At 72.6% G+C, this 57,264-nt stretch carries 50 protein-coding genes (1 of these 50 running past the window's edge); 15 read left to right on the top strand and 35 right to left on the bottom strand.

The annotated features are described in order from the left end of the window. Positions 1-58 precede the first annotated feature (58 nt). Positions 59-499, top strand: a complete 441-nt coding sequence (locus BMW88_RS15985) for an ATP-binding protein (RefSeq protein WP_089951502.1) — start codon at positions 59-61, stop codon at positions 497-499. 14 nt (positions 500-513) lie between these two features. Here BMW88_RS15985 and BMW88_RS15980 read toward each other — a convergent pair whose 3' ends face one another. From BMW88_RS15980 to BMW88_RS15965, 4 genes are all read right to left on the bottom strand, one after another. Next, entirely contained in the window at positions 514-903 is a 390-nt protein-coding gene (locus BMW88_RS15980; protein WP_089951501.1) for an STAS domain-containing protein, read from the bottom strand. A gap of 153 nt (positions 904-1,056) precedes the next feature. After that, the gene (locus BMW88_RS15975) at positions 1,057-1,719 is read right to left on the bottom strand and encodes a potassium channel family protein (protein WP_089951500.1); all 663 of its coding nucleotides are present in this window, start codon (positions 1,717-1,719) and stop codon (positions 1,057-1,059) included. After that, positions 1,709-3,034 (bottom strand): TrkH family potassium uptake protein, encoded by a 1,326-nt coding sequence (locus BMW88_RS15970; protein ID WP_089951499.1) that lies wholly within the window; start codon positions 3,032-3,034, stop codon positions 1,709-1,711. Before BMW88_RS15970 ends, BMW88_RS15975 begins: the two co-directional genes overlap by 11 nt. 127 nt (positions 3,035-3,161) lie before the next feature. Next, on the bottom strand, positions 3,162-5,228 hold the full coding sequence (locus BMW88_RS15965; RefSeq protein ID WP_245777814.1) for a 2Fe-2S iron-sulfur cluster-binding protein: 2,067 nt from the start codon (positions 5,226-5,228) through the stop codon (positions 3,162-3,164). A gap of 96 nt (positions 5,229-5,324) precedes the next feature. On the opposite strand from BMW88_RS15965, the gene BMW88_RS15960 reads away from it, so the two are divergent. Next, positions 5,325-5,948 carry a TetR/AcrR family transcriptional regulator gene (locus tag BMW88_RS15960; protein ID WP_089951497.1) on the top strand — a complete coding sequence of 208 codons (624 nt, stop codon included), beginning with the start codon at positions 5,325-5,327 and terminating at the stop codon, positions 5,946-5,948. 88 nt (positions 5,949-6,036) lie between these two features. Here the strand turns inward: BMW88_RS15960 and BMW88_RS15955 are convergent, their stop codons facing one another. Both BMW88_RS15955 and BMW88_RS15950 read right to left on the bottom strand, forming a co-directional pair. Beyond that, positions 6,037-8,382 carry a VIT domain-containing protein gene (locus tag BMW88_RS15955; RefSeq protein ID WP_089951496.1) on the bottom strand — a complete coding sequence of 782 codons (2,346 nt, stop codon included), beginning with the start codon at positions 8,380-8,382 and terminating at the stop codon, positions 6,037-6,039. Next, positions 8,379-8,966, bottom strand: coding sequence for a MerR family transcriptional regulator (locus BMW88_RS15950; protein ID WP_089951495.1), 588 nt, complete (start codon positions 8,964-8,966; stop codon positions 8,379-8,381). Before BMW88_RS15950 ends, BMW88_RS15955 begins: the two co-directional genes overlap by 4 nt. A 126-nt stretch (positions 8,967-9,092) precedes the next feature. On the opposite strand from BMW88_RS15950, the gene BMW88_RS15945 reads away from it, so the two are divergent. Next, on the top strand, positions 9,093-10,244 hold the full coding sequence (locus tag BMW88_RS15945) for a hypothetical protein (RefSeq protein ID WP_089951494.1): 1,152 nt from the start codon (positions 9,093-9,095) through the stop codon (positions 10,242-10,244). A 166-nt stretch (positions 10,245-10,410) separates the two neighbouring features. Here BMW88_RS15945 and BMW88_RS15940 read toward each other — a convergent pair whose 3' ends face one another. The 3 genes from BMW88_RS15940 to BMW88_RS15930 form a co-directional block, all read right to left on the bottom strand. Further along, positions 10,411-10,782 (bottom strand): hypothetical protein, encoded by a 372-nt coding sequence (locus BMW88_RS15940; RefSeq protein ID WP_089951493.1) that lies wholly within the window; start codon positions 10,780-10,782, stop codon positions 10,411-10,413. Continuing rightward, positions 10,775-11,929 carry a glycosyltransferase gene (locus BMW88_RS15935; RefSeq protein ID WP_089951492.1) on the bottom strand — a complete coding sequence of 385 codons (1,155 nt, stop codon included), beginning with the start codon at positions 11,927-11,929 and terminating at the stop codon, positions 10,775-10,777. The genes BMW88_RS15940 and BMW88_RS15935 overlap by 8 nt, the downstream gene beginning before the upstream one ends. Before the next feature lie 119 nt (positions 11,930-12,048). Then, a complete protein-coding gene (locus tag BMW88_RS15930; RefSeq protein ID WP_245777813.1) occupies positions 12,049-12,876 on the bottom strand; it encodes a PaaX family transcriptional regulator in 828 nt (275 codons plus the stop codon). A 91-nt stretch (positions 12,877-12,967) separates the two neighbouring features. Here BMW88_RS15930 and BMW88_RS15925 point away from each other — a divergent pair, with 91 nt between their 5' ends. From BMW88_RS15925 to BMW88_RS15905, 5 genes are read left to right on the top strand one after another with little or no spacing between them, the layout of a single operon-like run. After that, complete coding sequence (locus BMW88_RS15925; RefSeq protein WP_089951491.1) at positions 12,968-13,846, top strand: SDR family NAD(P)-dependent oxidoreductase; 879 nt, start codon at positions 12,968-12,970, stop codon at positions 13,844-13,846. 11 nt (positions 13,847-13,857) lie between these two features. After that, positions 13,858-14,733: an amidohydrolase family protein gene (locus BMW88_RS15920; protein ID WP_089951659.1), complete on the top strand. Its 876-nt coding sequence runs from the start codon at positions 13,858-13,860 to the stop codon at positions 14,731-14,733. Beyond that, positions 14,730-15,188 (top strand): MaoC family dehydratase, encoded by a 459-nt coding sequence (locus BMW88_RS15915; protein WP_089951490.1) that lies wholly within the window; start codon positions 14,730-14,732, stop codon positions 15,186-15,188. The genes BMW88_RS15920 and BMW88_RS15915 overlap by 4 nt, the downstream gene beginning before the upstream one ends. A 9-nt stretch (positions 15,189-15,197) precedes the next feature. After that, positions 15,198-16,514 carry an MFS transporter gene (locus tag BMW88_RS15910; protein ID WP_089951489.1) on the top strand — a complete coding sequence of 439 codons (1,317 nt, stop codon included), beginning with the start codon at positions 15,198-15,200 and terminating at the stop codon, positions 16,512-16,514. After that, the gene (locus BMW88_RS15905; protein ID WP_089951488.1) at positions 16,453-17,916 is read left to right on the top strand and encodes an acyl-CoA synthetase; all 1,464 of its coding nucleotides are present in this window, start codon (positions 16,453-16,455) and stop codon (positions 17,914-17,916) included. Before BMW88_RS15910 ends, BMW88_RS15905 begins: the two co-directional genes overlap by 62 nt. Here BMW88_RS15905 and BMW88_RS15900 read toward each other — a convergent pair. Beyond that, complete coding sequence (locus tag BMW88_RS15900; protein WP_089951487.1) at positions 17,858-20,725, bottom strand: ATP-binding protein; 2,868 nt, start codon at positions 20,723-20,725, stop codon at positions 17,858-17,860. The genes BMW88_RS15905 and BMW88_RS15900 overlap by 59 nt on opposite strands. A gap of 53 nt (positions 20,726-20,778) precedes the next feature. On the opposite strand from BMW88_RS15900, the gene BMW88_RS15895 reads away from it, so the two are divergent. Further along, positions 20,779-21,642 carry an alpha/beta fold hydrolase gene (locus BMW88_RS15895; RefSeq protein WP_089951658.1) on the top strand — a complete coding sequence of 288 codons (864 nt, stop codon included), beginning with the start codon at positions 20,779-20,781 and terminating at the stop codon, positions 21,640-21,642. On the opposite strand, the gene BMW88_RS15890 is transcribed toward BMW88_RS15895, so the two are convergent. From BMW88_RS15890 to BMW88_RS15880, 3 genes are read right to left on the bottom strand one after another with little or no spacing between them, the layout of a single operon-like run. Then, positions 21,643-22,740, bottom strand: a complete 1,098-nt coding sequence (locus tag BMW88_RS15890) for a zinc-binding dehydrogenase (protein ID WP_089951486.1) — start codon at positions 22,738-22,740, stop codon at positions 21,643-21,645. It lies immediately after the preceding gene. Then, a complete protein-coding gene (locus BMW88_RS15885; protein ID WP_089951485.1) occupies positions 22,737-23,150 on the bottom strand; it encodes an acyl-CoA thioesterase in 414 nt (137 codons plus the stop codon). The genes BMW88_RS15890 and BMW88_RS15885 overlap by 4 nt, the downstream gene beginning before the upstream one ends. A gap of 47 nt (positions 23,151-23,197) precedes the next feature. After that, positions 23,198-25,588: a helix-turn-helix transcriptional regulator gene (locus BMW88_RS15880; RefSeq protein WP_143116096.1), complete on the bottom strand. Its 2,391-nt coding sequence runs from the start codon at positions 25,586-25,588 to the stop codon at positions 23,198-23,200. Positions 25,589-25,772: 184 nt separating this feature from the next. Between BMW88_RS15880 and bdeA the strand changes: the two genes are divergently transcribed. Continuing rightward, positions 25,773-26,621: a bis(hydroxyethyl) terephthalate hydrolase gene (gene bdeA / locus BMW88_RS15875; protein WP_245777812.1), complete on the top strand. Its 849-nt coding sequence runs from the start codon at positions 25,773-25,775 to the stop codon at positions 26,619-26,621. Positions 26,622-26,737: 116 nt separating this feature from the next. On the opposite strand, the gene BMW88_RS15870 is transcribed toward bdeA, so the two are convergent. Continuing rightward, positions 26,738-27,988 carry an FAD-dependent monooxygenase gene (locus BMW88_RS15870; protein WP_089951483.1) on the bottom strand — a complete coding sequence of 417 codons (1,251 nt, stop codon included), beginning with the start codon at positions 27,986-27,988 and terminating at the stop codon, positions 26,738-26,740. A 50-nt stretch (positions 27,989-28,038) separates the two neighbouring features. On the opposite strand from BMW88_RS15870, the gene BMW88_RS15865 reads away from it, so the two are divergent. Beyond that, positions 28,039-28,611, top strand: a complete 573-nt coding sequence (locus BMW88_RS15865) for a TetR/AcrR family transcriptional regulator C-terminal domain-containing protein (protein WP_218148078.1) — start codon at positions 28,039-28,041, stop codon at positions 28,609-28,611. A 196-nt stretch (positions 28,612-28,807) separates the two neighbouring features. Here the strand turns inward: BMW88_RS15865 and BMW88_RS15860 are convergent, their stop codons facing one another. From BMW88_RS15860 to BMW88_RS15810, 11 genes are all read right to left on the bottom strand, one after another. Continuing rightward, positions 28,808-29,962, bottom strand: a complete 1,155-nt coding sequence (locus BMW88_RS15860) for a glycosyltransferase (RefSeq protein WP_089951481.1) — start codon at positions 29,960-29,962, stop codon at positions 28,808-28,810. 306 nt (positions 29,963-30,268) lie between these two features. Next, entirely contained in the window at positions 30,269-30,913 is a 645-nt protein-coding gene (locus tag BMW88_RS15855; RefSeq protein WP_089951480.1) for a hypothetical protein, read from the bottom strand. Between the two features lie 101 nt (positions 30,914-31,014). Beyond that, positions 31,015-31,659, bottom strand: a complete 645-nt coding sequence (locus BMW88_RS15850) for a response regulator transcription factor (RefSeq protein ID WP_089951479.1) — start codon at positions 31,657-31,659, stop codon at positions 31,015-31,017. Further along, positions 31,644-32,714 carry a hypothetical protein gene (locus tag BMW88_RS15845; RefSeq protein WP_089951478.1) on the bottom strand — a complete coding sequence of 357 codons (1,071 nt, stop codon included), beginning with the start codon at positions 32,712-32,714 and terminating at the stop codon, positions 31,644-31,646. The genes BMW88_RS15850 and BMW88_RS15845 overlap by 16 nt, the downstream gene beginning before the upstream one ends. Then, complete coding sequence (locus tag BMW88_RS15840; RefSeq protein WP_245777811.1) at positions 32,707-33,735, bottom strand: sensor histidine kinase; 1,029 nt, start codon at positions 33,733-33,735, stop codon at positions 32,707-32,709. Before BMW88_RS15840 ends, BMW88_RS15845 begins: the two co-directional genes overlap by 8 nt. A gap of 85 nt (positions 33,736-33,820) precedes the next feature. Continuing rightward, a complete protein-coding gene (locus BMW88_RS15835; protein WP_089951477.1) occupies positions 33,821-34,198 on the bottom strand; it encodes a sunset domain-containing protein in 378 nt (125 codons plus the stop codon). Positions 34,199-34,206: 8 nt separating this feature from the next. Continuing rightward, positions 34,207-35,133, bottom strand: a complete 927-nt coding sequence (locus tag BMW88_RS15830) for an OmpA family protein (RefSeq protein ID WP_143116094.1) — start codon at positions 35,131-35,133, stop codon at positions 34,207-34,209. A gap of 194 nt (positions 35,134-35,327) precedes the next feature. After that, the gene (locus BMW88_RS15825; protein WP_089951475.1) at positions 35,328-35,849 is read right to left on the bottom strand and encodes a hypothetical protein; all 522 of its coding nucleotides are present in this window, start codon (positions 35,847-35,849) and stop codon (positions 35,328-35,330) included. Beyond that, complete coding sequence (locus BMW88_RS15820) at positions 35,842-36,939, bottom strand: hypothetical protein (protein WP_089951474.1); 1,098 nt, start codon at positions 36,937-36,939, stop codon at positions 35,842-35,844. The genes BMW88_RS15825 and BMW88_RS15820 overlap by 8 nt, the downstream gene beginning before the upstream one ends. 17 nt (positions 36,940-36,956) lie before the next feature. Continuing rightward, complete coding sequence (locus BMW88_RS15815; RefSeq protein WP_245777810.1) at positions 36,957-37,343, bottom strand: FixH family protein; 387 nt, start codon at positions 37,341-37,343, stop codon at positions 36,957-36,959. Continuing rightward, positions 37,340-38,677, bottom strand: coding sequence for a hypothetical protein (locus BMW88_RS15810; RefSeq protein WP_177221126.1), 1,338 nt, complete (start codon positions 38,675-38,677; stop codon positions 37,340-37,342). The genes BMW88_RS15815 and BMW88_RS15810 overlap by 4 nt, the downstream gene beginning before the upstream one ends. A 135-nt stretch (positions 38,678-38,812) precedes the next feature. Between BMW88_RS15810 and BMW88_RS15805 the strand changes: the two genes are divergently transcribed. Further along, positions 38,813-40,021: a sensor histidine kinase gene (locus BMW88_RS15805; protein WP_089951472.1), complete on the top strand. Its 1,209-nt coding sequence runs from the start codon at positions 38,813-38,815 to the stop codon at positions 40,019-40,021. Next, a complete protein-coding gene (locus tag BMW88_RS15800) occupies positions 40,018-40,680 on the top strand; it encodes a response regulator (protein ID WP_089951471.1) in 663 nt (220 codons plus the stop codon). The genes BMW88_RS15805 and BMW88_RS15800 overlap by 4 nt, the downstream gene beginning before the upstream one ends. A 95-nt stretch (positions 40,681-40,775) precedes the next feature. On the opposite strand, the gene BMW88_RS15795 is transcribed toward BMW88_RS15800, so the two are convergent. Next, the gene (locus tag BMW88_RS15795) at positions 40,776-42,137 is read right to left on the bottom strand and encodes an oxygenase MpaB family protein (RefSeq protein WP_177221125.1); all 1,362 of its coding nucleotides are present in this window, start codon (positions 42,135-42,137) and stop codon (positions 40,776-40,778) included. Between the two features lie 97 nt (positions 42,138-42,234). After that, positions 42,235-44,346, bottom strand: a complete 2,112-nt coding sequence (locus BMW88_RS15790) for a discoidin domain-containing protein (protein ID WP_089951469.1) — start codon at positions 44,344-44,346, stop codon at positions 42,235-42,237. Between the two features lie 185 nt (positions 44,347-44,531). On the opposite strand from BMW88_RS15790, the gene BMW88_RS15785 reads away from it, so the two are divergent. After that, on the top strand, positions 44,532-45,440 hold the full coding sequence (locus BMW88_RS15785) for a DUF1996 domain-containing protein (protein ID WP_089951468.1): 909 nt from the start codon (positions 44,532-44,534) through the stop codon (positions 45,438-45,440). 197 nt (positions 45,441-45,637) lie between these two features. On the opposite strand, the gene BMW88_RS15780 is transcribed toward BMW88_RS15785, so the two are convergent. The 8 genes from BMW88_RS15780 to BMW88_RS15745 form a co-directional block, all read right to left on the bottom strand. Next, on the bottom strand, positions 45,638-47,833 hold the full coding sequence (locus BMW88_RS15780; RefSeq protein ID WP_089951467.1) for a discoidin domain-containing protein: 2,196 nt from the start codon (positions 47,831-47,833) through the stop codon (positions 45,638-45,640). 95 nt (positions 47,834-47,928) lie between these two features. After that, on the bottom strand, positions 47,929-48,942 hold the full coding sequence (locus BMW88_RS15775; protein WP_089951466.1) for a LacI family DNA-binding transcriptional regulator: 1,014 nt from the start codon (positions 48,940-48,942) through the stop codon (positions 47,929-47,931). 39 nt (positions 48,943-48,981) lie between these two features. Then, the gene (locus BMW88_RS15770) at positions 48,982-52,080 is read right to left on the bottom strand and encodes a PA14 domain-containing protein (protein WP_089951465.1); all 3,099 of its coding nucleotides are present in this window, start codon (positions 52,078-52,080) and stop codon (positions 48,982-48,984) included. A gap of 237 nt (positions 52,081-52,317) precedes the next feature. Next, positions 52,318-52,623, bottom strand: coding sequence for a DUF6510 family protein (locus BMW88_RS15765; RefSeq protein ID WP_089951464.1), 306 nt, complete (start codon positions 52,621-52,623; stop codon positions 52,318-52,320). 13 nt (positions 52,624-52,636) lie between these two features. Continuing rightward, positions 52,637-53,377 carry a ferredoxin reductase gene (locus tag BMW88_RS15760; protein ID WP_089951463.1) on the bottom strand — a complete coding sequence of 247 codons (741 nt, stop codon included), beginning with the start codon at positions 53,375-53,377 and terminating at the stop codon, positions 52,637-52,639. Next, positions 53,347-53,946: a sulfite oxidase-like oxidoreductase gene (locus BMW88_RS15755; RefSeq protein WP_089951654.1), complete on the bottom strand. Its 600-nt coding sequence runs from the start codon at positions 53,944-53,946 to the stop codon at positions 53,347-53,349. Before BMW88_RS15755 ends, BMW88_RS15760 begins: the two co-directional genes overlap by 31 nt. 279 nt (positions 53,947-54,225) lie before the next feature. After that, on the bottom strand, positions 54,226-55,338 hold the full coding sequence (locus tag BMW88_RS15750; protein ID WP_089951462.1) for a fatty acid desaturase family protein: 1,113 nt from the start codon (positions 55,336-55,338) through the stop codon (positions 54,226-54,228). A gap of 76 nt (positions 55,339-55,414) precedes the next feature. Further along, on the bottom strand, positions 55,415-56,470 hold the full coding sequence (locus tag BMW88_RS15745; RefSeq protein WP_089951461.1) for a ferredoxin reductase: 1,056 nt from the start codon (positions 56,468-56,470) through the stop codon (positions 55,415-55,417). Between the two features lie 86 nt (positions 56,471-56,556). Here BMW88_RS15745 and BMW88_RS15740 point away from each other — a divergent pair, with 86 nt between their 5' ends. Continuing rightward, a protein-coding gene (locus BMW88_RS15740; RefSeq protein WP_089951460.1) for a PucR family transcriptional regulator crosses the window boundary here: on the top strand, positions 56,557-57,264 show its 5' portion. The gene runs 438 nt beyond the window's last position; only the first 708 of its 1,146 coding nucleotides appear in the window; the start codon lies at positions 56,557-56,559; the stop codon falls past the right edge of the window.

Here is a 57,264-nt window from a genome sequence, read left to right as displayed (position 1 = left end):
TAGCGAAGTTTCCCCGGAGGTAAGTCAGGCCTGCCATCGGCGAGAGAAAGGCCGTTTCTTGACCATCGGCGACGATCCTCCTGACTCCCCGCCCGAGCTGGAGCTGAACCGCGACGTGCCCGACATCGCCGAGGTGCGGCGGTGGACGCGCCGCGTCCTGTCGCACCTGCACGAGGACGACCTCATGGACGTGCAGCTCGTGGTGACGGAGCTGGTGTCGAACGTCTACGATCACGGCCTCTTCCCGGCGCGGCTGCGGCTGCACCCGCCGGACGGGCAGGCGCTCGACGGGCAAGCGCCGGCCAGGCAGGCGTCGGGCAGGGTGAAGGTGACGGTCGAGGACTCCTCGTTCACCCATCCGAAGCTCGGACCGTCTTCTCCGCACACCGCGCGCGGACGTGGCCTCGTCCTCGTCGACCAGTTGTCCGAGGAGTGGGGTGTGACGACGCATGCGGAGGGCAAGACCGTGTGGGCGGTCGTGCCCTGCACGGGCACCTGACAACCGGGTCAGCGCTACCTCGGCGATGGCTGCGCGGACCGCAGGGCGGCGAGCGCGTCCGGCAGCGCCGGATGCACGGAGAGCAGAGCGTCGACGCCGGAAACCTCCAGCGGACGCAGCACGAGCCGGGTCTCGGCGACCACGGCGAACGGAACACCGGCGGATGCCGCTTCCCGCCGGACGGCCACCAGCATGTTGATGCCGGCGGAACCGAAGAAGGTCACCCCGTCGAGGTCGATGACCAGCCCCGCGGGACTCTGCCGGACGGCGAAGAACGCCTCGTCGAGCGGTGAGTTCTCGGTGATCCGGTCGATCTCGCCGGACACCACCACGACCGCGATCCCGTCGTGGTCGACGGCACGGGCGGTCAGCACGCTGACCCCTCCGTCGGATTGTCGGCTCATAAGCCGCTCCCTCCGGCACACCGTGCGAAGCGCCGACACGAGCCGCTGCCCAACCCGGAGAACCTGTTGATGACCTCACATGGATGATCCGATGTTCTGAAGACCGTCCCCCACGTTATGCCCCCTGGCGATGAGGCACAACCGCGGTCACGCTCAGGTCAGGTCGGCGAGCCGTTCGACATCGGTGACCTTCCCCGCCACGATCAGCACGTCACCGCTGTGGACCTCGGTCTCGGCCGTGGCGTAGGTGAAGCCCTCGCCCGCGCGCTTGACGCCGACGACGGTGACCCCGTACTTGGCGCGCAGCTTGCTCCGGCCGAGCGGCTGCCCGACCGCCTCCGCCGGCGGCCGCACCTTGATCATGGCGTAGTCGTCCTCGAACTCGATGTAGTCGAGCATCCGGCCGGTGACCATGTGCGCCACCCGCTCGCCCATCTCGTGCTCGGGCAGCACGACGTGGTGGGCGCCGATCCGCTCGAGGATGCGGCGGTGCTCGTGGCTGATGGCCTTCGCCCAGATGGCCGGGATGCCGAGGTCGGCCAGGACCACCGTGGTGAGGATGCTCGCCTCGAGGTTCGTGCCGATGCCCACGACGGCGCGCTGGAACTCGTCGACGCCGAGCTGCCGCATGACCTCGGCATCGGTGCTGTCGGCGACGACGGCGTGGGTGAAGTCGTCGGCGTAGCGCTGGATCAGCTTCGGGTCCGAGTCGACGACCATGACCTCGACGTCCTGCGAGATGAGCTCCAGCGCGAGCGAGCTGCCGAACCGGCCGAGCCCGATCACGACGACGCGGGAGTCGTGCTTATCCGACAAGGGGGCGCTCCTCGGGTAGTTCGTAGCGCCGGCGGCGTTCACGCAACGCGAGCGCCGACGCGAGTGTGATCGGACCGACACGGCCGATGAACATGAGCACGACGAGGAGCAGCTGCCCCGTCATCGGCAGGTTCGGGGTGATGCCGGTGGACATGCCGACACCGCCGAACGCCGACGTGGTCTCGAAGAGCACCACGTCGAGGCTGAACGACGTGGTGGTGAGCAGCACCAGCGTCGCGGTCACCACGATCCCGACGCCGAACAGCGCGACCGTGACCGCCTGGCGCTGCACGTCCGCGCTCAGCCGCCTGCCCATGACGTGCACGCTCGGCTCGGCCCGGACCTCGGCCAGCATCACGAACGCGAGCAGCGCGAACGTGGTGACCTTGATCCCGCCGGTGGTGCCCGCGCTGCCGCCGCCGATGAACATCAGCACGTTGTTGACCAGCAGCGTCGCGGGCTGCAGCTGCGCGACGTCGACGGTGTTGAACCCGGCGGTGCTCGGCATGGTGCCGTGGAAGAGCCCCACCAGCAGCTTGTCGCCCACGCCGTGCGGACCGAGCGTGCCCGGCCGCCCCCACTCGACCAGCAGCACGGCCAGCGTGCCGAACGCCATCAGCCCCAGGTAGACGGGCACGGTGATCCTGGTGTGCAGCGACCAGCGCCTGCGGTGCCGGCGCAGGAGCTCGAACATCACCGGGAACCCCAGCCCGCCGATCACCGCCACGGCCACGATCGGCAGGCAGATCCACGGGTCCGTGGCGAACCGCACGAGGTTGTCCGGGTAGAGCGCGAGGCCGACGCTGTTGAACGCCGACACCGAGTGGAAGACGCCCTCGTACACCGCCCGGCCGGCGCCGTGGCCGTAGCCGAGCCAGAACCGCAGCGCCAGCACCGCCGCGGCGACCGCCTCGATCGTGAGGCTGATCGAGACCACGCCCGCGACGACCCGGCGGACGTGCCCCAGGTCCAGCGTGTTGGTCTCGGTCTTGACGGTGAGCTGCATGGCGAGGCCGAGCCGGTTCGAGATCAGCAGCGCCAGCACCGAGGCGACCGTCATGATCCCGAAGCCGCCGACCTGGAACAGCGCCAGCAGCACGACCTCGCCGAACAGCGACCAGTGCGATCCGGTGCCGACCACGGCGAGCCCGGCGCCGGTGATGCCGGAGACGGTGGTGAACAACGCCGTCACCAGCCCCGTCGAGCGGCCGGACTCGGCGGCGACCGGCAGCGTCAGCAGCGCCGTTCCGGCCGCGGTCGCGGCCAGGAAGGCGAGGACGACGAGACGGGCGGGATGCCGCCACCCGGTGATCACCGCGACAGCCTAGATCGACGGCCCTTCCGCCTCGGCACGGGTCGCGCAGACGGGTTCCGTTGTGCCGGTTCGCGCGATCGGGCGTGCGCCGGGTGGAGCGGATGACGGCACGTCGCGAGCCGGCACGTCACTCGGTGCGGATGTCCACGGTGACCTCGGTCAGCGGAGCGCTCGTGCACGCGAGAACCCGGCCCGCGGCCTTCTGCCGCGCGGTGAGGCAGTTCGGTTCCCGCTGCGCGACGTCGCCGGCGAGGACCTTCACCACGCACTCGCCGCAACTGCCCACCGTGCACGAGTAGGGCATCGGCAGACCGGCCGCGAGCCCGGCGTCGAGCAGCGTCTGGCCCGGCTCGACCACCGCGGCGCCGAGCGGGCGGCCGCCGTCCCGCACGAGCACCTTCTGCGGGGTGGTGGACGTGGCCGCCGCCGTCGGCCCGCTGGTGTAGCGCTCGACGTGCACGCGGTCGTCCGGGACGGCCAGCTCCGCCAATGCCCGCCGCGTGGTGTCCATGAGCGGTTGCGGGCCGCAGAGGTAGAAGCGCGCGGCCCGCGGCTGACCGGCCGCCCACTCCCGGACGCGCTGGACGTCGAGCCGCCCGTCGCGGGACGTCAGGACGTGCGTGACGGAGAGGCGGTCGGGGTGCTGCCGCGCCAGCCGGGCGAGGTCGGCGGCGAAGATGGTCTCTTCCTCGGTGCGGTTGCTGTACAGCAGGGCGATCCGGCTCTTGCCCCGCTCGGCCAGCAGGGTGCGGATGATGCTCATCATCGGCGTGACGCCGCTGCCCGCCGCGACCAGCGCCACGTCGTGGCCCGCTTCGGCGTGGTCTGCTTCGGCGTGGAACGCGCCGGACGGGCCGCGCAGCAGCAGCCGGGCGCCGGGCGCGAGGCCGCCGTGGACGTGGGTGGAGAACCGGCCGCCTTCGACGCGCTTGACCGTGAGCTCCAGCCGCGGTGAGCCCGGCACCGACGACGCCGAGTAGGGCCTGCGCACCTCGCGGCCGCCGACGTCGTCCACCAGCGTGAAGAACTGGCCGGGCCGGAACGTGAACGGCCGGGTGTCGTCGCGGGCGTCCGCCAGCACCACCGTGACGGCACTGGGCGTCTCCCGGCGCACCTCGACCACGCGCACCTCGCGCAGCGGGTCTTCGCGCCCGGCCGGGCGGGGCCGGGCGGTGGCACGTTCGACCTCGTAGCCCTCCTTGCGCAGGCCTGTGCGGTAGGCGAAGTTCATCGCCGCCCGCAACCACCTCGCCGGAACCAGCCCCGCGATCCTGAGCAGTGCGCCGGTGGTCTTCGCGGAGTTCGCGGCGAGGTGCTCGCTCCCGATCGCCACCAGGTCCGGCACCTCGGTGGCGGACGGCACCCACAGCCGCGCCTTGGTCACCGCGTCGTTCACGGTCAGCTCCGCCGCCTCCACGTCCACGAGCAGCGCGGCGTGCGGTGGGGTTCCGCGCAGTGCCAGCGGTTCCAGCAGCGCGGGGTCGACGGTGATCGCGGCACGGCCTCGGACGTGCAGCACGCCGGTGCGTCCCGGTACGAGCGCGGCGAACGACATCCGGTCGTCCTGGAGCAGGTTGTGGAGCGTGTCGGCGCGCCTGTTGCCCTTCCGGTCCGCGATCACGAGCGTGCGGCCGTCCAGGATCCGCGCCACGGCTCCCCGTTCGCCCCGCGGACTGGTGTCGCTGCCGCCTGCGGCGTCCCAGGAGGACAGCGCCAGGAACGGTGCGGCGGCGAGGAAGTCCGCGACGCCGGGTGCGGAGAGAGGACCGGCGGCCACCTCGCCGGCCGTGACCGGTTGCGCGGGCGGATGCCACAGGCCCGAGCGCAGGACGGCCTGGGCGCAGTGCACGTACACCTGCTCGACGTGGAAGGTCACCTCGGCGCCGCGGCGCGCGGAGCCGTTGACCCGCAGGGTCTCCCCGGCTCCGGGGAGGAGGAAGACCAGCGACGCCGGGCCGTCGGGCGTGCCGGGCTCGGTCAGCGCGAACGAGATCCGCGTCGGCGAGTGCACTCGCGCGAAACCCGGCGTGCCGCCCACGAACGTCGTCCTGCTCACGCCGTCGGAGTCCCGGTAGCCGAAGCCCGCGACCGGGCTGTGGCCGAGCACGGTCACGCAGCCCTCGTCGAGTGCGGCGAGCTGCTTCAACATGATCACCGATGCCGGGCGGCCGATGACGTCCTCGATCTCAGCCACCGTGCGCAACCGATTGTTTTCCCAGCTCATCACACTATTATGAGCTTTTGCTCAACTCTTGGGTACTCGCTTTCGCGGCCCTGCGAGGAGGACGCCATGCCGCCCGTCCACCGCCGTCTCGACCCACGTCGCAAGCCTCGGCAGGTCCGCGCGGAGCTCACCCGCGACCGGATCCTCACCGCGGCTGCTCACGTTTTCAGCGAGCACGGGTACGCCGCGGGCACCACGAACCGCATCGCCGAACGGGCCCGCGTCTCGATCGGCTCGCTGTACCAGTACTTCCCGAACAAGGACGCGATCCTGGCCGAGCTGCTGGTGCGGCACGTCGACCGCGGCGCCTGGCACCAGGCCGACCAGGTCGACCTCTCGCCCGGCACGCTGGAGGCGGCGGTGCGGGCGCTGGTCCGCGACGCGGTCGACAACCACCGCGACGACCCGCAGCTCCTCCGGATCATGATCGAGGAAGGCCAGTTCTCCCAGGAGCTGCGCGACACCGTCACCCGGCACGGGGCGCGGCGCGTCGCCCAGGTCCGCGACCTGTTCGCGCGGCACCCCGACGTCCGCGTGCGCGACCTCGGCACCGCGGCCGAGCTGATCGTGTTCACCGTGGAGCTGAACACCCACCGGCTGGCCGCCTTCCCGGAGGGCACCTCCATCGAGGCGGTGGAGGACGAGCTCGTCGCCATGGTGACGCGCTACCTGCGCGGCGACCCGGGCTGAGCCGCTCCCCGCCGCGCGGGCAGGGCCTGTCCGCTGCCCGGACGCGGACAGGCCCTCGACGCTCACCCCCGGAGCGTCCCGCCGCGGCTCACCGCCAGAACGAGCGGCGGCGCTGCGGCGCGGTGGCCTGCTCGGCGACCTCCCGCAGCACCTGCCGGGCCCGCTGCCACAGCTCGTCCACGTCGCCGCCCGCGGTCAGCTCCTCCACGAGGCGGCGCAGCGGCTCGTGGACCGGGCCCTGCCCGCCGGCGACTAGCGTGCCGAGCCTGCTGGCCAGGTCGGCGAGCAGCTCCCGCCGTTCCCAGGCCGGCCGGGCCGCGTCCTGCTCCAGGCGGGAGGCCTCCACCGCGGCGATCTCCCGCAGCTCCGCGGAGTCGTCCGGCACGGGAGCAGGCCCGGACACCGGCACTCGCGTCGGCATCATCCTCGGCGCCTCCGGCCGGCCCCTCCCACGGGTGCGCCCCGCGGCGGCCCACGGCGCGACGGGCGGCGCGGCGGGCGACGGGGGCGCGCCGAAGCCCATCGCGGAGGGCGCCGCGGCGAAAGGTCCTCCGGGAAGGGCTCCTCCCGGCGCGGCGAAGTGCGGCACCGGCATCTCCCACCCGGCGGGCTGCTCGACGGGCTGCACCACCCGGTGCACCTCCCCGTCGGACACGACCCGCTCGTCCACCGCGACGAACGCGGTGAACCGGCACAGCACGCCGAACCGCAGCGAGGTGCGCACGATCTCCGGCTCCACCGCCCGGTCGCCGGTCGCGTAGCGGTCCTCCAGGTCGCGCAGCGCGGCGCGGGCCCACTGGGCCCGGACCGCGGGCTCCTCGTGCTGCCGCACGGCCACCGCCTCCCGCCAGTCCGCGCCGTCCCTGGTCCGGCCGTGCACGGTGATGGTGTCCGGCGCCGTGCCGCGGTACCGGCCGAAGGCGACCAGCGGCACCCCCGGGTAGATCGCCGACGGCTGCTTGGGCAGGCCGGACTCCGGCGCCACCACCACGTCCGTGATCACCGGTGCACCGATCCGGCGCTGGATGTGCGTCATGGCCTCGTCCAGGCGGTCCTCGCTCTCGACCAGCTCGCACCGGCCGGCGCCCCTGGCGGCCAGCCTGCCGAGGAAGCCCGCGTTGACGGCCGTGTCGATGCCGACGGCGTGCACCCGCGTCCGGTTGATCATCGGCGCGATGTCGCGCAGGAGCTGGTCCTCGTTGCCGACCTGCCCGTCGGTGACCAGCACCAGGACCGGGTCGCGCTCCGCGTCGGCGTCCGCGAGCAGCCGCAGCCCCTCGCGCAGCGGCTCGACCATCTCGGTCCCGCCGCGGGCCTGCACCCGCGCCAGGTGCTCGACGGCGCGGAAGCGGTGGCGGTCGGTGGCCGTGGCGAGACCGGCGCCGAGCTCGGCCGGCCGCTCCACGCGGTCGTCGAAGGTCAGCACCGCGAACGTGTCGTCCTCGGTGAGCGTGTCGACGATGCGGGCGGCCGCGCGCCGGGCGGCGACCATCTTCCAGCCCGACATGCTGCCGGACCGGTCGAGCAGCAACACCACGTCGCGGGGCCGCACCGCGGTCGCCGGCTCCGGCGGCAGGACCGTGAGCTGGTAGGTGCCCTCGCCGGTGTGGTCCGGGTCCGGCACGCACACGGCTGCGGAGCTGTTCCCCGCGTACGCCAGGCGCAGCACGAAGTCGCGGTCGACCCGCTCCCCCGGCGCGACCGTCACGGTGTTCCCCTCCGCCGCCACGGTGTGCAGGCTCGACCGCACCTCGCCGAGCTCCAGGCCGGCCGGGTCGATCTCCACGCCGATCGCGAGCCGCACCGGGTTCGGGAAACCCGGCAGCAGCACCGGCGGCGTGATCCGGGACGCGTCCGGCACCAGGTCCGTGTCCTGGGCGTGCCCGTCCCCGGCCGACGGGCCGGGCAGCGGCGTGCCCGGCACGTACCTCGGCGCCACCACCAGCGGGAACCGGAACGTGGCCGCGCCGTCCTCGAACACCAGCGGCCCGACCAGGCTCAGCTCGACGGTCACCCGCTCCCCCGCCGGGATGTTGCCGACCCGCATGGTGAAGACGTCGGGCCGTTCCTCCTCGACGATGGACGCTCTTCGGCCCGCTGCGATCGCCTCGTCGTAGCTTTGGCGGGCCTCGGCGCGTTCCTTCAGCTCGGCCTCGACCGTGCGGCCGCCCGCGGTCATCCTCATGCCGGTGACGGCGGCGCGGTCGGGCAGCGGGAACACGTACGTCGCTTCGAGAGCCGTGTCGTGGGAGTTGACGAAACCGGTCGTGAGCACGACCCGGCCGACGAGCCCGGTGACCACCGCGCGCACGTCGAGGCGCTCCAGCGGCAGGTTGCCGCGCTCGGTGCGCAGCGCGCCGAGGCCCGCGTCCTCGGTCGTCCAGCCGATCCGCTCGCCCTCGGCGGACCTCATCGGGGCAACGGTGAAGGTCATGACGGTTCCCTTTCGTCGGTGAGCAGACCACGGGCGGCGAGCAGGTCGAGCAACGGCCGGGCGGCGGCCGCGATGTCCGCGCGGTCGGCGGCGGTGGGCGTGCCCGGCACCAGGACGACGACACCCCCTTCGAGCGCGACTCCGTTGAGCGGCACCGCCTTCGCCGGCGGCGGAGCCGGTCGCGCCGCCGCGGCGGGCTCGGCCCAGAACCGGGGACGGACGGGCGGTCGCGGTGGCGCGTCATCGGACACGAGCAGGTCGTCGGACACGAGCAGGCCGTCGGGCACGCGGGCGATGGCCGCCAGCGCCTGGTCGGTCGCACCCGCGAGCGCGGTCTGCACCTCGGCCAGCGTCCTCCCCTCCGACTGCAACCGCTTCACCGCCACGAGCTGGAGCAGGTGGCGTTTCTCGTACAGCGCGGTGCGGCCGCGCATCGCCGACGGCCGGTCGACCAGCCCCGTCGTCGCGTACCAGCGCACCGCCCGCTTGTCGGGCACGTCCCGCACGCGGCCGTTGGGCGCGCCCGAGTACTCCGCCGTCAGCGCGGCGGAGACACGTTCCAGCAACTCGTCGAGCGTCCACACCCCCTGATACTGACACTGCAACGATGACAGTGTCAACGTCACCCTGGTGACGTACCGGTATTCCCGGCCGGTAGGGTTCCGCCCGCCGCGTGCCCTGAACGACCCCGCGAAGGACGGAGAGCACGAGTGAGCACCGACGAGATCGGCCAGATCACCGGCCACCGGGCCGCACTGGGCCGGCTCAGGACCAAGAAGGCGCAGATCCTGTACGCGCTGGAGCACCTGCCGCGCGGGTGCACGGTCGAGGACGTCCGCCGCTGGCTGAGCAAGCAGGGCCAGCTGGTGCCCAGCAGGCCGTACACCACGCCGATCGTGAACGAGTGGCGCGCCCGCAACGGCATGACCGACACGAGCGGGCACGTGCCGCTGACACCGGAGCTCATCGCCGAGTTGGACGCGGAGCTGGACGCCGGGCCGGACGAGGCGGATCGCGGCCGGGCGGGCGGCACCGGCGTGCGGCTGGCGCCGGAGCTGATCGCCGAGCTCGGCGGGACCGGCCAGGCCGCGGCACCGCTCACCCCGCAGCTCTCCGCCGGACCTGGCGAAGCCGACCACGACACCCGCCGCACCGACGCGCGACCGGTCCCGGCGCCGGCGCCTCCCGCCGAGCGGGAACCCGCCGGTGCCAAGGGCTTCTACGCGGTCGCGCTGCTGAGCATCGGCGTCAGCGTCGACACCTCGTGGCGGTTCTTCGAGCAGCGGCTGGGCATCACGGAGACCTGGGAGCGGGTCGTCCTGTTCTCCGTCATGGAGGCGGCGCTGGTCGCGTGCGGCTGGGCCATGCGAGCGGGCGTGCGCCAGGACGGCCGCCCCGGGCCGGCGCGGCTGGTGGCGTGGGCGTTGACGGCGTTCGCCGCGTTCTCCGCGCTGAGCCTGTCCGGCCCCGTCGCGGGCACCGCCCGCGTCCTGCTCGGGCCGGTCCTGGGCCTGGTGATGCTGCACCTCGCGCTCGGCATCGAGATCCGCGCGAGCCGTCAGCGCACGACCACCTGGGCACGCGTGGGCCGCGAGCTCAGGGAACGCGTGCTGTCGGTGCTGGGCCTGGGCGACGACCACCGGGACGCCCTGGCGCGCACCCGTGACCGCGCGGCGCTGCGGGCGGCGAAGCTGGCGCTCGCCGGGCGCTGGACGCCGTTGCGCAAGTCGCGCCTGCGCAAGGCCCTGCACGTCTCCCACGTCGCGCACGACCCCGTGCAGCGCGACCGGATGCTGCGCGAGCTGGGCGTGTTGCAGCACGCGGAGAAGCTCGCGGAGGTCACCCGGCCTGCGCCGTGGTGACGCCGAGGCCGAGGCGGACCTGATCCGGCGGTGGGCGCCGTGCGCGCCCACCAAGCGGCCGACGGGGTCGGGATGCCGGTCGCCGCACCGGAGGAGCGCGGCACCGGCCCACGTCCGTCCTCAATGGACTGGCAGCCGGTGGCTGCCAGTCCATCAGCACGCGGGCTCAGCCGGTCCGGCCGCGGATCCGGCTGCCGCGGCGTTCCTCGCGCACCTGCTCGATGCGCTCCTCCAACGCCTCGAACCACTGCTGGCCCGGCAGGCCGCAGCTGTCGCGGATCTCCAGTTTGAGGTCCGAGGTGTTGGCGTTCAACGTGCGCACCATGCCCAGTCCCTGCTCGACCTGCGCCTGGAGCTCGCCGTGCGACTGGGCCAGGTGGGCCGCGGCGGCACGCATCTCGGCGCGCGCCTGCTGCGCCGCCCGGCCGGGCAGGGTCAGGCGACGTGGCGCGAGGCGGGCTCGGCGCACCAGGTGCGACATCGTGTGCAACGAGGTCTGCGCGGACCGGTTCGAAGCGGGAGCGCTCTCATCACGCAAGAGTCAACGCACCACGACATACTTCAACAGGATCGCGAACCTCCGCCCTGGTCGCTCCCGCCCTGGCGGCAGCGGCAGCGAACCGGGGATCACCCAGCACCCGCTCCACGGCGGCCCGCAAACCGTCCACAGTGGACGGATGGACGACCACCCCACTGCCCTGCCGCGCGACCCGGTTCGCCATCTCCCACTGGTCACCTCCGCCCGGCACCACCACGACGGGAACGCCCGCCAGCAGGGCCTTGACCAGCATCCCGTGACCGCCGCCGCAGACCAGCACCGCCGACTGGCGCAGCAGGGCCTCCTGCCCGCCCGGTCCCGAGGACACCCACTCCGGCAGGGTCGCCGGCGCCGGCGCGAACGTCGACACCACGGCCCGCACGGCGAGTCCGTCCAGCGCGGCGAGCGCCATCTCGGCCATCCCGGTGGCGCCGGTCCACGCCGTGGACGGCGCGATCATCACCAGCGGGGCGACACCCGGCGAAGGACGCGTCTCCCGCCGGCTCGCCTCCCACAGCAGCGGCCCGACCACGTGCGCGTCGGCCGGCCAGTCCGGCCGCGGCACCTCCAGCGCGGGCAGCGTCGCGATCAACCGGACGACCGGGCCCGGCCCACGGGCGGGCAGGCCGATCCGCCGCCGCACGACGGCGCGCTGCCGCTCACCCCGGCGGATCGACCTCGCCGTCATGGCGCGCAGCACCGCGTCGCGCAGCCTGCCCCGCACACCGGTGCCCGGCGCCAGGCCGCTGCCCATCGGCGGCAGGCCTCTGGACGGCTCGTAGAGCGGGTGGGGTGAGAGCTGGGCCCACGGCAGGCCCAGCAGTTCGGCGGCCATGCCCGCGCCCAGCGCCAGCACGTCGCACACGACCAGATCCGGGCGCAGGGCCCGCAACCGGGGAACGAGCGCCAGGGCCAGGGTCGCGGCCTGGTCGTGCAGGGCCTGGCCGAGGTCCGGTTCGTCCTCCAGGTCGGCCAGCGCCAGACCCGTCACGCGGGACGCCGTGATCCCCGCCCCGGCCGCGGCGTCCACCCAGCGTTCGCCGGTGAGCAGGACCGGGGTGTCACCGGCCTCCGCGAACCGCAGGCACAACGCGATGGCGGGCACCACGTGACCGGGATCGCCTCCGGACACCACGACTACGCGCACACCACCAGGCTGCCAGTCCGCCGGGCCGGGCAAAAGCCGGGCGGTGGCTCCCGCGCGAACCCGATCCGGCAGCGCGGATCAGTCCGGCAACGCGGCCACGGCAAGGATCCTGACCCGCCTTACCCGGCCGGGCGTCGTTCCGCACGAGCCGGGCGCCCCGAGACGTCGATCGACTCGATGGCCGCCTGCGCGATCGGCCCCGCGGTCGCGGCGTAGCGCGTGGCGAGGGCCTGGAACAGCTGCTCGGCCTCGATCGCCGGCCAGTCCTGCGCCAGCAGCTCGGCCGGCAGGTGCGGGTCCTGGCGCACGAGGTCGAGCCAGTCGGCGTGCAGCAGCAACTGGCGGGCCAGGTCGTCGGGCAGCGCGGCGTCCGGCTCGCGCCACCGGGCCAGGAAGTCCTGGTAGCGGGCGGCGATGGCGGTGGTGTCGAACGCGCGCCTGGCGAGGTCGGCCGCCTCCGTCGGTTTGGCGTGCTGGGCCGTGAAGACGGTGACGTTCTCCGCGAGCCCCAGGTCCGCGACCATCTCGGTGACGTCCCTGGTGCCCGGCGCGATCCACAGGCCGTTCTGCACGGGGCCGAACCCCGCCCACTGCAACCGGGAACGCAGGTCGTGGCGGGCGCCGCGGCGGCCTTCCGGCAGCGAGAAGCCGACCAGGGTCCAGGTGCCGTCCCAGTCCCTGTTCACGGCGCCGCGCTGCCAGATGCGGCGCTCGCCGTCCCGCAGGACGCCGGTCGCGCGCTCGGTCAGTCCGAAGTAGACCTTGCGGCCGTTGCGGTGCTTGGCGAGCAGGTCGCGCGAGGCCATCCGCGTCAGCGTCGAGCGCACCGCCTCCTCGGAGACGTCGACGCGTCGGAAGACGTCGATCACGCTTCCCGAGTAGACCGCGATGTCGCGGCCCAGGACGTGAAGGCCCAGGAAGTTGAGCATCAAGGTCTGCGGTGTCACGGTCGCCACGATACATGTTGGGCAGCATCTAGACGAGCGTCACAAATATGCCCTACTTTTGGTCGCGATCCCCTGCGGAGAGGACTCGCCGATGGAACTGTCGGGAAAGGTCGCGATCGTCACCGGTGCCGCCCGCGGGCTGGGCCGGGCGTACGCGGAAGCGTTGGCGCGCAACGGGGCCGAGGTCGTCGTGAACGACGTGGACGAGTCCGTCGAAGAGGTCGCGGCGAGCATCGGCGGTGCGGCGGTCGTCGCGCCGGTCGGTCCCGCGGCGACCGCCGACCGGCTCGTCGCCACCGCCGTCGAGGAGTTCGGCCGGCTCGACGTGCTCGTCACCAACGCGGGCGTGCTGCGCGACCGAGTGCTCTGGAAGATGACCGACGACGACTTCGACACCGTGGTCGACGTGCACCTGCGCGGCACGTTCACGTGCGCCCGCGCGGCGGCCGTGCGGATGCGGGAGCAGGGCACCGGCGGCAGCCTCGTGCTGATCTCCTCACCCGCCGGGCAGCGCGGCAACTTCGGGCAGACCAACTACTCCGCCGCCAAGGCCGGCATCGTCGCGATGGCCCGCACCTGGGCGCTCGAACTGGCCAGGTCGGGCATCACCGTCAACGCGGTCGTGCCGGTCGCCGCCACCGAGATGACGAAGACCATCCCGGCGTTCGCGCCGCTGATCGAGGAGTCGGAGCGAACCGGGGCGCCGCTGCCGGACTGGGTGCGCCGCGACGAAGGGCTGGGCACCGCCGAGGACGTGGCCGGGCTGATCGTCCACCTCGCCTCCGACGCGGCGAAGGGCATCACCGGGCAGGCGATCGGCATCGGCGGCGACCGGCTCGCGCTGTGGGCGCACCCGGCGGAGAAGCAGGTCCTGTTCGCGCCCGGCGGCTGGAGCGCGGCCTCGATCGCCGAGCGGTGGCACGAGTTCGACCAGGAGACCTACGGCATCCCGCTCCCGGTGGCGCCATGACCGCCACCGGGATGGACGTCGACCGCCTGGTCGCCATCGACGTGCACACCCACGCCGAGATCTCCGCCGACGGCCGCAGCTCCCTCAGCCCGGTCCTGCTCGAGGCCTCCGCCCGGTACTTCAAGGCCGCCCACCGGCAGCCGACGATCGCCGAGACCGCGGGCATCTACCGCGAGCGGAACATGGCGGCGGTGATCTTCACCGTCGACGCGGAGCACGCCACCGGGCACCCGCGCATCTCCAACGAGGAGGTCGCCGCGTCCTGCGCCGAGCACGCGGACGTGCTGATCCCGTTCGCGAGCGTCGACCCGTGGAAGGGCCGGGCCGCCGTCCGCGAGGCGCGCAGGCTCGTGGCGGAGCACAGCGTGCGCGGGTTCAAGTTCCACCCGAGCCTGCAGGACTTCTCCCCGGACGACCGGATGGCCTACCCGCTGTACGAGGCGATCGAGGAGCTCGGGGTCCCCGCCCTGTTCCACAGTGGACAAACGGGCATCGGCGCCGGCGTGCCCGGCGGCGGGGGCATCCGGCTCAAGCACTCCAACCCGATGCTCGTCGACGACGTCGCCGTCGACTTCCCGCACCTGAGGATCGTGCTCGCGCACCCCTCGTTCCCGTGGCAGGACGAGGCGCTCGCCGTCGCCACGCACAAGCCGTTCGTCCACATCGACCTCTCCGGCTGGTCGCCGAAGTACTTCCCGCCGCAGCTCGTGCGCTACGCCAACACGCTGCTGCAGGACAAGGTCCTGTTCGGCTCGGACCACCCGGTGATCACCCCGGACCGCTGGCTCGCCGACTTCGCGAAGCTCGACATCTCCGACGAGGTCCGCCCGAAGATCCTCAAGCACAACGCAGCCCGGCTGCTCGGGCTCGTCCAGGAGGACGCATGACCACCACCGCGAACGGCCTCGACGAGCTCAGGGCACTGGCGGGCAGGGACCTCGGCCGCACCGACTGGCTCCAGGTCGAGCAGCGCCGGGTCGACACCTTCGCCGAGGCCACCGACGACCACCAGTGGATCCACGTCGACCCCGAACGCGCCGCCGCCGGGCCGTTCGGCACCACGATCGCCCACGGCTACCTCACGCTGGCGCTGCTCATCCCGCTCATGACCGAGCTGCTCGACGTCTCCGGCGTGCGGATGAGCATCAACTACGGGCTGGACAAGGTCAGGTTCCCCGCCCCCGTGCCGGTCGGGGCCAAGATCCGGCTCCACGGCCGGGTCGCGTCCGCCGAGGACGTGCCGGGCGACGGTGTGCAGATCACCGTCGACTTCACGATCGAGATCGAGGGCTCGCCCAAGCCGGCGTGCGTCGCACGCGGCGTCTACCGCCACTACGCGTGAGGTGAAGTCATGGCGACAACAACGCAGTTACGCCGTGCGGTCACGTCCAGCTACCTCGGCAGCGTGATCGAGTACTACGACTTCCTGCTCTACGCCACGGCTTCGGCCGTCGTGTTCAACAAGGTCTTCTTCTCCTCGCTCGACCCGCTGGTCGGCACGATCGCGAGCTTCGGCACGTTCGCCACCGGCTACCTCGCCCGCCCGCTCGGCGGTGTCCTCTTCGGACACTACGGGGACCTGCTGGGGCGCAAGAAGATGCTCGTGCTCACCATGAGCCTGATGGGCGTGGCGAGCTTCCTGATCGGCCTGCTGCCGACCTACGGCCAGATCGGCTGGCTCGCCCCGGCCGGGCTGGTGCTGCTGCGGGTGCTGCAGGGCATCTCGGTCGGCGGCGAGTGGGGCGGCGCGGTCCTGATGTCCGCCGAGCACGCCACCTCGCGGCGCGGGCTGTGGGCGAGCTTCACCAACGCGGGCGCGCCGAGCGGCATGGTGCTGTCGACCCTCGCGCTCAGCGCGACCGCGGCGCTGGTGGGTGAGCGGGCGTTCCTCGACTGGGGCTGGCGGGTGCCGTTCCTGCTCAGCCTGGTGCTGCTCGGCGTCGGCCTGTTCGTGCGGCTGAAGGTCGAGGAGACCCCGGTGTTCCGCGCCCGGCCGAAACCGACCTCCGCGCCGCTGGTCGACGTGCTGCGCAACCACCCGCGCACGCTGGCGCTGGGCATCGGCGTCGGCCTCTCGGCGTTCGTCGCGCAGTCCACGCTCACGACGTTCGTCCTGGCTTACGGCGTGCAGGTGGGCAACAGCAGACAGGCGATCCTCAACGCGCTGACGCTGTCGTCGGCGCTCGCGGTGATCGGCATCGTCGGCTTCTCCGCCCTGTCCGACCGGGTCGGCCGCAGGCCCGTCGTGCTCGTGGGAGCCGTGCTGATGGCCGCGTTCGGGTTCGCGTTGTTCCCGTTGGTGGACAACGGCTACGTCGTCATCGCGCTGGTGCTGGGCCAGGCCGTGGTCCACCCGATGATGTACGGCCCGCTCGCCGCCCTCTACAGCGAGCTGTTCAGCACCGGCAGCCGCTACACCGGCGCGTCGCTCGGCTACCAGCTCGCCGGCCTCGGCGCGGGCCTCGCCCCGCTGCTGTTCGCGCAGGTGCAGAGCATCGCCGGCACCGGCGCCATCCCGTACATCCTCGCGGCGTTCTGCCTGCTCACCGTGGTGTGCACGGCCGTGCTGCGGGAGACCAGCCGGACCAGCCTGACAGGAGACACCGATGCGGAACGCGGGACTGGGCAGCTGGCCACTCCGCCGCGCGCGCATGGCGCCGAAGCGTGAGGCCTTCACCTGCGACGGGACCTCCACCACCTACGGGGAGCTGGCCGGCCGCGTGACCGGGCTGGCGCACCGCCTCGCGGAGATCGGCGTCGGCCGCGGCGACCGGGTCGCCTACCTCGGCCCCAACCACCCGTCGTTCGCCGAGACGATGTTCGCCACCCACCAGCTCGGCGCGATCTTCGTGCCGCTGAACTCCCGGCTGTCCGCCGCGGAGATCAACTACCAGCTCGCCGACAGCGGCGCCCGCGTGCTTCTCCACGCGCCGTCGCACCGCGCCGAGCACGACCGGGCCGTCTCGCTCGACTCCTACGAGGACTGGCTCGCGGGCGGCTCGGCCGACCCGCTCGACGTGCCGGTCGCGATCGAGGAGCCGGCCCTGGTCCTCTACACGTCCGGCACCACCGGCAGGCCCAAGGGCGCGGTGCTCACCCACGCCAACCTGCTGTGGAACACGTTCAACCTGATGATCGGCGTCGACATCGCCTCCGACGAGGTCGCGCTGGTCACCGCCCCGCTGTTCCACATCGCCGCGCTCGCCCAGACGCTGCTGCCCACCTTCGTCAAGGGCGGGCACAGCGTCATCACCTCGCGCTGGAACGCCGACGAGTGCGTCACGCTGATCGAGCGGCACCGGGTGACGTGGATGTTCGGGGTGTCGACGATGTTCGCCGACCTCGCCGCCTCGCCGCGCTGGCCCGCCGCGGACCTCTCCTCGTTGCGGGTGCTGCTGTGCGGCGGCGCGGCGGTGCCCGACGCGGTGATCCGCGCCTACCAGGACCGCGGACTGGTGTTCTGCCAGGGCTACGGGCTCACCGAGACCGCGCCCGGCGCCACCTTCCTGGAGGCGGCGGACAGCGTGCGCAAGGCGGGCTCCGCCGGGACGCCGGTGTTCTTCGGCGACCTGCGGCTCGCCGAGACGGGCGAGATCGAGGTGCAGGGCCCGAACGTCACGCCCGGCTACTGGAACGACCCCGTCGCCACCGCCGCCGCGTTCACCGCGGACGGCTGGTTCCGCACCGGCGACGTCGGGCGGATCGACGACGGTCACCTCCACGTCGTCGACCGGCTCAAGGACATGTTCATCTCCGGCGGGGAGAACGTCTACCCGGCCGAGGTGGAGAACGCGATCACCGACCACCCGGACGTCGCGGAGGTCGCCGTCGTCGGGGTGCCGGACGAGCGCTGGGGCGAGGTGGGGCGGGCGTTCGTGCGGCCCCTGCCCGGCGCGGTCGTGGACGCGGCGGGTCTGCGCGAGTTCCTGGCGCCGCGGCTCGCGAAGTACAAGATCCCGGTGTACGTCGAGGTGGTGGCCGAGCTGCCGCGCACGGGCTCCGGCAAGGTGCTCAAGCCCGCGCTGCGCCGGCTGCCCCTGCCAGGTAGCGGCAGACCGGACCGAAGGTGACCAGGCCGGTGCCCGCGCCGGCCAGCTCGCCCTCGGCCGGCCGCAGCAGGGACCGGGCCCGGTCGCGCAGCCCGGCGTCCCGCAGGCGGTCCGCGGCCATCGCGAGCAGGCACGCCCGCACCTCGCTGAGCAGGTCCGCCGGCCCCGGTGGCAGTGCCCGCGCGGCGGCCAGCGCCTCGTCGTGCGGCAGTGCCAGCGGCCGGACCCAGTCCAGCAGCGGGCCCCAGTCGTCCGACAGGTCCACCGCGGACGGTCCGTGCAGGCTCAGCATGGCCAGCGGCAACAGCCCGCGTTCCATGCCCCACATGCCCGTGCCCCGCACACGGGCGGCGGCGGCGCGGTAGGCGCGTTCCGCGTCGGCGACCCGCCCGGCGGCCGCGAGCTTCATCGCCGCGTACCAGTCGGTGAACACGCTGACCAACGGCAGGTCGTGGCGCCGGGCCAGCTCGTCGGCGGCGGCCGCGTGCCGGTCGGCGACCTCGAACTCGGCCAGCGCGGCGTGCGCCTGGACGAGGATCAGGTGGCCGAGCACCTCGTGCGTCACGAGGTGGTGCGCGGCGGCCAGCTCGACCAGCTCGCGGCCGATCGCGGCGCGCTGCGGGGCCAGCCCGGTGCGGTGGAAGGTGTGCATGAACCGGGCGTTGAGCGCGAACGCGAGCAGCGCGGGATCGCCGAGGTCGCGGGCGATGGCCTCGGCCTCCTCCGCTTCCGGCAGGCGGTTGCCGGTGCCGCGCTCCTCCATCGCGATCGTCGCGAGCAGACGGGCGCGGGTGGCCGTGGGGCCGGGGAGCGCGGCCAGCGCGCGTTGTGCCGCCGCCACCAGCTCGGCGGAGTGCTCCGGGTCGTCGTTGGTGGTCCAGATGCCGGGGACGTCGAACGAGCCGATGACCATCGCGGTCGTCTCGGCGTCGCCGGCCGCGCGCAGCGCGACGGACCGCTGCTCGCGGGCGGCCGCCAGGTCGCCGCTGACGGCGAGCGCTCTGACCAGCCCGGTGAGCAGGTCGAGCCGGGGGGAGCCGGCCGCCTGGATCGCCGCCCGCCACCACCGCACCGCCTCGCGCGGCGAGTGCGTGGCCCCGGCCGCGGCCGCCAGCGCCCGGACGGCCGCGCCGCCGCGCGTTCCCGCCAGGACGTGGTGGTGGGCGAGCAGGTGGACGTCGTCGGGGCGCAGGGATTCGAGCGCGGCGGCGACGAGAGCGTGCCAGCGCGCCCGCCTGGTCAGCGACACGTCCTCGTACACCGTGTCGCGCACCAGCGCGTGCGTGAACCGGGCGCGGCCGGGCGCCACCTCGACGACGAAACCGGCCTCGAGCGCGAGGTCCAGCGCGTCGAGCACGTCCTCCCCCGCCACCTCGGCGAGCAGGTCCACGTCGACGTCGCGGCCCAGCACCGACGCCTGCTGGAGCACCTTGCGCGCCCCGGCGGGCAGCACCGCGAGCCGGTGGCGGATGACGTCCCGCACGCCGGCCGGGACGCCGAGCTCGCCCTCGGCCGCGAACAGCCGGGCGAGCTCCTTGACGTAGAAGGGGTTCCCGCCGCTGCGCTCGTGGATGGCCCGGACGTCCGCGTGCTCCGCGATCGGGCGGACGAGGGCGGCGACCGCCTCCTCCCCCAGACCGCCGAGCGCGACGCGGACCGGTTCGGCGCGGGCGAGCGCCTCCGACGGCACGGCCGTGCGCGTGGTCGCGACGATCAGCACGCGGCCGGAGAGGGTGGTCGTGGTGAACGCGGTCAGCACGGCCAGCGTTTCCTCATCGGCCCGGTGCAGGTCGTCGAGCACGACCAGCACCGGCGCCGCCGACTCCACAGCGGACACGACGGCGCGGCGCAGGTGGAAGCGGTCGGTGGCGGTCAGCTCCTGGCCCAGCGCCTCGGCGACCTGCTGCCACGGCCAGGCCACCGGCGCGTCCTCCGGGCACCGCGCCCAGACCGCGGTCCAGCCGCGCGCGGCGAGCGCCGCGCTGAACGCCTCGACGAGCGCGGTCTTGCCGGCACCGGCCTCGCCGGTCACCAGCGCGAGCCCCAGCCCGCTGCGCGGCACGGCACCCTCCAGGGCCGCCAGTTCCGCGGACCGTCCCACCAGCGGGGGTGCGGGCGCGGGCGTGAGCCGGGGTGACTGCGCGAGGATGTCCGCCTCCAGCGCGCGGAGCCCGGCGCCGGGATCGACGCCGAGGTTCTCGGCGAGGGCGTGCCGGGCCGCCCGCACCGCGTCCAGCGCGTCGCCCTGCCGTCCCTCGCGGTACAGCGCCAGGGCGAGCAGGCTCCACGCCTTCTCCCGCCACGGGTGGTCGGCGAGGTGCGCGCGCAGGTCCGCCACGACGCCCGCGGCCCGCCCGGCGGCCAGCGCGGCCTCCGCCCGGCGTTCGACCGCCACCAGCCGCAGCTCCTCCAGGCGGTCGATCTCGGCCCGCGCCCAGTGCTCGTCCGCGAACTCGGCGTACGCGGGGCCGCGCCAGAGCGCGAGCGCGCTGTCCAGCACGGCCAGGTCGCCGCCCAGCATCTCCTCGAACCGCCAGGCGTCCACGTCCTCGGCGCGCAGCGCGTAGCCCGCGCCCTCGGTGACCAGCAGCGCCGACGGGGTCCGGGGTGGACGGCCGGGTTCGAGCGCCTTGCGCAGCGCCCCGACGAAGGTCTGGACGGCCCCGACCGCGCCGTCCGGCGGGTCTTCCCAGAGGTCGGCGACGAGGGTGCGCACCGGGACGACCCGGCGCCGGGCGACGAGCAGCCTGGCGAGCACCGCGCGCTGCTTCGGGCCGCCGAGGCGGGCGGATCCCGCGGTCAGCGGGCCGAGCACCCCGAACGTCACCACCCGCTGACCCTAACGCTGATCGGTTGCTGATCGGCCGCGCGCAGGCTGTGGACATGCACTCCACCGACTTCGCCCACCAGCGCGTCCAGGTCTCCGACGGCATCGAGCTGAACGTGGCCACCACCGGCTCCGGCAGCCCCGTCGTGCTGCTGCACGGCTTCCCGCAGACCCACCTGATGTGGCGGCACGTCGCCGCCGACCTGGCCGCCGACCACACCGTGATCATGCCCGACCTGCGCGGGTACGGCGACAGCGACAAGCCCGCCGACACCGGCACGACCTACTCGAAGCGCACCATGGCCGCCGACGTCGTGGCGGTCGCCCGGGCCCTCGGGCACGACCGGTTCGCACTGGCGGGCCACGACCGCGGCGCGCTCGTCGCGTTCCGCGCCGGCCTGGACCACCCGCGGCACGTGACGCACCTCGCGTCGCTCGACGTGCTGCCGACGCTGGACATGTGGGACGTGCTGCGCGGGACCTCCGCCGCCATCGGGTTCCACCTGTTCCTGATGGCGCAGCCGCCCGGCCTCGCCGAGGAGCTGATCGGCGCCCGGCCGGACGTGTTCTTCGGCCACTTCCTCGACATCTGGAGCGTCTCGCCGTTCCCCGCCGACGTCCGCGCCGAGTACCTGCGGGCGAGCCGGGAGGCCGTCACGTCGATCGTCGCGGACTACCGGGCGTCGGCGACGATCGACGTCGAGCACGACGCGCTCGACCGCGAGGCGGGGAACCGGCTGAGGATGCCGGTCACCGTGCTGCAGCAGGACTGGGGCGCGGCGCTCGGGTTCGACGCCAGGGCGCTGTGGGGGGCGTGGGCGCCCGATCTCGACCACCGCACCGTCTCCTGCGGGCACTTCATGGCCGAGGAGGCGCCGGACGTGGTCGCCGGCGCCCTGCGCGACCTGCTCACCCGATGACTACAGGACGACGACCTGCCGCACCGCCTCGCCGGACGCGAGCCTCGCGAAGCCGTCGTTGACCTCGTCGAGCCGCAACCGCCCGGACAGCAGCCCGTCGACCGGCAACCGGCCGGCCCGGTACAGCTCCACGAACCGGGGCACGTCCCGGCGCGGCACGCACGAGCCGAGGTAGCTGCCTTTGAGCGTGCGTTCCTCGGCGACCAGGTTCAGCGCGGGCAGGGTGACGGTCCGGTCCGGGTGCGGCAGGCCGACGGTGACCGTGGTGCCGCCGACCGCCGTGGCGGCGTAGGCCTGCTCGAGCACCGCCGCGACGCCGGTGGTGTCGATGACCTTGTCCGCGCCGCCACCGGTCACCTCGCGCACGTGGGCCACGACGTCCGGTCCTCCGGCGACCTCGTGCGTCGCGCCGAGCGTCCGGGCGAGCGCGCGCTTGTGCTCCACGACGTCGACCGCGACGACCTGGGTCGCGCCCGCCGTCACGGCCGCGAGCACCGCGGCCAGGCCGACGCCGCCGAGGCCGAACACCACGACCTTGTCGCCCGGCACGACGTTCGCGCTGTAGAACGCCGCGCCCGCCCCGGTGAGCACGGCGCAGCCGAACAACGCGGCGACGTCGAGCGGCAGGTCCGCGGGCACCCTGGTGGCCGACCGGTCCGAGACCACGGTGTACTCGGCGAACCCGGACACACCGAGGTGGTGGTGCGGGCGGGTGCCGTCCGGCAGCGTCCACCGGCGGTGCCCGCCGAGCAGCGTGCCGTCGCGGTTCGCGGCGGCGCCCGGCTCGCACAGGGCCTGCCGCCCGGACGCGCACCGGCGGCACGCGCCGCACGCGGGCACGAACGACAGGACGACGTGATCGCCCGGCGCGAACTCGGCGTTCGGGCCCGCCTCGACGACCTCGCCCGCGGCCTCGTGGCCGAGCACCATGGGCAACGGCCGGATGCGCGAGCCGTCGATGACGGACAGGTCGGAGTGGCACAGGCCCGTGGCGTGCACGCGCACCAGCAGCTCGCCGGGACCGGGCGGGTCCAGCTCGAGGTCGACGACCTCGAGCGGGCCGCCGACACCGGTCAGCACAGCGCCTCGCGTCCTCACGCGACCACCAGACCTTCCATCGCCGTGCGCAGGTGCTCGGGGATCTCCACCGGTTTGCGGGTCGTCCGGTCGACGAACACGTGCACGAAGTGGCCTTCCGCCACGACGTCCTCGCGTCCCTCGGAGTAGAACCCGACCTCGTAGCGCACGCTCGACCGGCCGAGGTGCCCGATCCGCAGGCCCGCGTCCAGCGCCTGCGGGAACGAGACCGAGGCGCGGTAGTTGCAGTGGGACTCCACGCACAGGCCGATCTGCCGGCCCGAGTGGATGTCGAGGCCCGCTTCGACCAGCCACGTGTTGATCAAGGTGTCCATGAACGCGTAGTGGACGACGTTGTTGACGTGCCCGTAGACGTCATTGTCCGCCCATCGGGTCGGGATCCGCTGCCAGTGCCGGTAATCGCCGCGCACACACCCTCCGCTGCCTCGCTGGAACTTCCGCCTGGGGTCGAGCACCGTCAGCCGAGCCTCCTGGTGAGCTCGACCCTGGACCGCACGCCGAGCCGCGCGAAGATGTTGCGCAGGTGGTGCTCGACGGTGCGGTGGCTCAGGAACAGCCGCGCGGCGATCTCGCGGTTCGTGGCGCCCTCGGCGACCAGCCGCGCGATCTGCTCCTGCTGCGGCGTGAGGCCGGGGTGGTCCAGCGGTTCGCCGGTGGCGTCACCCGCCGCGCGCAGCTCGGCGCGGGCGCGGGCCACCCAGTGGTCGGCCTGGTAGGACTCGAAGATGAGCATGGCGTCGCGCAGGTGTTCCCTGGCCGCCTTGGGCCTGCGCCCGCGCCGCAGCCGGTTGCCGTACAGCAGCTCGGTCTTCGCGAGCTCCATGGCGGTGCCGCTCGCGCGGTGCAGCCGGATCGCCTCCTCGAAGTGCTCGTCGGCGGTGCCGCTCGCCAGCAGGCCGCGGCAGCGGTGCGAGAGCGCCAGCCGGGCCGTGCTCCCCGTGATGCCCGCCCACCTCTCGAACCGCTGCAGCGCCCGGTCCCCCGTGGAGGGACGCCCGCACGCGACGGCGGCCTCCACCACGTGCGGCGCGGCCATCACCTTGATGCCGGCGTGCCCGGGGTTCAGCCGCAGCCGGTCGAGCGCGTCGGCGGGCCGGTCGCGGGCCAGGTCGACGCACGCGGACGCCCACGCGCCGAACGTGCCCGGCCGGGTGAGCCCGCGCTCGGTGATGTGCTCGGTGGCGGCGTCGATGCGGCGTTGCGCGGTGTCCGCGTCGCCGCGCAACGCCGCCAGCAGCGCGAGGATCGTCAGGTGGTCGACCACGGCGTTGTGCTGGCCGATCGCCGTCGCCGCGTGCAGGCCCTCCGTGGCCGCCGTCAGCGCCGCGGTGTGCTGGTCCAGCAGCAACGCCGACAGCGCCCGGTACACCAGCGCCCACGGCACCAGGACGGTGTACCCGCTCTCCCGCGCCACCGTGACCGCGCTGGTCGCCATCTCGTAGGACCGGGTGGCGTCCCCCAGCACGTAGGCCGCCTGGCTCGCCCAGATCCGCGCCTGCGGTCCGGCGACCTGGTCGGCCAGGTCGACGACTCCCCGCAACACGGGCAACGCCTCGTGGTGCCGCCCGTCGAGCGTCGCGGACATGCCGACGAGGTGGTCGAGCGTGAGCCTCGTCGCCGGGGGTTCGCCGTCCTGGCGGAGCTGCCGCGCGAGCTCGGCTACGGCGGCGTACCGGCGGGGGTCGCCGGCGATGTTCGCCGCCTCGCCCGCGAACCCCAGCGCGGCCACCGCGAGCTCGCGTTGCGCGCCGACGAGGGTGCGCGCGGCCCGCATCAGGCGGTCCGCCGCCACGTCCGGCAGGCTCTCGCCCAGGTCGATGCCGCCCACGACCAGGTCCATGAGCGCTTTGAGCTCGCGGGTGTCGGTCATCCGGACCGCGGTGCGCAGGACGGCCCGGGAGCGGTGCGGCGCACCGTGCGCCCAGTGGTCGGCGGCGGCCCTGAGCAGGCGGCGCGCCTTCTCCTCCGGGTCGGTCGTCAACGTCGCTGCGCGGTCGTGGTCGCGCGCGGCGGTGGCGAAGTCGCCGCACCGCCGGGCGTGTTCGGCGCCGGCGGCGAGGCTGTCGGCGTGCTCGTCACCCTCACGGCCGGTGACGGCGAGGTGCCAGGTGCGCCGGGGGCCGGGCGGCAGCAGCGCGGCCAGCTCCGCGTGGGCGGCGAACCGCAGCGCCGTCGGGATCCCGGTGTGCAGGGTGGACCGGACGAGCCGGCGCGGGTCGAGCAGCGAGCCCGCCTCCGTCACGGCGGCGACGTCACCGGTGAGCCGGGCCAGGTCCTCGGCGGTCAGCTCCTCGTCCACGGCGGCCAGCGCGACGACGTGCCGGGCGCGGGCGGACAGCGCCTCGAACCGGGCTAGCAGGCGGCCGCGCAGCGAGCTGGTCCGCGGCAGCACGTCCGGTGGCGCGGCGGTGCCACCGAGCTGGTCCGACGTGAGCGACGCGGCCAGCTCCACCAGCGCCAGCGGGTTGCCGCACGCGAGGTCGGCGAGGTCGACCGCCAGCGCGGACGGCAGACCGGGCAGCAGGTCGTGCAGGACGAGCAGGCTCTCCGCGCGGTCGAGGGGGTCGAGCACCACGCTGGGCAGCCCGAACGACTCCTCCTCGGTGGCGATGAGCAGTGCGGCGCGCGTGCCGATGACGTCGGCGGCGAGCTGTCCGAGGTCGTCGTCGAGGCTGTCGACGTCGTCCACGCACAGCACCGCGTCGTAGGAGCGGCGGGCGTGGTTGAGCAGAGTGGACTTGCCGGAACCGGGCTCACCGCGCAGCACGAGCACGCCACCGTGCCCGTCCCGCGCACGCTGGAGCACCGCGTCGACAGCGACTCGCTGCCGGTCACGACCCCGAAGCATCGGCCCAGTGTTGTCCCGCCGGTGGCCCCTCCGGAAGAGGTCCGGCCCAATTTCCTACCACTGTTAGTTTTTTCACCGAAGCTTCTCGCCGATACCGGTGGTTGCACCGATGCGGACCTCCGCGCCGGGGTTGCAGGGTCGAGACGTCCCCGCAGTTCCCCTGCCAAATGAGGTGTACAGCGCCGTGCAACTTCGCACATTGATTCCCGTCGCGCTCTCCTTGGTGCTCATCACCGGCACCGCGCAGGCCGCAGAGAACCCCTACGAACGGGGCCCCGCACCGACCGTCTCGAGCATCGAGGCGACCCGTGGCCCGTTCGCCGTGTCGGAGACCTCCGTGTCGTCGCTCGTCAGCGGCTTCGGTGGCGGCACGATCTACTACCCCACCAGCACCGCCTCCGGCACGTTCGGCGCGGTCGCGATCTCGCCCGGCTACACCGGCACCCAGTCCACCATCTCGTGGCTGGGCCCGCGCATCGCGTCGCAGGGCTTCGTGGTGTTCACGATCGACACGAACTCGATCTACGACCAGCCCGACAGCCGCGCCTCCCAGCTCCTCGCCGCTCTCGACTACCTGACCCAGCAGAGCAGCGTGCGGACCCGGATCGACGCCACCCGGCTCGGCGTCATGGGTCACTCGATGGGTGGTGGCGGCACGCTCCGCGCGGCCAGCCAGCGCCCGGCGTTGCAGGCGGCGATCCCGCTGACCGGCTGGCACACCACGAAGAACTGGTCCTCGGTGCGCGTCCCGACCCTCGTGGTCGGCGCCGAGGACGACTCCATCGCGCCGGTCTCGTCGCACTCGGAGCCGTTCTACACGTCGTTGCCGTCCACGTTGGACAAGGCGTACCTGGAGCTCAACAACGCCTCGCACTTCGCCCCGAACTCGTCGAACACGACGATCGCGAAGTACAGCATCTCGTGGCTCAAGCGGTTCATCGACAACGACACCCGGTACGAGCAGTTCCTCTGCCCCGCGCCGGGACGCAGCACGCTGATCGAGGAGTACCGGGACACGTGCCCGCACTCCTGACCTGAGCGCGGGTCGCGGCGCCTGAACCAGCGCGGGGGCGCCGCGACCCGTCCCCAGGGTGTGTGTGGCCGGTGCCGGTTCGTCCGGCGCCGGCCATGTCGGCCGTTCCGGACCGGTCAGGCGAGGTGCCCGTCCGGGCGCACCAGCCCCGCGTCGGTCTCCACGTACCCGCCGGAACGCAGCCGTGCGAAGAGCGTGTCGCCATCGGACAGGCGCCGGTCGGGCACCCGCCGGCCCGTCGCGTAGGCCACGTCGAGGCCGGAGAGCCGCTCGGCGAGGTACTTCGACATGTCCGGAGCTGCCGCGATCAGCTTGCTCGTCACCGCGCGCAACGCCTGTCCCTCAGGCGAATAACCGGTCATCAACGCCGTTTGGGCGCGGGTGTGCTCCAGCAGGTCGACCCCGACGGGGTGGCGCTCGGCGTGGTAGGTGTCGAGCAACGCGTCGTCCGCGCGCCCGGTGACGACGGCGGCGAGCTTCCAGCCGAGGTTGTGCGCGTCCTGGATGCCGACGTTCATGCCGACACCGCCGGTCGGGAAGTGCATGTGGGCGGCGTCCCCGGCCAGCAGGACGGTGCCCGAGCGGTAGGTGGCGGCCTGGCGGGTGGCGTTGCCGAAGCGGGACAACCACCTCGGGTCGCGCAGGCCGAAGTCGGTGCCCGCGATCGCCGTGACCGTCGCGCGCAGCTCGTCGAGGGTCAGCTCGCCGGGCCATCCTGGGCGGTTCGTGCCGGGATCGCTGCCGACGACGCGGTGCACACCGCCGGGCAGCGGCACGACCAGCAGTCCGCCGCGGGCACCCGTGACGCTCGCGAACCCCCGTTCGGGCGGGGCGTCCAGCACGACGTCCCCGAGCCAGCCCCAGGTCGTGGCGTCGGTGCCGGGGAAGTCGATGCCGGCGGCCTGGCGCACGGTGCTGCGCGTCCCGTCGCAGCCGGCCACGAACCGCGCGGCGAGCACCTCGCCGTCGGCCAGCTCGACGCCGTCACCGGTCAGGCCGGCCACCCGGCAACCGCGCCGGATGGTGGCGCCCAGCGCGAGGGCGCGTTGTTCGAGCAGTTCCTCGGTGCGGGCCTGCGGCAGGGCCAGCGTGAACGGGTAGGGCGTGTCGAGCACCGCGAAGTCCATGCGGTCCGGCAGCCCGCCGAAGTGCCCGTTCGGGATGCGGACGCCTTCGGCGAGGAACGGCTCCACGACACCACGGCAGTCGAAGATCTCGATCGTGCGGGGGTGGATCGTGAGCGCCTTGGAGTTCACGTCCCGCTCCCGGCGCGCCTCCAGCACCGTGACGGAGGCCCCTCCGAGCCGCAGCTCCCCCGCCAGCCACAAGCCGGTCGGCCCTGCCCCCACGACGACGACGTCCTGCATGACTCTCCCTTGGTCACTGACCAACAACTGCGGCCGAGTAGACTAGGTCAGTGACCAAGAGTCAAGCGGACGTGGTGCGCACCGCCCTGGAGATCCTCGACGAGCTCGGCGCCGAGGCCGTCTCGCTGCGCGCGATAGCGCAGCGGCTCGACGTCCGGATGAACACGGTGCTGTGGCACGTCAAGAGCAAGGCGCGCCTGGAAGAGCTGATGGCCGACGCGATCGTCGCGGGCGTCTCGCTCGACGGCTTGCCACGGGACTGGCGCGAGCGGGCCGCGGAGATCGCCCGCCGCTACCGGCGGGCCCTGCTCGCGCACCGCGACGGCGCACTGGTCGTGGCGGGCACCTTCGCCGCCGAACCGGCCACGCTGGACACCGCGGAGGCGCTCGTCGCCGCACTGCTGGACGGCGGCCTGTCCGCGCGGGACGCGGCGTGGACCACCTGGAGCCTGATCTACCTCGTCCTCGGGCTGACGCAGGAGGAACAGGCGCTGCCCGGCCGCGCCCTCGGCGAACCGGCGGTGGGCGAACGCCCGGCGTTGCGGCGCATCCTGCCGTTCCTCTCCGGGGAGTCGTTCGACGAGCGGTTCGAGTTCGGCGTCGCGAAGCTCCTCGGCAGCTAGCGGCGGACCGAGCAGGCCGTGGCGGGACGACGCCGGCGACCGCGCTCAGGCCAAGGCGCCGGGCTCGCACGCGCGAGGGCAGGGGCACGCCGGCCGCCGAGCCGCTCACCGGGAGGCGGAAGTCCCGCGGCGGCTCGGCTCGGCGGTCATCTCGGCCAGCCGGTCAGCTCGGTCAGCTTGGCCGGACCTGCCGCCATCAGCCCCGCACACCGTCGTGGACGACCGGTTCGACCTGCCGCGCCCGTCGGCGGGCGGGCACCGGCGGGTCGAGCAGCCGCCGGTACTGGCGTTCCACCGCGCGGGCGACGTCCGGCCAGGTGTGGCGGGCGTTCACCCGGTCCACCGCCGCGATCGAGCACGACGTCCTGAGGGTGTCGTCCTCCAGCACCAGCCGGAGCTTCCTGATCAGGTGCTTCAGGTCGCGCTGTGGGACGAGGACCCCGGTCACACCGTCGATCACGGCATCGGTGAGCCCTCCGACAGCAGTGGCGACAACGGGCACGCCGCACGCCATAGCCTCCAACGGCCAGACTTCCCACGAAGCATGCGACGGCACGCACGCCGCCACGTCCGCCGAACGCAACAACGCGGGCATGTCCTCCCGCGCGACCGCTCCGAGCAGGCGCACGCGCTCCTCCACCTCGCGCTTGCGCGCCCACTGCCGCAGCCGCTCCGTCGCCGCGGGTGCCAGGTCACCGGCGATCACCAGCTCGACACCCGGCAACCACGGCAGCGCCGCGACGAGATCGGCCACCCCGTTGCCCACCGACGGGTCCGCGACCGAGACGATGCGCCGCAGCTCCGTGCGGGCGGCCGTCGTGCCCTGCGGCTGGAACAGGCCCGCGTCGACGCCGCGGGGCACCATCGCGATCCGCGACCGCGGCACGCCCGCCGCGGCCAGGCCCAGCAGCTCCTGCCCGCAGCTCGCGAGCACGAGCGCCGCCTGCTTGCCGACCAGCCGTTCGACACCGGCCTGCTGGTCGGTGCTTCTGCCGAGCCCCTGGAAGGACTGCACCACGGGCACACCCGCCGGTTGCGCTGCCAGCACCGCCGCCAGGCCGGAGCGCCACGAGTGGGCGTGCACGAGGTCCGGCGGCGAGTAGTCCCACTCGGCGCGCAGAGCGTCCACGAAATCACCCATGTAGGGCTGTTGCCCGTCGTCGGTCGTGCGGTTTTCCGATGTGGACCGCAGCCGTGCCGGTCGGCAGCCCGGCGGGACGGGTGTCGCCGGCCCTTCCTCGCCGTGCACCGTCACCTCGTGCCCCAGGCCGGCCAGTGCCGTCGCCAGGTCGGCGACCTGGACGTTGCGCCAGGAGGGGGCCTCTTGCGCGAACAACATCGCGATCTTCATGCGCCTTCTTCCCCGCGTCGTGCTGCGCTCCCACCTCGGCGGGGCGAGAGCTCGGCACCCGAACACGTGCCGGGCACGTGTGTGGTCGGTCGCGAAGTCCGCGGCACCGCGCGTTGCGCGGCCGGATGCGTAGGCATGGCTGATAGCCCGAAGTGGGCAGCCCCGCGCCCCGCCCTCCGGGCGGACCGTTACGACGGGCTGCAGGCTGAACCCACTCCGACAGTAGCCCACAGCGGAAGGGGCCGCAGAACGGTGGGCGGACACGTGCGGCGGGGCCGCGCGGGGAAGGGGGCGGCGCGGAGCGGGTCAGCTCTCCCAGATCACCGGCGACTTGACGTAGCCGTCACCGCGGTTGTACTCGCCGGCCACGACCTTCGAACCGTCCGGAGCGCCGGTCAGCACGCAGGTCTCGTACTTCGCCCCCGCCGTCGTGAACTCCTTGGGCGCGCTGGTGGACTTGCAGGTCGGCGTGTCCCCGGTGATGATCACACCGGTGCCCTTGCCGTCGGAGCCGAGGCCGCGCAGGGAGATCGAGGCGTACCTCAGATCGGTCCCGCTCAGGTTCTCCACCTGCACGCGCAGGTAGAACGGCGTGATGTTCTTGGCCTTGTCGCCGAACTTCACCAGGTCCTCCTTCGCGCCCTGCTCGATGGCGGTGAGCGTGACGGCGATCGTGCCGTTCTTGTCGTTGGAGGAGTACGGGAGCACCGCGCGGGCGCCGACCTTGAGCTTCGAGCCGGGAGCGGTCACGTCCCCACCGGCGGCGACCGGCGCGGAAGCCGACGAGGTCGTCGCACGGGAACTCGCCGTGGTGGTCGCCATGGTGGTCATCGTCTCCGCCTGCGTGGAGGCGGGTGTCGCAGAACCGGTCGTCTCGGATCCGCAGGCCGACAGGAACAGGCCCGCCGTCGCGACAGCGGCGATGAACAGGGGGCCACGGGCGTGCGTCACTGCGGGACTCCTCGTGCGACTGCGGAAAAGAAGCGGGGATCGCACTGGAGGCTAGGTCGCGGACGCGCGGGCCGGTATCGGTCGTTCACACCACACGGGCCTCAGAGGTCGTCGAGGCCGATCAGCCCGTCCTGGATCGCCCGCGCCACGAGCGCCGCCTTCGTGGGTGCCTGCCGGCCGATGGCGGCGTACTTGACCCTGATCCGCTCCAGGTGCGAGTTCACCGTGCTGAGCGTGATGTTGAGCCGCTGGGCCACGAACTCCTTCGACTCGGACTGGAACCACTCCACGAGCACCTCGGTCTCCCTCGGCGACAACGCGGGGCGGGTCTCCGACCGGTCCCCCGCCAGCGCGCCCGCGAGCGCCGGTGGCGTGTACGACTGGCCCGCCGCCGCGGCGCGCACGGCCTGCACCAGGTGGTCGGCGCCCTCGGCCTTGGTCAGGTAGCTCAGCGCGCCGATCTCCAGGCACTGCAGGACGACCTCGTCGTCGGCCCGCATCGAGTACACGACCACCTTGCGGCCGTCCTCGACGAGCTTGCGCAGCGCGGACAGCTCGGGCGCGACACCGCCGAGGTGCAGGTCGAGCACCACCACCGCGGCGCGGGCACCGGGACCGGTCCAGGCGACCCCGGGGTCCTCCCCGCTCGCCACGAGCGGGATTCCCGCGGAGGACAGCCAGTGCTCCACTCCCGCGCGCACCACGGGGTGGTCGTCGACCACGACCGCGGTCACCTCGTCCGCCATCGCGCCTCACTCCTCACCAGTCCGCTGTGGACGCTCGTCTCGACCAGGACCGAGGCCGGCACGTCCCCGGCCTCCGGCAGCACATCCGGCGCGTCCGCCACCACGGCCACGCGCACCTCGGTGGCGGTCCGCAGCAGGCTCACCTTGGCACGGCCACCGGCGGCGGCGAGCGCACGGGCCATCGGCGCCACGAGCGCCCGCCGCACTTCCGTCGGCACGGGTGTGGCCGTTCCGCTCACCGCGAGCGATACGACCACGCCACGCCGTTCGGCCACGTCGACGCACGCCGTCAGCTCGTGCAGCAACGGGTCCGGCACGTCGTCGTTCTCCGCGAACAGCCTGCGCAGCTGCACGGCCGCGACCGAGCAGCGCAGCCTGGTCGCCTCGTCCGCCGTGCTCACCACCTCGTCGGCGAGGTCGGCGAGCAACGGCAGCAACGCGCCGAGCTGCCCCTCGAACCCCTCGCGCAGGTCCTGCTCCCGCTGGCGGGCGAGCACTTCACGGGTGCGCGCGGCGTCGTGCTCGGCAGCGGCCCGGGCCGCGAGCCTGCCGTCGCGCAGCAGCACCCTCGTCATCACCAGGACGCCGAGCTGGAAGCTCGTGCCGCTGAGGATCACGACCCCGGCCGTGCCGGCGTCCCCGTTGCCCGCGTGCAGGAACCACGCCACGCAGAAGCAGACGTGGGCGGCGAGCGCCGCGACCAGGGCGGCGGGACGCTCCACCAGCACGAGCAGCAGGTACCAGCCCACGAGACCGAACGCCCAGTCCGCGGGACCGAACGACGCCCCCGCCGGCAACGCCGTCGTCGCGAGCACCGACGACGTGAGAGTCACGGCGGCGAGAGCCCCCGCGCAGCCGGCGGACGGTTCCGCGCGGCCCGCCACGACGTGACCGGCGACGAACGCGAGCACCGAGGTCAGCAGGACGTACGCGGCCCACGCCGCCGGACCCTGGTGATGAGCGACGAGCGAGGGCAGCGTCAGCACGAGCTGGGTCGCGAAGACCACCACGACCAGGACTCGCCGCGTCGTCGCGAAAACCGCGTGGTCAGTCATCGGCGGGCCAGCCCAGTCGCGCGGTCGTGCCCCTGCCCGGCGCCGAGTCGACCACGGCGGAGCCGCCGGCGGCGCGCAGCCGCTGCACCACCGAGCCGCGCAGGCCGCGCCGGTGCCCCGGCACGTCGTCGAGGACGAATCCCCGGCCGTCGTCCCGGATGACGACGAGCGCGCCCCGTCCTTCCCGCGACACGGTCAGCTCCGCGGTGGCGGCTCCGGCGTGCCGCTCGACGTTCGCGAGCAGCTCACGCGCGGCCCGCACGAAGGCCAGCGCGACTCCCGCCGGCACCGGCACCACCTCGGCGGACACCCGCACCGGCACCTCGCTGTCGCGCGCCACCGCCGTGAGCGCGGCTCCGAGGTCCACGGTGCCCTGCGCGTTGTCCCGTTCGGCCAGCAGCACCAGATCGCGGCGAGCCTGCGCGGCGACCGCCTGCGGATCACCGCCGTGCGCGGCCATCAGGAACGTCGCCGCCGCGGTGTCGTGCAGCAGGGCGAGGTACTCACGTTCCCGTCTACCGCGATCCAGCACGACCGCCGCCGCCCGGTTCTGCTCGGCGGCGCGCTCGCGCAACACGTCGACCCGCCGGCTCGACCGCCGCAGCAGCTCGTGGGCGACGCGCGCGAGCACCGGCTCCAGCACCGCCCGGACCAGCACGCCGGGACCGGTCGTCGCGACCTGCACGGCCAGCAACGCCACCGTGGCCGGCACGGTGACGCGCGGCGGCCACTGCCATTGCCAGGTGATCAGGGTCGTGGTGAGGACGGTCAGCACCCACTGCCCGCCGGCACCTCCCAGCACGACCGACAGCACCACCACGCGGACGAACCCCACCGGCAGCGCCACGCGGGGCAGCCGGAAGTCGGCGACGGAGGTGACCGCGACGAACGCGAAGAGGGCCCAGCCCAGCGGCGAGCTGACCGAGAACGCGCCGAAGAGGCTGATCAGGACGACACCCGCGCCCCGGATCGGGCCCGCGAGCCGCGACATCGTCGCGAGGAGCCTGACCTCCAGCAGCACGTGCGGCATTGTGTCAGGCGATCCCGCCGTGCCCGGCGGCCACTGACCGGAGGATCGTTTTCGATCTACACTGAAGTAATGGAGTTCACTGCGGCTGTGCGGACTTGACCCGTCCCTTGGTCGTCCACATGCGGTAGCCCGCCGCCAGGGCGTCGGCCTCCGACGCGAACGTCATGTCGCCCTTCATCCGCTTGTAGTACGGGGATTCGGGCGTGTGGTAGACCATCGTCCTGGAGTTGCCCTTGAGCAGCGGCGACTCCGGCCGCACGGGCTCCGCGACCGCCTTCTCGGCGGTGTGCTCCACGACCACCTTCTCCGCGGCGAGCCGCGGCGAGGGCAGGGCCAGCAGCGGCTTCGGCGGCTCGGCCTTCCCCCGGCCGCGCACCGACAGCCACGTCAGCAGCGAGCCGGCGGCGAACGACACCAGGCACAGCACGAACATCTGCGACAACAACCAGAGCACAGGAACTCCTAACGGACGACGACGTCGACCTGGCGCTTGGCCGGGTCGAACTCGCCGTCGGGGGCGGGACGGGTCTCGGTGGCGATCAACGCGGCCGGCACTCCCTGGCCAACGAGGACGTCGCGCACCATCTGCGCGCGGGTTGCCGCTATCGCCGGGTCGGTTCCGTGCGCCACCAGCGTGATCGAGGCGCGCGGTGCGACGAGGAGCATGCGGCCGACGCGTTCGGCGAGCACCGGACCGTGGCCTTCCCACGCCGTGGTGCCCTGGACGAACCGGATCGCGCCGTTGCCGTTCACCAGCCGGTTGACCGAGTCGTGCAGCGCCTCGACGTTCAGGTCGCCGACCGCCGCCGACGGCCCGACCTCCAGCCGGTCGACGACCTCCAGGCCGTTGGCCGCCTGCCGGACCGCGTCGTGCACCGCCGTCGCACGGGACTCGTCGGGCACGCGGGCCGCGATGACGACCTGACCGTTGTGGACGGTCGTGGTCACGTCCGGCACCCTCGCGGTCAGCGCGGCCGAGACCAGGCGCCCGACCACGACCGGCGGGATCGGCAGCGTGCCACCGAGCCGCAACGCCGCGGTGACCCGGTGCTCCGCCGACCGCACCGCGTCGAGGAGCGCGCGGCGTTCCACCTCGTCGGACACCGCGCCCGACAGCAGGATCTCGCCGCCGCGCACCGCCACGAGCAACTGCTCCGGCTCGGCGGTGCGCACGTCGGCGCTGCCCACGCCGGACACGTCGGAGACCACGGCCCGCACCGCGTCCGCGGACCTCGGGGAGACCTCGGTGACCACGACCGAGCGGCCGTTCACCGTGACGACGCCGTGGTAGCCGGCGTTCCCCAGCGCCGTGCGCACGTCGGCGTGCAGCGTCCGTTCGATGCCATCGCCGTGAACGAACACGCCGGTGGCGGCGAGCAACGCGGGCACCAACAGCCCGCCAATCCAAACCGCGTGAGGCAATCGCACGCGGTGGGATTACCGGACCACGAGGCCGAAAAGCCAACCGTTCCAGCCGTTCGGAGCGAACTTCACCCGGTCAGGTGGCTTCGCGGAGTGGAGGCCGCGCCGGGCGAGCGGAATGCGGCTCCGCGGGACCGAGAGCCCCGCGGAGCCGCGTCCCCTCACGTTCGCACGGTGTTCCGCGTCCGCCGCCACGCGATCACGATGAGCGCGATCAGGCCGAACAGCGGAATCGTGCTGATCGCCCAGGACAGGCCCATCGGCGGGCCGGGCTGCTCCATCACCTGGAGGTTCTTCAGCTCGCCCGTCGCAGGGCCCGCCGGGCCGTCGATGGCGAAGGTGAACGTCCACGTGCCCGGCTCGGGCAGCGCCTGGATGTCCAGGCCCCACACGTCCCGCTTGCGGGGGTGGCGCGCCAGCGGGCCGTCGTCCACCAGCTCGCCGTTCCAGCTCATGCTCAGCACACCGGACTTGCCCGCGATGCCGTCCTCCGGCGCGAACGTGAAGTCGAGCGACTGCATGGCTTTGACCGGCCAGGTGCTGAAGCCGACCGTCAGGTCGTACGGTCCCGCCTGGACCTTCTCGGTGTGGACGACGTTCACCGGCTCGAAGGCGAGCGACGGGGTGGCGAGGCCCAGCAGCAGGGCCAGGGTGCCCAGCAGGCCCAGCGACGTCTTACGCATGGCGGTCTTCCTTTGCTGGTGCGAGGTGGCGCAGCATCTGGCCGAACCGGCGGCCGAGCATCCCGGCGAGCGCGCCGAGCACCGCGCCCGCGACGACGGTGGCCAGGTACCTCTCCGCGTTCGGGAAGTTGCTCCCCTGCACGAGCACCCGCTGCACCGGCGCGAGCGCCGTGATGATCACGCCGCCCACCGCGCCGGGGATCCAGGCCGGCAGGTTCCGCAGCAGCTCCACGGCCACCGCGACGAGGAGCAGGCTCATCGGGATCATGTTGGGCAGCGCGGGGATGCCGTCGGCGTAGTCGCGCAGCGGCAGCCCGGTGGCGTTCGCGTAGACCTCCGTGGCCCACGGCGAGAACCACCAGAACACCGCCTGCAGCACCGCGACCACGACGCCGACGGCGAGAGCGCCTCCGCGCCGGTTCAGCACGTACGCGCCCATGAACAGGATCATCACCGAGAAGAACCCGCTACCCGCGCTCACCGTGTTGACCGGGCCGCCGGGCAACGCGCGCAGGCCGAGCACGGTCACCATGCTGAACGCGAGCAGCGTTCCCGCGGACGCGGCCACCCCGCGGACGCCCCACCGCTGGTCGCGGGCCACCGCGAAGATCATGACCGCGCCGACCATCGTGATGGAGATCGACAGCAGCAACCCGATGTGGGGCGGCGAGTCGATCACGGCGTCGAAGCCGTACAGGCCGTGCCACCACTGGTCCCACAGGCCGTAGACCAGGAACAGGGCCGCGCCGGTGCCGGAGACCAGGTACCCGACCGGTGCGGCGAAGGCGCGCCCGAAGACGTTGACCGCGCGACCGCCGACCACCGGGTCGACCGCCTTGGCGCGCTTGGTGTCCGCTGTCGTGAGGAGCACGACGAGCAGGCTCGCCAGGCCTGAGATCGCACTGCCCGCGTACAGGAACAGGTGCGGCATCGTGAAGAACGTGTCCGGGCCGACGTCGGTGTGCCACTGGATGTCCCAGGTCAGGCCGATCAGCGAGAGCAGGGTGCCGCCGAGCACGACGCTCGCCGGGACCAGCCCCCTCGGGACAGCCCTCGTCGACGACGTCGCGGCGACCGCCGTGATGTCCACTTGGTATTCCTCCCCCTTCAGGTGAGCAGCAGCGGGATGACGACCCGCTCCGCACTGAATGACACGGTGATCTCCCATTGCCCGGCCATGAACAGGTCGACGCCCCCGGCCCGGTAGTGACCGGGCCCGAGCTCGGCCGCGGTGATCGGGGCCACCGCGTGGCCCATCCGCGGCATCGCCGGTTCGACCGTGACCTCTCCCCGCGCCGCGTTGCCGGCGCGGTCGGTGACCCGCAGGTCGAACGAGTTGCTGCCGGACCTCGTGCTCGCCGGCGTCAGCACGAACCGGAACCGGTCGCTCTCGGCGAGCTGCGGTCGCGCCTCGACGCCGCGCGGCCACAGCACCACCAGCGCGGCGAGCACCGCGACGACCCCGGCCAGGGCGAGCACCACGTTGCGCTTCACCTCGGGGACACCGCCTTCGCCGCGGGGACGTCGACGAACTCGGGCACGGTGACGACCGAGTAGCCGCGTTCGACCTGGATCCACACGAGGTACCGGCCGGGCAACGGGAACGAGTAGGTGAACGGCACCTCCGGCCCGTAGGCGGCGACGCTCTCGTCCGGCCGGTCGGGCAGGCCGGGGGCAGGCGGGATCATCGAGTGCACGTGCGCCCAGATCGGCGCGGACACCGGACCGTCCGCGACCGGCCCGACGACGATCATGTGCCCGAGCATCCCCAGCCACGGCTGGAGATCGCGTTCGCCGAAGTCGGCCGTGATCGTGCTCGGCCTGCCCGCCTCCCGGACCTCCTTGGTGACGACGGCTTCCCCCGCCACCGGCGCGGGCGTGGACGTGCCGGAGACGTCGACGCTCGACCGCAGCAGCTGCACTCCCCCGCCACGCCGGGCGATCTCCGCGGCGATCGCGTGTGTGCCCCGCTCCGGGTCCTTCAGCCGAGCGCGGTACTCACCGGGTGCCGTGCGGACCGGGTGCAGGTGCCGGAGGTGCCCGGCCGGCGACACCACCACGAGGTGGACGAACGCGCTGTCGTGCACCAGCAGGTCGTCCACCGGACGGCCGGAGGACCCGTCGGTGAGGCCGAGCACCACGTCCTGGCCGTCCATGCGGGGCACCAGGTTCACCGGCGGCCGGGAGAAGTCCGTTGTGGACGTTCGCGCCCAGGGGTTCGTGACGTTGTCGAACGTCGGGTCGAGCTGCGTGCCCGGCGCCGCGACCGGCGGGATGCTCGGGGCCAGCAGGGCCGCCGTCACCCCGACCGCCACCGCGGCGACCACGCCGGCCGTCGGCACGAGCGCCAGGCCGGGCCTGCCGAGCACGGCGCACCCCAGCGCCACCAGCAGCAGCACGCCGGCCGCGACGAACCCGCCGTAGGTCGCGTTCTCCCAGGGCGGGGCGACCAGCGCCGGCACGACGAACGGGATCGTGGCCCCGTCGACCGCCAGCTCCCACGGACCGGGCCGGTCCACGTGCACGACGCCGGGGTGGAAGCCGGGCGCGGCGCCGAGGACGACCTTCGCCGTGCTGGCCGGCGCCCCCGCGGCCCGCGCTGTCAGGGTGATCTCGCCGGGCGGCGAACCGGCGTGCGTGACCACGTCGACGTGCACCGGCCCCGGCACCTCGGCGACCCGCCGGATGATCACCGTGAGCTCGCGGTCGCCGAGGCTCTGCGCGACGTGGATGTCCGCGCCCGACTGGGCGCCGTCGGCCAGTGCCGGGGCGGCGACTCCGAGAGCCGCCCCCAGCACGAGGAGCAGGATCGCACCACTTCGTCTCATCGCGGCCCAAGGTAGCGATGGCGGCGGGCCGGAATCGTCACGGCCCAGGCGGAATCCGCGTCCCCCGCGCGGGGGATCTCCGACCCCTGCGCGGCGGGAGGACCCCGGGGCGGTGATGGGGCAGGATTCCCGGCGATGGACTCGATCAGGTTCCCCCTCAAGCACCAGTCCCGGCTGGTGGCCGCCGTCTGCATGGTCGTGGACGGCGGCTTCGTGCTGCTCGGCGGCTGCACGTGGGGGCAGATGTGGGTGGTGCTGGGGATGACCCTCGCCGTCGACGCGATGCTGGCCGGTCCCGCGCGCCTGTCCGGCTGGGTCGCCGCGGCCCAGGCCGCGCTGCCCCTGCTCGTCCTGCTGACGATGGGCCAGAACTTCGACGCCAACGACGCCGGGATGCTGATCGCCGGCTACCGCGCCGGCGCCTGGCTGCGCGGCGGGTCGGCGTACGCCGCGCTGGGAGCCCTCTCCGCGAGCCTGATCGCCTGTTCGCTCGTGGTGGGCCACGGCCCGCTGACGGCGGTGCTCGTGGCGGCCAAGGCCGCGGTGCTGCCGTGGCTCGTCGGCCGCTACACCACGGCCCGCCGCGCCTACCTCGCCGAGCTGGAGAAGCGGTCGGCGATGGAGCAGCTCGACGCCAAGGCCGCGGTCACCAAGGCGATCACCGAGGAGCGCAGCGCCATCGCCCGCGACCTGCACGACGTGATCGTGCACCACGTGAGCGCGATCGGCATGCACGCGGGAGCCGCCCGCCTGGGCATGCCCCACGGCGACACCCGGCTGGCGACCTCGCTGCGGTCGGTCGAGATCGCCAGCCGCGCCGCGATGGTGGACCTGCGCCACCTGCTCGACCTGCTGCACGGCGACAGGTCCGAGGGCACGCGGCAACCGGGCCTCGGCAACATCGACGAACTGCTCGACGGCGTGCGCTCGGCGGGAACGCCGGCCCGCCTCGACGTCCGCGGCCGGCACCGCGACGTGCCGGAGTCGTTGGACGTCACCATCTACCGGATCATCCAGGAGATGCTCACCAACGCGGTGCGGCACGGCGACTCCTCCGGCGTGACGGTGATCCTGGAGTACGGCCGCGACGAGCTCACCGTCACCGCCGAGAACGCCATCGGCACCGGCACCGGCACCGGCACCAATGGCACCGGCACCAATCGCACCGGCACCGCCCGCACCGGCACCGCCCGCACTGGCACCGCCCGCACGGGACCGGTGCGCCGCGGCCTGGTCGGCATCCGCAACCGCGCCGGCATGTTCGGCGGCACCACCCACTCCGGCCTGGAACCGGACGGACGGACGTGGCGCACCGTCGTCACGTTCCCCCTGGAGGCGTCATGACCCTGACCGTGCTGCTGGCCGACGACCACGCGATGCTGCGCTCCGGCATGCGCGCCATCTTCGACACGCAACCGGACCTGCGGTGCGTGGGCGAGGTGGCGGACGGCCGCGCGGCCGTGGCGGAGGTGGCGCGCCTGCGCCCGGACGTCGCGGTCCTCGACATCCGGATGCCCAAGCTGGACGGTCTCGGCGCCACGGAGATGATCCTCGCCGACCCCGCGAACCGCACCAAGGTCCTGCTGCTCACCACGTACGACACCGACGAGTACGTCTACCGCGCGCTCAACGCCGGGGCCAGCGGCTTCCTGCTGAAGTCGCTGCCGCCCGAGGAGCTGATCTCCGCGATCCGGGTCGCGGCGCGGGGGGACGCGCTGATCGACCCGTCGGTCACCCAGCGGCTGATCGCCCGGTTCGCCGTCAGCCTCGCGCCTCCCCCCACGCCGCCGGAGCTGGCGTTGCTGACGGCACGCGAACGCGAGGTGCTGGAACTCCTGGCAGCCGCGCACAGCAACGCCGAGATCGCGGCCCGGCTGCACGTCGGGGACGAGACGGTGAAGACGCACGTTTCCCGGGTGCTGGCGAAGCTGGGGCTGCGGGACCGCGTGCACGCCGTCGCGTACGCGCACATGAACGGGATCGTGCGGACGCGCGGGGAGTGAACGGGGTCAGGTGCGGCTGAACGGGTGGCGAGCTGCCGGCAGGACGCCGGTGAGAAAGTCCGGCAGCGCCTGTTCCGCCTCATACGCGAACAAGCTCAGACACGGCCGAACAGATGACGTGCCGCCGCCAAATCACGATCCCCGGTGAGGAAGTCCCGCAACGCCCGCTCCAACTCATCCCCGCGGATCGTGCCGTCGCCGTCGTGGTCGAGCTCCCGCATCGCGGCGATCAGCTCGTGCCGGCGCGGGCTGTGGTCGAGCAGCCGGGAGTACTCGTCCTGGCGCACCTCGTCGTTGCCGTCGCGGTCGATGAGGTGGCGCACGGCGGCGGCGACCGCGCCGTAGCCGCGCTCGGGATCCGGCGGTCCCGGGTAGCGGCCGGCGGCCAGCGCCTGGTGGTACGCGGCGGCGGTCATGGTGCTGTCGGCCGGTGTGCCCGTCGCCGAGCACATCTGCTCCCACCAGGACCGGAACGCCTCGTGGACGTGGTCCTCGTCCTCCTCGTCCAGGTCGAGGTGGGTGCTGATCTCGCGGGCCATCGCCAGCACGTCGTTCCAGCGCAGCGTTCCGTCGCCGTTCTGGTCCAGCACGGTCTCGAAGAACGACTCGGGGACGGCCTCGGCCCGCGGGGTCTCGGCTGCCCTGATCGAGGCGGCCGCGAAGGGCAGGTACCGCCACGGTTTGGGCAGCAGGGCGGTGGCCAGGCGCACGGAGACGTGCAGTCCGTCCACCAGCAGACCGGCGCCGGGAACCGGGGTCAGGCGCAGGCGGTCGCGCAGCACCGGGGGCAGGGTGACGGCGGTGGCCTGGACGACGGCCGTCACCACGGCGTAGCGCAGCGGGGCCCACACCAGCGCGGGGATCGGCACGCCGGTCGGTGGCGGGATGCGGTGGATGCTGCCGGACAACAGGTCGCGGACGGTGGCGTTGTCCTCCAGGACGTCGGTGACCACCCGGTCGAAGTAGAGCCGGAACTCCTCGTGCGTGGCCGGGAGGTCGCCCGCGGAGAGCCCGAAGTTCTCGCCCAGCCGCCGCCACTCGGCGTAGAAGCGGGCCGTCTCGTCGTCGGGCAGCGGTTCACCGCCGAGGCGTTGCATGGTCAGCACGGCCTCGAACAGGGTCAGGTGCACCCAGGCCCGTGCCGCGGTGTCGCCCGCGTCGAACGCACGGCCGTAGCCGTCGGTGCCCCGCATCCGGCGGTGCAACCGTTCGAGCCGAGCCAGCTCACGGCGTTGCTCGGCGGCGCTGCCGTAGACGTAGGTCTGGAGGCTTTTCAGCGTGCGGAACAACCTCCGCCACGGACGGGCGTTGTAGACGGAGAACTCGGCCACGGCGGCGCCCACCGCGGGGTGCGCGGCCTGCAGCACCAGCGCCCGGTGCATCACCAGCAGGAAACGCCACTGCCCGAGCCGGTCCCAGGTGCTCGACCCCGGTCCCAGCGCCACGTCGACGGTCATTGCGCCGAAGCTAGCCATGACGCCGGGACACCAGGCCGCGCCCCGCTCGGCGTTCACCTCATGCGGTGGTGAATTCCACCCACTTGCCGCAACCCGCTCAGCGCCGGTAGACGCCGAACTCGTACAGCGAATAGCCCCACCCGGTCCCCCGTTGGGTGGCATGCAGCCGCACGTACCGACCGGTTGCCGTCACATCGATCGCGTCGACACCACCGTTGCCGGAGGTTGTGCCGTACACCGAGCGCCAGTTGTTGCCGTCATCGGACACCTGGATCTCGTAGGCCCGGCCGAACGCGCCCTCCCACACGAGCTGCACGTGCTGGAACGTGGTCACCGCGCCGAGGTCCACCCTGATCCACTGCGGGTCCGCCCAGTCGGTGGCCCAGCGCGAGGTGCCGTCGCCGTCGACGGCGTTGGCCGGTGGGAACGGCGCCCCGTCCCCGGTCTGCTGGTACGAGGAGGCGGTCACGGGCTTGCCCCGCGCCACGTCCACCCCGGACGGTCGTGGCGCCACCACCCGGACCGACCGCGTCTCGATGCCGATGTTGCCCCGGCCGTCCTCGGCCATGACGTAGACCTTCCACACCCCGAGCCGATCCGGCGCGGTGATGGTGAGCCGGTTGCCGGCGACCTGCGCGGGCGCGGCGGCCAAGCCGCCGCTGTTGTCGACGTACTTGCTGTTGAGGGCGGCGGACCAGGCGATCGGGTCGCCGTCGGGGTCGGCGGCCGCCACGTCGATCGTCAGCGGAGCACCGGCCGGGACGGAGGCCGGCACGGTCATCGCGGAGATCACCGGTGGGCTGTTCGACGGCGTGACGCCGCCGAACGCGCGTTGCACCGCGTAGAACGAGAGCCGCTTCTTGCCCGCGGGTGTCAGGTTGAACCACACGGCGCCGAAGTCGTACTCGGTGCCGTAGTGGAACAGCGTGCCGCCGAAGGACACGCCCCGGTGACCGGTGATGCAGTTCCACGCCTGGGTGTAGCCGTCGCGCTTCTGCACGTCGGTCGGCTCCGCGGGCACGCCGTTGGCGTCGTTCGGCACCTCCCACTCCCCCGCCGGACCGGCCTCGGTGACGATGTATGGCTTGGTGTGGCCGCCGTCGATCCAGTCCTGGCGGACCTGGCAGACGTTGCCGTAGGAGTTGACCGAGTACAGGTCGAGGTCCGGGGCGTGCGCCTTCAGGTAGGCCCACGCGCCGGTCCACGCGTCCGTGTTGGTCACGGGGTGCGCGGGGTCGATGGCGTGGATGGCCCGTGCCGCCTCGTTGACGAAACGGGCGTAGGCGACGCGCTGGTTCTCCAGCTCCGCGCCGGAGTAGCAGTTCTGCAGGCCGAGGACGGACTCGTTGCCGACGTTCCACATCAGGACGCCGGGGTGGTCGCGGTAGGCGGTGACCCACTGCCGGATCGAGGCCAGCGCGTCGGCTTTGTACTGTGCGTCCGTCACGTAGTTGACGCAGCCGCCGGAGCCGGGACCGCCGCCCGGCTGGAGCCAGAAGCCGTTCATCACGCGCAGGCCGTTGGCGGCGGCCGCGTCGAGCAGCGGGCGGGTCGAGGCGTCCGTGCCCCACGTGCGCAAGGTGTTGACGCCCATCGACTTCAGCTCCGGCATGTGGCGGGCGGCGTCGGCGGCGGGCGGGCCCCAGGTCAGGCCCTTCACCGTCCACGGCCGGCCGTCCACCACCAACTGCCAGTTGCCCTGGGAGCCGGTCACGCGCACGCCGGTGCCGGGCTGCGGGTTCGAGCCCTGTTCGCCGAAGACCCGGAACTCCCACAGCGAGACGCCGTAACCGTTGGCGCGCTGGGTGGTGTGCACGCGGACGTGGCGGCCGGTGCCGGTCACGTCGTACGCCTGCCTGCCGCCGGTGGCGCCGGTGACCGAGCGGATCGGCTGCCACACGTCGCCGTCGGCGGAGAGCTGGATCTCGAACGCCGTGGCGTGGGCCGACTCCCAGTCGAGCTCGACGCGAGTCACGGACGAGGTCGCGCCGAGGTCGACGCGCAGCCACTGCGGGTCGCTCCACGCGCTGGACCAGCGGGTGCCGCCGTCGCCGTCGACCGCCGCCGAGGCGGGCGTGCCGCCGTTCTCGGTCGACGACGCCGTGGCGGCTTTGCCCTGGGAGAGCAGCACGGGGGCGGCCTGGGCCGGTGCCACCGCAAGGCCGAGCAGCACGGCGACGACCGTGCAGATGGAGCGGACGCGGACCATCGCGCCTCCTGCCACAAGTAGGGGTGTGTGCGGGGAGAGCGCTCTCACAACCCTGCCGACGAACGTTACGACCAGACGTCGGCAGTGTCAAAAGAACCGGTCTTGACACCTCGTGGACGGGGGCGGGACGCTGGTTCGGAGAGCGCTCTCCCAGCCGGTCACCCCCCATCGGCAGGAGGACACAGGTGTCCCGAAAACTCAGCGCACTGGCGGCCGCGGCCGCCCTCGTGACGGCGGTGGTCGTCGTCGCGAACCAGTCGGCCCAGGCCGACGACCTCGTCACGCACCACGAGTTCCAGGCGAACTGCTCGGTCACCACCCATCTCCCGGACGACCCGATCGTCTTCCCCGGACTGCCGGGCGCGTCGCACCTCCACACGTTCCTCGGCAACAGCTCCACCAACGCCCGCAGCACCAACGACTCGCTCAAGGCGGGGCAGACCAACTGCAGGACGCCGGACGACAAGTCCGCGTACTGGTTCCCGTCGGTGCTCAACGGCGACCAGGTCGTGCCGCCGAACTTCCCGCAGGTGATCTACTACAAGTCCGGGATCCTGCGGTACCAGGACGTCGTGCCGTTCCCGCCGGGCATCCGGTTCGTGGTCGGCAGTCCCACGGCGTCGCAGGAGGAGTTCCGCACCGCGCCGGGCGCGGTCGAGGGCTGGGAGTGCGGCGACAGCTTCCACAACTGGGACATCCCGGCGTACTGCACCCCCGGCACCCAGCTCAACGTCCGCTACCAGGCCCCGAGCTGCTGGAACGGCCGTGATCTCGACTCCGCGGACCACAGGTCGCACATGGCCTACCCGGACCGCGCGAGCCTGACCTGCCCGCCGAGCCACCCGGTGGCCGTGCCGATGATCGAGTTCAAGATGGCGTTCCCGGTGTCCGGCGACATGTCCCGCGTCCGGCTCTCCAGCGGCCGCGGCTACACCTGGCACTACGACTTCATGAACGCCTGGGACGCCCCCACGCAGGCCGCGCTCGTCCGCCACTGCGTCAACGGCGGCCTGCAGTGCGATCCGCGCGGGTACGACCTCTACAAGCCCCATCGCGGTGCCGCGCTCGGACCTGACTACCGGTTGCCGCGGTGAAACACCGCGGTGAGGCCGATCCGGTGACCTGGTCGCGGTGAGTTCGTCCCTCTCCCACACCCTGGGGCGGCGCGTGCCCCGAGGTGTTTCCGCGTCGCGACGCCGGGGGCCTCTGCACACCGGAACGAACGGAACGGACGCCGCGACCGGGGAGGTCGCGGCGTCCGCCGCACCGCCACGCGCCGATCAGCCGCCGGTCACGGGTAGCTCACGACGTAGCGGACCTGGTTCGCGAGGTCCGCCTGGCCGCCCGTGCCGTTGATGACGTTGGCGATCGTGCCGACGCCGCCCAGCGACACCGCGACCAGGTGCGTGAAGCGCACACCCGACCGGTTCGGCGCCTCGAACGCGTTGTCGGTCACGATGCTCGGGTCGGCCTGGTTGAAGGCGTACACGCCGACGCCGAACGCCTGGTGCGTCGTCACGGAGTCGGCGACCTTGTAGCCGGCCCAGCCCCGCTTGGACCCGTTCATCCACGCGGCCTGGTTCGGCGGGTCGTACGGCAGCTCGTTCTGGTACAGGTAGACGCGGCCGCCGTTGCCGTTCCAGACCAGGTTGTGCTGCTGGTAGTGCTCGACGAACAACCCGTACGCGATGACGTTGTCGCCGTTGACCACCACGCCGTTCTGGCCGGGGTTCGCCGTCCAGCTCACGCCCTCACCGTGGTCGGCCCGCCACACCCAGGTGTGGTCGATGATGGTGTTGCGGCTGTTGACCCGCATGCTGACCGTCGCCTTGCCCGCCTGCGACCCGCCGACGCGCAGGTACACGTCGTGCAGCGACGTCGGGTTCGCCGCGTGGTCGGCCGCGCTCGAGTCGCCGATCTCCAGCAGCACCGGGGAGTTCTGCACACCGGCGTCGACCAGGAACCCCGCCAGCTTCACACCGTCCACATCGGACGTCGTGAGCGCCGCCCTGCCCGTGGTGGGGGTCAGGGTCGCGAGGCCGAGGCCGAGCACGATCGTGTTCGGGCGGGTGACCCTGATCGTGTCGGAGACCTGGTGGATGCCCGGCGTGAGCAGCAGGTGCTTGCCCTGCGCCAGCGCGGTGTTGATCGTGGCGACCGGCGTGCCGGGCTTCACGACGAAGAAGTCCGCCAGCGAGACCGAGGAGCCGGGGTTGCCGTTCTCCCAGCTGGTTCCCCGCGAGTTCGTGCGCAGCGCGGGCACGAAGACGCGGTACTCACCCGAGCCGTCGAGGTAGAGGAACGGCTTCTCGCGCGTCACCGGCGAGGTGTCCACCGTCGTGTGCGACGGGTTCGGGAAGTGGTTGGCCGGAGCGCCCTGCGTGCCGGCGAAGACCATGTTCCACACCGAGCCCGACCAGCCGTTGACCAGGTTGCTGTTGCGGGTCAGGAACTGCTGCTGCGAACCCGAGACCACGGTTCCGTCGATCCTGCTGTCCACGATCAGGCCGCCGCTGGCCCAGCCGTCGTAGCCGTTCCACAGGTGCGCCTGGCCGCGCAGGTGCATCCGCCGGTACGCGGTGGCCTGCGAGACCGCCCAGCGCTCGATCTGGTTCGCGGGCAGCGTGACCGAGAGGTTCTCCGCGCCGCGCCAGAAGTTCTGCGTCGCGTTGCCGAGGTTGTTCGGGTCGTTGCCCTGCTGCAGCCAGTCGGCCTCGACCCGGATGTGGCCGTTGATGTTCACGTCGTCCGGGTGCAGGCCGAGCCCCGCGATCTGCGTGTAGAAGCGCAGGTTCACGTCGGCGTTGTACGTGCCGGGCTTGAACAGCACGGCGTGGCGCTGCGGGCCGAACTGGTTCGTCTTCATCTGGGCGGCGATCGTGTCGAGCCGCGCCTGCATCTCCGCCTGCGACGACCCCGGTCCGTAGACGTGCACGTTGGGGCCGAAGTCGGGGTTGCGCGGGTCGGTCGGCGGCACGCCGGTCGAGTCCGTCTCGGTGTTGACGCCCAGCTCCCACAACGAGTAGCCGTAGCCGGTGGCGCGCTGGGTGCCCAGCACGCGCACGTACCGGCCGGAACCGGTGACGTCGAGCGCCTGGGTGCCGCCGGCGCCGGTCGTGGTCGAGTGGACCGTGCGCCACGAGGCGGAGTCGGCGGCGTTGTCGCTCACCTGGACCTGGAACGCCCTGGCGTACGCGCCTTCCCAGGTGAGGGACACGCGGCAGACCTGCTGGGTGGAGCCGAGGTCGACCTGGACCCACTGCGGGTCGGAGAACTGCGACGACCACCGCGTGCCCGCGTTGCCGTCGACGGCGGCGGACGCGGGCGTACCGGCGTTCTCGGTCGAGGACGCGGTCGCGGGCCGGTTGAGAGCGGCGTTCGCGGTGCCGCACGCGGCGGCACCCGCCATCGGTGTGCTGCTGATCGTGGTCGCTAAACACAGGGCGGCGGCGGCGAGCGCGGCTGCCCTGGACAGGGGTGAGCCCATGATCCTGCCTGACGGGGAGAAGGGCGAAAAGCCTTGGACAGGGGCGTGAGAGCGCTCTCCCGAACGACGTTAACGCCGGGTTGCGGGCAGGTCAATCACGCAGAGGCCCTGACGACGAGTTCCGGTTCGAAGATGGCGGATCTCGGCCGTTGTCCCGGTTCTTCCAGGCTCGCCAGCAGCAGGTCGGCCATCTTCGCGGCCATGTCCTCGACGGGCTGGCGGACGGTGGTGAGCTGCGGACGGCTCGCGAGGGCGGGCGCGCTGTCGTCGAAACCGACCACCGCGACGTCATCGGGAACGCGCAGCCCGTGCGCCCGCAGCACTTCTACGGCCGCCTGCGCCATCAGGTCGTTCGCGGCGAACACGCCGTCGACGTCGGGGCACTCGACCAGGAGCCGCTGCATCGCGGAGGCGCCGCTCTCCGCGGTGAACCCGCCCTCCGCGGTCGGCACGTACGGGAACCCGTGGCGGGCCATGGCGTCGCGGAACCCGGCGTGCCGGTCCTGGCTCGCCAGCACGTCCAGCGGGCCGGAGATCGTGGCGATGTTGTACCGCCCCGCCGCCACCAGGTGGTCGGCGGCCATCCGGCCGCCCGCCCGGTGGTCGAGGTCCACGTAGCTGATCGGCATCGGCCGGCCCGGCCGGGCGTAGAGCACCGAGGGGACACCGGCTTGCAGCAGCCGGGCGGGCAGGGGGTCGGCCGGGTGGGTGGACACCAGCAGTGCGCCGTCGGCGCTGCCCTGTCTGAGGAACTCGACGACCTCGGTGCGCGCGTGGTCCGAGTCGGCCAGCATGAGCACCGGGTGGACGCTGCGCAGCCGCAGGAAGTCCACGACCCCCGCAGTCACCCGGCCGAAGAACGGGTCGGTGAAGACGTCCGATCCCCCACCGGCGCCGGAGATCACCAGCGCCACCGTGCCGGTGCGGCGGGTGACGAGAGACCGGGCCACGCGGTTGGGCGTGTACCCGGTCTGCTCGATCGCGTTGCGCACCGTCTCCTGGAGCTCAGGGTCGACGTTGCGCGTTCCGTTCACGACCCGCGAGACGGTCGCGCGCGACACGCCCGCGACCCTCGCGACGTCCTCCAGCGTGGGCGCACCCTTGCTCATGCACCGGTTGTACCACGCCAGGAGAGCGTTCTCCCAACATCAAGAGCCGACGCGGACGTCCTTGATCGCACCCGGCCAGAAGTCGACGTTCTGGCCACCGAACTTGGCACGCCCCACCGCGAGCGCGCCGGTGCTCTCGACCGCCGGTCCGGCCGGAGCCGTGGCGACCAGCGCGCCGTCCACGTACAGCCGGATCTCGCCGCCCTTGCGCTCGCCCTTCAGCTCGTACCAGCGGCCGATCTCGGGGGTGATCTCGTAGCGGGCCCTGTTGCCACCCGGTGTGCTGAACGCGAACGCGCCGTTGCCGTACTGCAGGTAGAAGGGGTTCTCCTGCTGACGGCCGTCCTGGCTCACGGCGGTGGCGTAGTTCTCGGGCAGCTCGTCCAGCCGTACCTTGGCGGACACCGTGTAGTCCTTGGTCGTGTCGACCACGGGACCGTAGGTCTCCGCCGAGCCGTTCTTGAGCTCCAGCGCGCCGTCCTCGAACGCCGCGCCGGTCGGGCTGAGCGTCAACGGGTTGCCGCCGCCGCTGCTGTCCTCGGCGGTGGTCCCCCTGCGCTCGTCCAGCTCCCACTCACCCCGGTTCGCGTACGGGTACGGCTTGCCCGCGTTGGCACCGGCCTCGATCACGCGGCGGTTGATCTCGCGGACGGGGCCGGGGTCGACCTTGAGGCGCTTGCGGTCGTAGGTCCACAGGCCGTTGAGCTCGCCTTCCAGGTCGGTGACCTGCGTGTAGACCGACGCCGACAGCTCCTGGCGGGCCTGGCCGAGGTAGAACGTGCGGGTGTTGTCGACGTACTTCGCCGTCAGCGCCGCCTTGTCCGCCACCCCGCTGTAGATCGCGATCGGCGCACCCGGCCACTGGTGTCCCGGCGTGCGCAGCGTGAAGCCGCCGTGCTCGCCGTCCATCACGACGCGCTTGCCGTCCGGGCGGGCCGGGTCGGTGTTGTTGTAGTCGTGGTGGTCGATGACGTCGCCCCGGCCCGAGTCGCCCTTGGAGGCGCAGCAGTTCACCCCGCTGTGGGCGCTGACGATCCGGCTCGGGTCAGCGGCCTTGACGTCGTCGGTGATCTGGCCCGTGGCGGTGCGGTCCCACTCGCCCCAGCCCTCGTTGAACACGATCCAGGCGTAGATCGACGGGTAGTTGTGGAGCTGCTGCATCAGCTCGCGGCTCTCCTTGAGGAAAGCCTGCTGCGCGACGGGGCTGTTGCCGTCCTCGAGGGACACGAAGTCCTGCCACACCAGCAGTCCCAGCCGGTCGGCGTGGTAGTACCAGCGGGCGGGCTCCGCCTTGATGTGCTTGCGGACGGAGTTGAAGCCGAGGTCCTTCTGCGCCTTCAGGTCGAAGACCAGCGCGTCGTCGCTCGGCGCGGTGTTCAGGCCGTCCGGGTAGAAGCCCTGGTCGAGCTGCATCAGGTTGAAGATCGGCTGTCCGTTGAGCGTGAGCTTCGGCGTGCCGCCGATGGCCGTCATGCCGATGGAGCGCATGCCGAAGTAGCTCTTGACCCGGTCGCCGCCGAGCCTGATCTCGAGCTGGTACAGGTACGGGTCGTCCGGAGTCCACAGGTGCGGGTCGGGCACCGGCAGCCTGAGGTTCGAGTTCGCCGGTCCGGTGACCGTGCCGACCTGCCTGCCGCGCGCGTCCTTCGCGATGGCCGTGACGGTGGCGTTGCCCGCCGACTTGACCGTCAGCGCCAGCGAGCTCGTGGCGAGGTCCGGCGTCGTCTTGATCTCGTCGATGCCCTTGTCCGGCACCGGCTCCATCCACACCGTCTGCCAGATGCCCGACGACGGCGTGTAGAAGATGCCGCTGGGGTTGCGCGACTGCTTGCCCTTGGGCTGATGCGGGCCGGTCGTGTCGGTGACCGCGACGACGATCTCCTGCTCGTTACCGCGCTTGAGGGCGTCGGTGATGTCCGCGCTGAACGCCGTGTAGCCACCGGTGTGCTCGGCGACGAGCTTGCCGTTCACCCAGACCCTGGCGTGGTAGTCGACCGCGCCGAAGTTGAGCTTCAGGCGCTGCCCGCTGCCGATCTTCCAGTCGTGCGGGACGGACACCGTGCGGCGGTAGAACATGTGGTCCTCGTGCCGTTCGAGCCCGGAGAGCTGCGACTCGATCGGGTAGGGCACGATCACCTTCTCGGGCAGCTTCTTCCCGAACGCGGGCAGCTGGCCCTCCTCGGCGGCCGAGAACTCCCACGGACCGTTGAGGTTGACCCACTTGTCGCGCTCGAGCTGCGGCCTCGGGTACTCCGGCAACGGGTTGCGCGTGTCGACCTTCTCGCCCCACGGCGTCCGGAGCCGTTCCACCGAGGTGTTCGTGACGACCCGGGCGGCCTTGTCGACCTTCTTGCCGTCCACGGCCAACGCGCCGGCACCGTCGTAGTAGATGCGGACGAGCTGGCTCTTCAACACCCTCTCCGCCAGCCGGACCGTGACGCGGTTGCGGCTCGAGGTGATGACCGAGACCGGCATCGGCGTCGCGTCGACCTCGACGCGGAGGTGGTCCTTCAGGTCGCGCGTGCCCGACACCCGGCCGTCGAAGTCCGCGGTGAGGGTGCGGCCGTCCCTGGAGACGCTCGCCGCGCTCGGCACGGGCCGAAAGCCCGCCGGCGGCGTGAACGCGGACTCCGGCACGATCTGCTTCGGCAGGTCCGCGCTCGACCAGCGCAGGAACATGTTGGCGCCGCCGACGTCCTGGAACATCTCCAGCTTGAAGGCGTACTGCCTGCCCGCGGTCAGCGCGACGGGCGCGCTGGTCTGCTCGCGGTCCCAGTCGCCGACCCAGTGGTCGATCACCGGCTTGTCGTCGATCAGCAGGCGGAACCCGTTGTCACCGATGGCGTGGAAGGTGTAGTCGCCGGTCTGCGGCACCGCGATCTGCCCGGTCCAGCGAGCCGTCGTGTGCTCGGTGCGCCCGGCCAGGAACCCGAACACACCGGTCAGGTCCGAGTGGTTCACCTGGGTGTCGAGCACGGTGCCGGCCAGGTTCGCGAAGTCCCGCGCGCCGGGTGCCGACATGCTGAAGTACTCGCCCTTCAGGCCGTGCACGGGCTCGGCGGCACCCGCCGGCGGCGTGCCGGGCGCTACGCCCAGCGCCATCAGCAGAGCGACGAGTACGGGGGCGGCTTTTCTCATCGACGAGATTCCCCTTCGTTTTACAACGTTGTAAGAGCGCTCCCATACATCCACGCACAGGGTTGGACGCCGGGCTACGGCCGAACGGAGGTATCCGGCATGTCAAACCGGACAAGTTTCGGCGAAACCGCCGCGCCGGGCCACTCGGAGTGGAGACGTTCCAGACCTGGGCCCGTGGTGCCGCGGACCCGCGCCGCGGAGGTGACCGGCCGCAGGCGTTCCCGGCTCACGGGCCGGCTACGACGGCAGCGGGATCTCCAGGCTCACCGTGCCGCGCAGGTCGAGCCACGCGCGGTCGCGTCCCCGGACGAGCCGCAGCACGACCTCCTCGCAGTGCGGGCAGCGCGCCACCAGCCCCGGCGCGTTCCGGTACACCCGCAGCGCCGCCACGGAACCCCGGTGGCCGCAGCCCGTGCAGCGCCCGGTGGCCGCGGTGAGGTCCACCGCGAAGATCTCCCGCAGGTCGCCCGCGAGCGCGTTGCCGTCGACGTGTCCGCCATCGGTGTGGTCGGTGTGGTCGCGGTCGGTGTGGTCGTCGCCCATCGGTGCTCTCCTGTCAGCCGAAGCGTTCGGTGCGGACGCGGCGGGGGTCGTGCCCCAGCGCCACGAGGATGTCGGAGACCGTCTCGACGAAGCCGGTGGGTCCGCACACGAAGCAGTTCGGGGTGAACTCGGCGGGCCAGCCGTACGTGTTGAGGGTGGCCACACCCAGCCGGCCCGGCGGCTCCGGAGCCCCCTCCGGGGCCTGCCGGGTGTACACCACCTTCACGTCCAGTCCGGCGTCCTCACGGGCGCGCCTGCGCAGCTCGTCGGCGAAGAGCACGTCGTCGGGCGTGCGCGCCGAGTACACCAGCCGGAACGGCACGCGGCTGCCCTCGGCGGCGCGGGTGCGGATCATCGCCATCAGCGGCACGATGCCCGAGCCGCCCGCCACGAGCGTCACCGGCGCGGGATCGGCGGCTCGCCAGACGAACCAGCCGCCCACCGGGCCGCGCAGCTCGATCCTGTCGCCCGCCACCAGCACGTCGCACAGGTAGGGCGACACCTCGCCGTCCTGGACCCGTTGCACGGCCAGCTCGACCCGGTCGCCGCCGGGTGCCGAGGAGATCGAGTAGCTGCGCTGCACCGAGTAGCCGTCCTCGGCGGTCAGGCGCACGTCGACGTGCTGGCCAGGCAGGTGGCCGGGCCAGCCGGGGACGTCGAACACGAGCCCGCGCGCGCTCTCGGTGAGATCGGTGGTCTCGGCCAGCTCGGCCACCCGCCAGGTCAGTCGCCCTGGTACCGCTGCTCGCGCCATGGGTCTCCGTAGTCGTGGTAGCCCGCGCTCTCCCAGAAGCCGGGTTCGTCCTCGAGCAGCAGCCGGATCCCGCGGACCCACTTCGCCGACTTCCAGAAGTACAGGTGCGGCACCAGCAACCGCGCGGGTCCGCCGTGCTCGGGCGTGAGCTCCTCGTCGTCGTAGCGGTACGCCACCCACGCCTGACCGTCGAGCAGGTCCTCCAGCGGCAGATTGGTCGTGTAGCCGCCGTAGGAGTGCACGAGCGCGAAGTCCGCCGCCGTCTCCACGTCCTCCAGCAGCACGTCCAGCGACACGCCCTTCCAGCGGGTGCCGAGCTTGGACCACTTGGTCACGCAGTGGATGTCCGTCGTGATCTTCTCGGCCGGCAGCTCGATGAGCTGCTGCCACGACCAGGTGTGCTGCTGCCCGGCCTCGGTGCCGACCGTGAACTGCCACCGGTCGGTCGGCACGCGCGGCGTCGGACCCGCTGTGAGGACCGGGAAGTCCTCCGCCAGGTACTGCCCCGGCGGCAGCTGGGCGTCCGGTGACCGGCGCCGCCCGGAGAAGCCGGGAGAGACGATTGCCATCGTGCCAGTAGACGACACCTGCGCGGTGATCGCCACAGATGATCACCGAGGTCACAGGGACGCGGGATCACGGCAGCACGACGGTGGTCCCGATGAACCACCCGGACCGCGGCCGGCGTGCGATGACCGTCCCGCTGGTTCATGGCGTGGAGTCGTGCCGGGTGGGCCGAACGAGGCCTGTCAGGTCTCGGCTGGGTCCTTCACGGCACCGCCCCCGCACGTCCGGCACCACACAAGATGTGGCGCCACGACGCGGCGGGGGCGGTATCCGATGCACGCTCAGGCGGCGACGAGCTCCCGTTCGCGGTCGGGCGTCTTGACCTTCTTGTTCGGCAGCGACAGCCGGAAGACCTTGCGCCACGCGGAGAAGACCTGCTTGGGCAGCGGGCCGGAGACGTACTCCAGCTCGTACTTCTCGAACAGCGCGCGCACCTTGACCGCGACCTCGGCGTAGCGGCTGCTCGGCAGGTCCGGGAACAGGTGGTGCTCGATCTGGTGCGACAGGTTGCCGGTCATGATGTGCATGGCCTTGCTGCCGCTGATGTTCGCCGAGCCCATCATCTGCCGCAGGTACCACTGGCCGCGCGTCTCGCCCACGATCGAGCGGCGCTCGAAGACCTGCACGCCCTCGGGGAAGTGCCCGCACATGATCACCGAGTGGGACCACAGGTTGCGGATCAGGTTCGCGGTGAACGTCGCGGCGAGCGTGGTGAGGAACGACGGGCCCGACAGCAGCGGGTGGATCACGTAGTCCTTGAGCACCTGGCGGCGGATCTTGCGGCCGACCGCCTTGGCCCGCGCGCGGAACTCGGGGTTCTTGCGGCGGCGCTTGTGCAGGTTCTTGCCGAGCTCCAGGTCGTACGCGGCGATGCCGTACTCGAAGAAGCAGGCGTTGATGAAGTTCCACAGCGGCTGGCCCAGGTGCATCGGGTGCCACTTCTGGTCCTCGTCGACGCGCATGATGCCGTAGCCGAGGTCGTTGTCCTTGCCGATCACGTTGGTGTAGGTGTGGTGCAGCTCGTTGTGCGAGTGCTTCCACTGCTCGGCAGGCGAGACGTGGTCCCACTCCCAGGTGGTGGAGTGGATCTTCGGGTCGCGCATCCAGTCCCACTGCCCGTGCAGGATGTTGTGGCCGATCTCCATGTTCTCCAGGATCTTCGCCACCGACAGGCCGGCGGTGCCGATCAGCCAGGCGGGCGGGAAGATCGAGAACAGCAGGATGCCCCGGCTCGTCAGCTCGAGCTTGCGCTGCACCGAGATGACCTTGCGGATGTAGGCGGCGTCCTTCTCACCGCGGCTCGCGATGACCTCGTCGCGAATCGCGTCGAGTTCGCGGCCGAGTTCCTCGATCTGCTCCGCGGTCAGGTGGGCGGTGGGGTCGATGGCTGTCATGAAGCTCGCTTTCGGGGATGCGGTGGCCTGGGGGTGGGCCACTTCGCGGGGGGAGGGAGGTCTGTGGTGGGGAGCGTCAGCGTTCGAGCTCGCAGGGACCCGCGGCGGCGGACACGCAGGTCTGGACGAGCACGCCGTCCTCGGCCTCGGTGATCTCGCCGGTGCGCAGGTCTCGCACCGCGCCGGACTTCAGCGGGGTGACGCAGCCGAAGCAGATGCCCATGCGGCAGCCGGACGGCATCAGCACGCCGGCCTCTTCACCGACGCTGAGCAGCGGCGTGGCGCCATCGGCCGCGACGGTCTTGCCGGTCTTGCCGAACGTGACCTCACCACCGTCGCCCGCCACCACCACGGTAGGGCGGAACCGCTCGGTGTGCAGTTTGGCCGCGATGCCGTGCTCGGCCCAGTGCGCCTCGGCGGCGTCGAGCAGGCCGGCGGGGCCGCAGGCCCAGGTCTCGCGCTCGGCCCAGTCGGGCACCAGCTCTTCCAGCCGGGCGACGTCGAGCATCCCGTGGGTGTCGGTGTGCAGCTCGACCAGCCGCAGGGCCTTGTCCGCGACGAGGTCGTGCAGGTCGTTGCGGAAGATCACGTCTTCCGGGCGCGGCGCGGAGTGGACCATCACCACGTCGGCGAACCGGGTGTCGCGCAGCATGCCCATCGCGGGCGTGATGCCGCTGCCGGCCGTCAGGTAGAGCACCTTGGCGGGCTTGGCCGCGGGCAGCACGAACTCACCGCAGGCCTGGTCGAGCTGGATGACCGTGCCGGGCTTCACCCTGCGGACGAGGTGGTTGCTCACCTTGCCGTCCGGGATGGCCTTCACGGTGATCGTGATGCGGCCGTCGGAGCGGCTCGTCGGCGAGGTCACCGAGTACGCGCGCCACAGGCGCACGCCGTCGACGTCGACCCCGATCCGGACGTACTGGCCGGCGACGTGGCCGCGCCAGCCCCTTCCCGGCCTGATCACGATGGTCGCGGCGTCCGGGGTCTCCGGGTGCACGGCCTCGATGCGACCGCGCAGGTCCGCGCCCGCGCGCAGCGGGCTGACCAGGTCGAGGTAGTCGGACGGCAGCAGCGGCGTCGTCACCAGTTCCAGCAGTTTCCACGCCCTGCTGCGTAGGGCGGTACTCGTCATGACTCCAGCTTGATGCGCCGCAGGGCGTAAAGTCCTGTCCGTATGACGTGAATCTGCTCAGCCAATTTGTTCGCGGGGAACAAAACGTGAGTCACGCAATGCAACGGGCCACCGAACTGGCCCTGGACGAGAAGACCGTCGCCGCACTGCGGGGGGCGCTGAAGACGACGGCCGACGAGGTCGTGCAGGCCATCATCGACGAGGTCCCGAGCTACGCGAACGCGCTTTCCGGGCGGATGGGTGGCACCATACGCCGTGCCGTCCGCACGGCGCTGGGCCACTACCTCGACCTGGCGGGCGGCAAGGCCACCGGCGGTGACGCGAGCGACGCGGCGTACGAGCTCGGCCGCGGCGAGGTGCGCGACGGCAGGTCGATGGACGCCCTGCTCAGCGCCTACCGCGTCGGCGCGCGCGTGGCCTGGCGGGGGCTCGCCGCCGGCGCCGTTCCGGCCGGCCTGCCCGCGGCGGAGGTGGCGAAGTTCGCCGAGCTGACCTTCGCCTACATCGACGAGCTGTCCGCCGCCAGCGCCGCGGGTCACGCCGACGAGCTGGCCGCCAGGGGCCTCGCCCACGAGCGCCACCTGGCCCAGCTCTCCCGCGACCTGCTCGCGGGCGCGGCCCCCGAGGTCCTGCTCGCCGACGCCCAGCGCGCCGGGTGGCAGGCGCCCACCTCGCTGACCGCCGTCCTGCTGCCCGCCACCCAGGCCCGCCCCGTGTACCGGTCGCTCGACCCCCGCACGCTGGTGGTCGACGACCTGCCCGACGCCATGGGCGTGCTGCTGGTCCCCGACGCC

It is taken from the genome of Lentzea xinjiangensis (assembly GCF_900110955.1).
GTDB lineage: Bacteria > Actinomycetota > Actinomycetes > Mycobacteriales > Pseudonocardiaceae > Lentzea > Lentzea xinjiangensis.
The sequence above is the reverse complement of the archived record's forward strand: the minus strand, read 5'-3'. Positions and strand labels throughout refer to the sequence as shown.

What these genes read in the sequence shown, in the direction of transcription:
- BMW88_RS15980 (WP_089951501.1), bottom strand. Translation starts at nt 903, where the DNA reads ATGAGCCGACAATCCGACGGAGGGGTCAGCGTGCTGACCGCCCGTGCC.
- BMW88_RS15960 (WP_089951497.1), top strand. Translation starts at nt 5,325, where the DNA reads ATGCCGCCCGTCCACCGCCGTCTCGACCCACGTCGCAAGCCTCGGCAG.
- BMW88_RS15955 (WP_089951496.1), bottom strand. Translation starts at nt 8,382, where the DNA reads ATGACCTTCACCGTTGCCCCGATGAGGTCCGCCGAGGGCGAGCGGATC.
- BMW88_RS15925 (WP_089951491.1), top strand. Translation starts at nt 12,968, where the DNA reads ATGGAACTGTCGGGAAAGGTCGCGATCGTCACCGGTGCCGCCCGCGGG.
- BMW88_RS15920 (WP_089951659.1), top strand. Translation starts at nt 13,858, where the DNA reads ATGGACGTCGACCGCCTGGTCGCCATCGACGTGCACACCCACGCCGAG.
- BMW88_RS15915 (WP_089951490.1), top strand. Translation starts at nt 14,730, where the DNA reads ATGACCACCACCGCGAACGGCCTCGACGAGCTCAGGGCACTGGCGGGC.
- BMW88_RS15910 (WP_089951489.1), top strand. Translation starts at nt 15,198, where the DNA reads ATGGCGACAACAACGCAGTTACGCCGTGCGGTCACGTCCAGCTACCTC.
- BMW88_RS15905 (WP_089951488.1), top strand. Translation starts at nt 16,453, where the DNA reads ATGCGGAACGCGGGACTGGGCAGCTGGCCACTCCGCCGCGCGCGCATG.
- BMW88_RS15895 (WP_089951658.1), top strand. Translation starts at nt 20,779, where the DNA reads ATGCACTCCACCGACTTCGCCCACCAGCGCGTCCAGGTCTCCGACGGC.
- BMW88_RS15880 (WP_143116096.1), bottom strand. Translation starts at nt 25,588, where the DNA reads ATGCTTCGGGGTCGTGACCGGCAGCGAGTCGCTGTCGACGCGGTGCTC.
- BMW88_RS15870 (WP_089951483.1), bottom strand. Translation starts at nt 27,988, where the DNA reads ATGCAGGACGTCGTCGTCGTGGGGGCAGGGCCGACCGGCTTGTGGCTG.
- BMW88_RS15860 (WP_089951481.1), bottom strand. Translation starts at nt 29,962, where the DNA reads ATGAAGATCGCGATGTTGTTCGCGCAAGAGGCCCCCTCCTGGCGCAAC.
- BMW88_RS15850 (WP_089951479.1), bottom strand. Translation starts at nt 31,659, where the DNA reads ATGGCGGACGAGGTGACCGCGGTCGTGGTCGACGACCACCCCGTGGTG.
- BMW88_RS15845 (WP_089951478.1), bottom strand. Translation starts at nt 32,714, where the DNA reads ATGACTGACCACGCGGTTTTCGCGACGACGCGGCGAGTCCTGGTCGTG.
- BMW88_RS15825 (WP_089951475.1), bottom strand. Translation starts at nt 35,849, where the DNA reads ATGCGTAAGACGTCGCTGGGCCTGCTGGGCACCCTGGCCCTGCTGCTG.
- BMW88_RS15810 (WP_177221126.1), bottom strand. Translation starts at nt 38,677, where the DNA reads ATGAGACGAAGTGGTGCGATCCTGCTCCTCGTGCTGGGGGCGGCTCTC.
- BMW88_RS15805 (WP_089951472.1), top strand. Translation starts at nt 38,813, where the DNA reads ATGGACTCGATCAGGTTCCCCCTCAAGCACCAGTCCCGGCTGGTGGCC.
- BMW88_RS15800 (WP_089951471.1), top strand. Translation starts at nt 40,018, where the DNA reads ATGACCCTGACCGTGCTGCTGGCCGACGACCACGCGATGCTGCGCTCC.
- BMW88_RS15795 (WP_177221125.1), bottom strand. Translation starts at nt 42,137, where the DNA reads ATGACCGTCGACGTGGCGCTGGGACCGGGGTCGAGCACCTGGGACCGG.
- BMW88_RS15790 (WP_089951469.1), bottom strand. Translation starts at nt 44,346, where the DNA reads ATGGTCCGCGTCCGCTCCATCTGCACGGTCGTCGCCGTGCTGCTCGGC.
- BMW88_RS15780 (WP_089951467.1), bottom strand. Translation starts at nt 47,833, where the DNA reads ATGGGCTCACCCCTGTCCAGGGCAGCCGCGCTCGCCGCCGCCGCCCTG.
- BMW88_RS15775 (WP_089951466.1), bottom strand. Translation starts at nt 48,942, where the DNA reads ATGAGCAAGGGTGCGCCCACGCTGGAGGACGTCGCGAGGGTCGCGGGC.
- BMW88_RS15770 (WP_089951465.1), bottom strand. Translation starts at nt 52,080, where the DNA reads ATGAGAAAAGCCGCCCCCGTACTCGTCGCTCTGCTGATGGCGCTGGGC.
- BMW88_RS15765 (WP_089951464.1), bottom strand. Translation starts at nt 52,623, where the DNA reads ATGGGCGACGACCACACCGACCGCGACCACACCGACCACACCGATGGC.
- BMW88_RS15760 (WP_089951463.1), bottom strand. Translation starts at nt 53,377, where the DNA reads ATGGCGCGAGCAGCGGTACCAGGGCGACTGACCTGGCGGGTGGCCGAG.
- BMW88_RS15755 (WP_089951654.1), bottom strand. Translation starts at nt 53,946, where the DNA reads ATGGCAATCGTCTCTCCCGGCTTCTCCGGGCGGCGCCGGTCACCGGAC.
- BMW88_RS15750 (WP_089951462.1), bottom strand. Translation starts at nt 55,338, where the DNA reads ATGACAGCCATCGACCCCACCGCCCACCTGACCGCGGAGCAGATCGAG.
- BMW88_RS15745 (WP_089951461.1), bottom strand. Translation starts at nt 56,470, where the DNA reads ATGACGAGTACCGCCCTACGCAGCAGGGCGTGGAAACTGCTGGAACTG.